General features: G+C 68.2%; 50 protein-coding genes (2 of these 50 cut by a window edge). 18 read left to right on the top strand and 32 right to left on the bottom strand.

The genetic code is table 11. From position 1 onward, the window contains the following. Window positions 1-187: the 3' end of an SDR family NAD(P)-dependent oxidoreductase gene (locus WS49_RS06710; RefSeq protein WP_059450361.1), read on the top strand. Its footprint begins 638 nt before the window's first position; the window shows 187 of its 825 coding nt (coding positions 639-825); the start codon falls outside the window, past its left edge; its stop codon occupies window positions 185-187. Between the two features lie 46 nt (window positions 188-233). On the opposite strand, the gene WS49_RS06705 is transcribed toward WS49_RS06710, so the two are convergent. The 4 genes from WS49_RS06705 to WS49_RS06690 all read right to left on the bottom strand — a co-directional run bounded on the left by WS49_RS06705 (window position 234) and on the right by WS49_RS06690 (window position 2,798). Continuing rightward, window positions 234-482 (bottom strand): hypothetical protein, encoded by a 249-nt coding sequence (locus WS49_RS06705; protein ID WP_059525599.1) that lies wholly within the window; start codon window positions 480-482, stop codon window positions 234-236. A gap of 130 nt (window positions 483-612) precedes the next feature. Beyond that, complete coding sequence (locus tag WS49_RS06700) at window positions 613-1,587, bottom strand: threo-3-hydroxy-L-aspartate ammonia-lyase (RefSeq protein ID WP_059525597.1); 975 nt, start codon at window positions 1,585-1,587, stop codon at window positions 613-615. 54 nt (window positions 1,588-1,641) lie between these two features. Then, window positions 1,642-2,280, bottom strand: coding sequence for a helix-turn-helix transcriptional regulator (locus WS49_RS06695; protein ID WP_059450358.1), 639 nt, complete (start codon window positions 2,278-2,280; stop codon window positions 1,642-1,644). After that, the gene (locus tag WS49_RS06690; protein ID WP_059525596.1) at window positions 2,277-2,798 is read right to left on the bottom strand and encodes a YbaK/prolyl-tRNA synthetase associated domain-containing protein; all 522 of its coding nucleotides are present in this window, start codon (window positions 2,796-2,798) and stop codon (window positions 2,277-2,279) included. The genes WS49_RS06695 and WS49_RS06690 overlap by 4 nt, the downstream gene beginning before the upstream one ends. 412 nt (window positions 2,799-3,210) lie before the next feature. Between WS49_RS06690 and WS49_RS06685 the strand changes: the two genes are divergently transcribed. Then, window positions 3,211-4,797, top strand: coding sequence for an isocitrate lyase (locus tag WS49_RS06685; protein ID WP_059525594.1), 1,587 nt, complete (start codon window positions 3,211-3,213; stop codon window positions 4,795-4,797). 53 nt (window positions 4,798-4,850) lie between these two features. Here the strand turns inward: WS49_RS06685 and WS49_RS06680 are convergent, their stop codons facing one another. Both WS49_RS06680 and WS49_RS06675 read right to left on the bottom strand, forming a co-directional pair. Next, entirely contained in the window at window positions 4,851-5,567 is a 717-nt protein-coding gene (locus WS49_RS06680) for an EthD domain-containing protein (RefSeq protein WP_059525591.1), read from the bottom strand. A 50-nt stretch (window positions 5,568-5,617) separates the two neighbouring features. Further along, complete coding sequence (locus tag WS49_RS06675; protein WP_059525589.1) at window positions 5,618-6,139, bottom strand: nuclear transport factor 2 family protein; 522 nt, start codon at window positions 6,137-6,139, stop codon at window positions 5,618-5,620. A gap of 210 nt (window positions 6,140-6,349) precedes the next feature. Here WS49_RS06675 and WS49_RS06670 point away from each other — a divergent pair, with 210 nt between their 5' ends. From WS49_RS06670 to WS49_RS06650, 5 genes are all read left to right on the top strand, one after another. Continuing rightward, window positions 6,350-6,850, top strand: a complete 501-nt coding sequence (locus WS49_RS06670) for a nuclear transport factor 2 family protein (protein WP_059525587.1) — start codon at window positions 6,350-6,352, stop codon at window positions 6,848-6,850. A 52-nt stretch (window positions 6,851-6,902) separates the two neighbouring features. Continuing rightward, entirely contained in the window at window positions 6,903-7,769 is an 867-nt protein-coding gene (locus WS49_RS06665; RefSeq protein ID WP_059525585.1) for an SDR family NAD(P)-dependent oxidoreductase, read from the top strand. 9 nt (window positions 7,770-7,778) lie between these two features. Continuing rightward, a complete protein-coding gene (locus tag WS49_RS06660) occupies window positions 7,779-8,534 on the top strand; it encodes an SDR family NAD(P)-dependent oxidoreductase (RefSeq protein WP_059525583.1) in 756 nt (251 codons plus the stop codon). A gap of 97 nt (window positions 8,535-8,631) precedes the next feature. Next, complete coding sequence (locus tag WS49_RS06655) at window positions 8,632-9,408, top strand: glucose 1-dehydrogenase (protein WP_059525581.1); 777 nt, start codon at window positions 8,632-8,634, stop codon at window positions 9,406-9,408. Window positions 9,409-9,932: 524 nt separating this feature from the next. Next, window positions 9,933-11,798: a phosphoenolpyruvate carboxykinase (GTP) gene (locus tag WS49_RS06650; RefSeq protein ID WP_059525579.1), complete on the top strand. Its 1,866-nt coding sequence runs from the start codon at window positions 9,933-9,935 to the stop codon at window positions 11,796-11,798. A gap of 138 nt (window positions 11,799-11,936) precedes the next feature. On the opposite strand, the gene WS49_RS06645 is transcribed toward WS49_RS06650, so the two are convergent. The 5 genes from WS49_RS06645 to WS49_RS06625 all read right to left on the bottom strand — a co-directional run bounded on the left by WS49_RS06645 (window position 11,937) and on the right by WS49_RS06625 (window position 15,872). Next, window positions 11,937-12,842, bottom strand: a complete 906-nt coding sequence (locus WS49_RS06645; protein WP_059525577.1) for an NAD-dependent epimerase/dehydratase family protein — start codon at window positions 12,840-12,842, stop codon at window positions 11,937-11,939. Between the two features lie 78 nt (window positions 12,843-12,920). After that, a complete protein-coding gene (locus WS49_RS06640; RefSeq protein ID WP_059525575.1) occupies window positions 12,921-13,757 on the bottom strand; it encodes an SDR family NAD(P)-dependent oxidoreductase in 837 nt (278 codons plus the stop codon). 37 nt (window positions 13,758-13,794) lie between these two features. Further along, on the bottom strand, window positions 13,795-14,553 hold the full coding sequence (locus tag WS49_RS06635) for an SDR family oxidoreductase (protein WP_059525573.1): 759 nt from the start codon (window positions 14,551-14,553) through the stop codon (window positions 13,795-13,797). Between the two features lie 41 nt (window positions 14,554-14,594). Then, a complete protein-coding gene (locus WS49_RS06630; protein ID WP_059525571.1) occupies window positions 14,595-15,452 on the bottom strand; it encodes an SDR family NAD(P)-dependent oxidoreductase in 858 nt (285 codons plus the stop codon). A gap of 3 nt (window positions 15,453-15,455) precedes the next feature. After that, window positions 15,456-15,872: a nuclear transport factor 2 family protein gene (locus tag WS49_RS06625; protein ID WP_059525569.1), complete on the bottom strand. Its 417-nt coding sequence runs from the start codon at window positions 15,870-15,872 to the stop codon at window positions 15,456-15,458. Window positions 15,873-16,324: 452 nt separating this feature from the next. Between WS49_RS06625 and WS49_RS06620 the strand changes: the two genes are divergently transcribed. Continuing rightward, a complete protein-coding gene (locus WS49_RS06620; RefSeq protein WP_059525742.1) occupies window positions 16,325-16,534 on the top strand; it encodes a hypothetical protein in 210 nt (69 codons plus the stop codon). A gap of 293 nt (window positions 16,535-16,827) precedes the next feature. Then, complete coding sequence (locus WS49_RS06615) at window positions 16,828-18,324, top strand: FAD-dependent oxidoreductase (protein ID WP_059525740.1); 1,497 nt, start codon at window positions 16,828-16,830, stop codon at window positions 18,322-18,324. A 102-nt stretch (window positions 18,325-18,426) separates the two neighbouring features. On the opposite strand, the gene WS49_RS06610 is transcribed toward WS49_RS06615, so the two are convergent. After that, the gene (locus WS49_RS06610) at window positions 18,427-20,091 is read right to left on the bottom strand and encodes an acid phosphatase (RefSeq protein ID WP_059525567.1); all 1,665 of its coding nucleotides are present in this window, start codon (window positions 20,089-20,091) and stop codon (window positions 18,427-18,429) included. Between the two features lie 413 nt (window positions 20,092-20,504). Between WS49_RS06610 and ftsH the strand changes: the two genes are divergently transcribed. Together ftsH and WS49_RS06595 are read left to right on the top strand one after the other, a co-directional pair. Continuing rightward, window positions 20,505-22,472 (top strand): ATP-dependent zinc metalloprotease FtsH, encoded by a 1,968-nt coding sequence (ftsH, locus tag WS49_RS06600; RefSeq protein ID WP_059525563.1) that lies wholly within the window; start codon window positions 20,505-20,507, stop codon window positions 22,470-22,472. A 125-nt stretch (window positions 22,473-22,597) separates the two neighbouring features. After that, window positions 22,598-23,065, top strand: a complete 468-nt coding sequence (locus WS49_RS06595) for an OsmC family protein (protein WP_059525561.1) — start codon at window positions 22,598-22,600, stop codon at window positions 23,063-23,065. Window positions 23,066-23,087: 22 nt separating this feature from the next. Here WS49_RS06595 and otsA read toward each other — a convergent pair whose 3' ends face one another. The 3 genes from otsA to WS49_RS06580 form a co-directional block, all read right to left on the bottom strand. Then, entirely contained in the window at window positions 23,088-24,494 is a 1,407-nt protein-coding gene (gene otsA, locus WS49_RS06590) for an alpha,alpha-trehalose-phosphate synthase (UDP-forming) (protein WP_059525559.1), read from the bottom strand. Window positions 24,495-24,958: 464 nt separating this feature from the next. Further along, on the bottom strand, window positions 24,959-26,596 hold the full coding sequence (locus WS49_RS06585) for a methyl-accepting chemotaxis protein (protein ID WP_059525557.1): 1,638 nt from the start codon (window positions 26,594-26,596) through the stop codon (window positions 24,959-24,961). 372 nt (window positions 26,597-26,968) lie between these two features. Further along, window positions 26,969-28,996 carry a TonB-dependent receptor gene (locus tag WS49_RS06580; RefSeq protein ID WP_059525555.1) on the bottom strand — a complete coding sequence of 676 codons (2,028 nt, stop codon included), beginning with the start codon at window positions 28,994-28,996 and terminating at the stop codon, window positions 26,969-26,971. Between the two features lie 461 nt (window positions 28,997-29,457). Here WS49_RS06580 and adhP point away from each other — a divergent pair, with 461 nt between their 5' ends. After that, a complete protein-coding gene (gene adhP, locus WS49_RS06575; RefSeq protein ID WP_059525553.1) occupies window positions 29,458-30,486 on the top strand; it encodes an alcohol dehydrogenase AdhP in 1,029 nt (342 codons plus the stop codon). A gap of 69 nt (window positions 30,487-30,555) precedes the next feature. On the opposite strand, the gene WS49_RS06570 is transcribed toward adhP, so the two are convergent. The 3 genes from WS49_RS06570 to WS49_RS06560 form a co-directional block, all read right to left on the bottom strand. Then, window positions 30,556-32,016 (bottom strand): sialidase family protein, encoded by a 1,461-nt coding sequence (locus tag WS49_RS06570; RefSeq protein WP_059525551.1) that lies wholly within the window; start codon window positions 32,014-32,016, stop codon window positions 30,556-30,558. A gap of 461 nt (window positions 32,017-32,477) precedes the next feature. After that, window positions 32,478-32,909 (bottom strand): MarR family winged helix-turn-helix transcriptional regulator, encoded by a 432-nt coding sequence (locus tag WS49_RS06565; protein ID WP_059525549.1) that lies wholly within the window; start codon window positions 32,907-32,909, stop codon window positions 32,478-32,480. Beyond that, window positions 32,906-33,823, bottom strand: a complete 918-nt coding sequence (locus WS49_RS06560; RefSeq protein WP_059525547.1) for an alpha/beta hydrolase family protein — start codon at window positions 33,821-33,823, stop codon at window positions 32,906-32,908. The genes WS49_RS06565 and WS49_RS06560 overlap by 4 nt, the downstream gene beginning before the upstream one ends. Window positions 33,824-34,123: 300 nt before the next feature. On the opposite strand from WS49_RS06560, the gene WS49_RS06555 reads away from it, so the two are divergent. Beyond that, window positions 34,124-35,089 carry an ABC transporter substrate-binding protein gene (locus WS49_RS06555; protein WP_059525545.1) on the top strand — a complete coding sequence of 322 codons (966 nt, stop codon included), beginning with the start codon at window positions 34,124-34,126 and terminating at the stop codon, window positions 35,087-35,089. Window positions 35,090-35,141: 52 nt separating this feature from the next. Next, entirely contained in the window at window positions 35,142-36,236 is a 1,095-nt protein-coding gene (locus WS49_RS06550; protein ID WP_059525543.1) for an LLM class flavin-dependent oxidoreductase, read from the top strand. An 86-nt stretch (window positions 36,237-36,322) separates the two neighbouring features. On the opposite strand, the gene WS49_RS06545 is transcribed toward WS49_RS06550, so the two are convergent. The 11 genes from WS49_RS06545 to WS49_RS06495 all read right to left on the bottom strand — a co-directional run bounded on the left by WS49_RS06545 (window position 36,323) and on the right by WS49_RS06495 (window position 47,403). Beyond that, window positions 36,323-37,252, bottom strand: coding sequence for an ABC transporter substrate-binding protein (locus tag WS49_RS06545; protein ID WP_059525541.1), 930 nt, complete (start codon window positions 37,250-37,252; stop codon window positions 36,323-36,325). A gap of 34 nt (window positions 37,253-37,286) precedes the next feature. Beyond that, complete coding sequence (locus WS49_RS36345) at window positions 37,287-39,056, bottom strand: amino acid ABC transporter permease/ATP-binding protein (protein WP_082725471.1); 1,770 nt, start codon at window positions 39,054-39,056, stop codon at window positions 37,287-37,289. A 59-nt stretch (window positions 39,057-39,115) separates the two neighbouring features. Further along, window positions 39,116-40,474, bottom strand: a complete 1,359-nt coding sequence (locus tag WS49_RS06530; protein ID WP_059525539.1) for an LLM class flavin-dependent oxidoreductase — start codon at window positions 40,472-40,474, stop codon at window positions 39,116-39,118. A gap of 7 nt (window positions 40,475-40,481) precedes the next feature. Continuing rightward, window positions 40,482-41,531 carry an LLM class flavin-dependent oxidoreductase gene (locus WS49_RS06525; RefSeq protein ID WP_059525537.1) on the bottom strand — a complete coding sequence of 350 codons (1,050 nt, stop codon included), beginning with the start codon at window positions 41,529-41,531 and terminating at the stop codon, window positions 40,482-40,484. Window positions 41,532-41,569: 38 nt separating this feature from the next. After that, entirely contained in the window at window positions 41,570-42,511 is a 942-nt protein-coding gene (locus WS49_RS06520) for an ABC transporter substrate-binding protein (RefSeq protein WP_059525535.1), read from the bottom strand. A 63-nt stretch (window positions 42,512-42,574) separates the two neighbouring features. After that, window positions 42,575-43,135 carry a GNAT family N-acetyltransferase gene (locus WS49_RS06515; protein ID WP_059525532.1) on the bottom strand — a complete coding sequence of 187 codons (561 nt, stop codon included), beginning with the start codon at window positions 43,133-43,135 and terminating at the stop codon, window positions 42,575-42,577. 298 nt (window positions 43,136-43,433) lie between these two features. Beyond that, window positions 43,434-43,835: a type II toxin-antitoxin system MqsA family antitoxin gene (locus WS49_RS06510; protein WP_059525531.1), complete on the bottom strand. Its 402-nt coding sequence runs from the start codon at window positions 43,833-43,835 to the stop codon at window positions 43,434-43,436. Window positions 43,836-43,837: 2 nt separating this feature from the next. Further along, the gene (locus WS49_RS34850; RefSeq protein WP_156441348.1) at window positions 43,838-44,005 is read right to left on the bottom strand and encodes a hypothetical protein; all 168 of its coding nucleotides are present in this window, start codon (window positions 44,003-44,005) and stop codon (window positions 43,838-43,840) included. 27 nt (window positions 44,006-44,032) lie between these two features. Continuing rightward, window positions 44,033-45,067 carry a succinylglutamate desuccinylase/aspartoacylase family protein gene (locus WS49_RS06505; protein ID WP_059525529.1) on the bottom strand — a complete coding sequence of 345 codons (1,035 nt, stop codon included), beginning with the start codon at window positions 45,065-45,067 and terminating at the stop codon, window positions 44,033-44,035. 241 nt (window positions 45,068-45,308) lie between these two features. Next, a complete protein-coding gene (locus tag WS49_RS06500) occupies window positions 45,309-45,584 on the bottom strand; it encodes a hypothetical protein (protein WP_059525528.1) in 276 nt (91 codons plus the stop codon). Between the two features lie 268 nt (window positions 45,585-45,852). Then, entirely contained in the window at window positions 45,853-47,403 is a 1,551-nt protein-coding gene (locus WS49_RS06495; RefSeq protein ID WP_059525526.1) for a sensor domain-containing diguanylate cyclase, read from the bottom strand. 490 nt (window positions 47,404-47,893) lie between these two features. Here WS49_RS06495 and WS49_RS06490 point away from each other — a divergent pair, with 490 nt between their 5' ends. The 3 genes from WS49_RS06490 to WS49_RS06480 are packed head-to-tail and all read left to right on the top strand — an operon-like array spanning window position 47,894 to window position 52,712. After that, complete coding sequence (locus tag WS49_RS06490) at window positions 47,894-50,770, top strand: xanthine dehydrogenase family protein molybdopterin-binding subunit (protein WP_059525525.1); 2,877 nt, start codon at window positions 47,894-47,896, stop codon at window positions 50,768-50,770. Continuing rightward, entirely contained in the window at window positions 50,767-51,453 is a 687-nt protein-coding gene (locus WS49_RS06485; RefSeq protein ID WP_059525522.1) for a (2Fe-2S)-binding protein, read from the top strand. The genes WS49_RS06490 and WS49_RS06485 overlap by 4 nt, the downstream gene beginning before the upstream one ends. After that, window positions 51,450-52,712, top strand: a complete 1,263-nt coding sequence (locus WS49_RS06480; protein WP_059525520.1) for a cytochrome c — start codon at window positions 51,450-51,452, stop codon at window positions 52,710-52,712. Before WS49_RS06485 ends, WS49_RS06480 begins: the two co-directional genes overlap by 4 nt. A 92-nt stretch (window positions 52,713-52,804) precedes the next feature. Here the strand turns inward: WS49_RS06480 and WS49_RS35540 are convergent, their stop codons facing one another. The 3 genes from WS49_RS35540 to WS49_RS06470 all read right to left on the bottom strand — a co-directional run bounded on the left by WS49_RS35540 (window position 52,805) and on the right by WS49_RS06470 (window position 55,284). After that, window positions 52,805-52,975, bottom strand: coding sequence for a hypothetical protein (locus tag WS49_RS35540; RefSeq protein WP_175906937.1), 171 nt, complete (start codon window positions 52,973-52,975; stop codon window positions 52,805-52,807). Between the two features lie 229 nt (window positions 52,976-53,204). Next, window positions 53,205-53,696, bottom strand: coding sequence for a peptidoglycan-associated lipoprotein Pal (gene pal, locus WS49_RS06475; protein WP_059525518.1), 492 nt, complete (start codon window positions 53,694-53,696; stop codon window positions 53,205-53,207). A 331-nt stretch (window positions 53,697-54,027) separates the two neighbouring features. Then, on the bottom strand, window positions 54,028-55,284 hold the full coding sequence (locus WS49_RS06470; protein ID WP_059525516.1) for a porin: 1,257 nt from the start codon (window positions 55,282-55,284) through the stop codon (window positions 54,028-54,030). 565 nt (window positions 55,285-55,849) lie between these two features. Between WS49_RS06470 and WS49_RS06465 the strand changes: the two genes are divergently transcribed. Next, window positions 55,850-57,159, top strand: partial view of an LWXIA domain-containing protein gene (locus WS49_RS06465; RefSeq protein WP_059525514.1) — the 5' portion only. The gene runs 11,029 nt beyond the window's last position; the window shows 1,310 of its 12,339 coding nt (coding positions 1-1,310); the start codon lies at window positions 55,850-55,852; the stop codon falls past the right edge of the window.

Here is a 57,159-nt window from a genome sequence, read left to right as displayed (position 1 = left end):
CGACACGATGCGCGCGATGCTGAACGCGCACGGGCTCACGCCCGACGCATTCGCGGCGCGGGCGTTCGACGGCATTCGCGACGGGCGTTACTGGCTGATTCCGCAGCCGGAGACGATCGACGGCGCGCTGCAGCGGCGCACCGCGGACATCCTCGCCGCGCGCGATCCGTCGCTGCCGTCGTTGTGACGGGGGGACGCGGGCCGGCCGACCGACGCGGCCGGCCCGCGCAAGGTTACATGTGCGTGCCGGCGCGCGTGCGGCCGCCTGGATCGCCGCCGCGGTCGGGCGGCGTATTGTTCTGATCGATCTTCGCGAGCACGAAGCCGGCATGCGGCAGCGCGGCGGGCGAACGGTGGGCGGCCTGCGCGACCGGGTCGTGCGGCGACGTGGCGGAAAAAACGGATGGCGTCGCGCCCGGTTGAGCGAACGCCGTGAGGGATGCTGCCGCGAGGGCGGCGGCGACGATCGCGTGCGTGTTCATGGCAACTCCTTCTTCACGACTGACTGCGGGACAACGCATTCAGTCTAGGGCGCGAAACTTAACGCGGCGTGAAGGAGCGGCCGCGCGCGGATGACAGGATGTTCATGCGGTCATCCGCGCGCCGTGACGGTCACGCGGATGCGGCGACCAGCGCGCAGAAGTGCTCGAGATCGACGTTGCCGCCGCTGATCACGATGCCGACGCGCTTGCCTTTCAGTTCGTCCTTCATCCGGCGCGCGGCCGCGAGCGACAGGCAGCCGGTCGGCTCGACGACAATCTTCATACGGGTCGCGAAGAAGCGCATGCAGTCGACCAGTTCCGCGTCGGTCGCGGTCAGGATGTCGTCGACGTCGCGCCGCAGGATCGGGAACGTCAGGTTGCCGAGGTGCTGCGTTTGCGCGCCGTCGGCGATCGTGCGCGGCGTGTCGATGTGGACGATCGACCCGGACCGGAACGATTGCTGTCCGTCGTTGCCGGCTTCCGGCTCGACGCCGTACAGCTTCGCTTGCGGCGACAGCGCGCGCGTCGCGAGCGCCGTACCCGACAGCAGGCCGCCGCCGCCGAGCGGCGTGAACACGGCGTCGAGCGGCCCGACTTCGTCGAACAGTTCCTTCGCCGCCGTGCCCTGGCCCGCGATCACGTCCGCGTGGTCGTACGGCGGCACCAGCGTGAGCCCGTGCTGCTCCGCGAGCGCGCGGCCGATCTGCTCGCGGTCCTCGGTATAGCGGTCGTAGGTCACGACGTTGCCGCCGTAGCCGCGCGTCGCGGCCATCTTCGCGGCCGGCGCGTCCTGCGGCATCACGATCGTCGCTGGGATGCCGAGAATGCGCGCCGACAGCGCGATCGCCTGCGCATGGTTGCCGGACGAGAACGCGACGACGCCGTTGCGGCGCTGCGTCGCGTCGAAGCGCGACAGCGCGTTGAACGCGCCGCGGAACTTGAACGCGCCCATGCGCTGCAGGTTCTCGCACTTGAAGAACACCTGCGCGCCGAGCGCTTCGTCGATCGTTCGCGACGTCATCACGGGCGTGCGGTGCGCGTGGCCGTCGAGCCGTGCCGCGGCAGCCGCGACGTCGTCGTAGGTGGGGAGGGTCGGAGTATTCATGAGTCGCTCGTCGGAAGAGTCGGTCAACAGGGCGCGCGTCCGTCACGCGCAGGGTCATTTCGCATCGTTGTATACGGTGGCGCGCGACACGCCGAGGTGCTGCGACACGATTTCCATCGCGCGCCGCACCTCGAGGAAGCCGTCGGCCTTCAGCGTCTGCATCAGCTCGCGGCGCTGGTCGGTCTTCAGCTCGCGCGGCGTGGTCGCGAGGCGCGTCGCGAACGCGTCGATGCGCTGCCGGATCGCGTCCGCGCCGGCCGGGTCGAGCGTTTCGGCGACCGGCGCGCCTTCGGTGCTGCAGAACTGGTTCAGCATCCCCTGGAAACCGCGGAACAGCGTGACGTCCGCGTTCAGGCACAGCGCGGCCACATAGCGGCCGCTCGAATCCTTGATGCCGATCGACGTGCTTTTCGCGGTGCGGCCGTCGGCGAAGCGGTTCGCGTAGTTCGCGAGCACTTGCGGGAAGTCGTCGTCCTCGATGCGCGCGAGCCCGAGTTCGGTCGCCGGATCGCCGATCGCGCGGCCCGACAGGTTGTTGTGGATCGCGAGGATCGCGTGCTCCGGCGTGCGCAGGTCGTGCACGACGACTTCGGTGAACGGCGCGAACATCGCGCCGAGCCCTTCGGCGATGCGCAGCACCTGCTCGATCAGCGATGCCTGTTCCGACTGCGGCCTGGGGCGGGGCGTCGTCATGTATTGGCCTCGAGCGCGGGCGCGTCGGTCGTTTCCGGGCGCGTGATGTCGGCCAGCAGCGGGCGGGCGATCCGCACGTAGTCGGACGCGTCGAGCACGACCGGGCGGTCGAGGCGGCCCGCGTTGAACGCGATTTCGTCGTTGAGTTCGATCAGCGCGGGGTCGACGACGAGCGTCACGTTCGGGTCGAACACGAACGGCGGCACGGCGCCCATCACGCAGCGCGTGACCGTGGCGGCGAGTTCGGGCGGCGCGAGCGTCGCCTTGCGGCGGCCGACCGCGTCGGCGACCTTGCGGAAATCGATCTTCAGATGGCCGGGGATGACCGCGAGCGCGGTGACGTCGCCGCCGTCCTTGAACGTGCAGAGCATCGCCTTCGCGCCTTGTTCGGGACGCGTGCCGCGAATCGCGGCGATCACGTCGCATTTGCCTTCGGCCGGGTGGTCGAGCACGCGGAACCGCGCGCCGGAGGTGTTCAGCAGCTCGCACAGCGCGTCGAAAACGGGATAGTCGCTCATGTCGATCCGGGCAGGAGGGGGCGCATCGCGGTACGCGGGGACGGCGCGCTTCGATTCGCCGTCGATGAATTGTCCAAGTATAGACGTTTTGTCATGCGCGTGACAAAGGCCCGACGCATGGGCCGCCGCGTTTGTCGTCCCACCAACTGCCGAAAGGCCGTTTCATATCGCGGAATGCGTGGAGAATTCCCGCCGCGCGGCCGTCCCGCCGCTTGAAAACCTGTTTTGCATCGCAAAACGCATTGCTTATCTCATTGAAAAACAAGCGAAATTTATATCTTATGTCTTATATAAGACTTCGCCGAAAGCGCATCGGGCGGCGTTACCATTGAGTCCATGCAGTTCGCTTCGTCACACGGAGCGGGCACGCTGAACCCTTTACTCAAATGCGCTTCGTTCCCAGGAGATTGACATGTCCCAATATCAAGACGACATCAAGGCAGTGGCTGGCTTGAAGGAAAACCACGGCAGCGCGTGGAATGCCATCAGCCCCGAGTATGCCGCCCGCATGCGTGCCCAGAACAAGTTCAAGACGGGCCTCGACATCGCCAAGTACACCGCGAAGATCATGCGCGCCGACATGGCCGCGTACGATGCCGATCCGGCCAAGTACACGCAGTCGCTGGGTTGCTGGCACGGCTTCATCGGCCAGCAGAAGATGATCTCCATCAAGAAGCACTTCAACAGCACCGAACGCCGTTACCTGTACCTGTCGGGCTGGATGGTCGCCGCGCTGCGCTCGGAGTTCGGCCCGCTGCCGGACCAGTCGATGCACGAAAAGACCTCGGTCAGCGCGCTGATCCGCGAGCTGTACACGTTCCTGCGCCAGGCCGACGCACGTGAACTCGGCGGCCTGTTCCGGGAGTTGGATGCCGCCAAGGATGCCGCTGCGAAAGCCGCCATCCAGGAAAAGATCGACAACCACGTGACGCACGTCGTGCCGATCATCGCCGACATCGACGCCGGTTTCGGCAACGCCGAAGCGACGTATCTGCTGGCCAAGCAGTTCATCGAGGCGGGCGCGTGCTGCATCCAGATCGAGAACCAGGTGTCCGACGAGAAGCAGTGCGGCCACCAGGACGGCAAGGTCACCGTGCCGCACGAGGACTTCCTCGCGAAGATCCGCGCGATCCGCTACGCGTTCCTGGAGCTGGGCGTGGACGACGGCATCATCGTCGCCCGTACCGACTCGCTCGGCGCCGGCCTGACCAAGCAGATCGCCGTGACCAACGCGCCGGGCGACCTGGGCGACCAGTACAACGCGTTCCTCGACTGCGAAGAGCTGTCGGCCGACCAGCTGGGCAACGGCGACGTCGTCATCAAGCGCGACGGCAAGCTGCTGCGTCCGAAGCGCCTGCCGAGCAACCTGTTCCAGTTCCGCGCCGGCACGGGCGAAGCACGTTGCGTGCTCGATTGCATCACGTCGCTGCAGAACGGCGCCGACCTGCTGTGGATCGAAACCGAAAAGCCGCACATCGCGCAGATCGGCGGCATGGTCAGCGAAATCCGCAAGGTCATCCCGAACGCGAAGCTGGTGTACAACAACAGCCCGTCGTTCAACTGGACGCTGAACTTCCGTCAGCAGGCGTACGACGCGATGAAGGCAGCGGGCAAGGACGTGTCGGCATACGACCGTGCGCAGCTGATGAGCGTCGAGTACGACGAGACCGAACTGGCCAAGCTCGCCGACGAGAAGATCCGTACGTTCCAGGCCGATGCATCGCGTGAAGCAGGCATCTTCCATCACCTGATCACGCTGCCGACGTACCACACCGCCGCGCTGTCGACCGACAATCTCGCGAAGGAATACTTCGGCGATCAGGGCATGCTCGGTTACGTGGCCGGCGTGCAGCGCAAGGAAATCCGTCAGGGCATCGCGTGCGTCAAGCACCAGAACATGTCCGGCTCGGATATCGGCGACGACCACAAGGAATACTTCAGCGGCGAAGCCGCGCTGAAGGCGGCGGGCAAGGACAACACGATGAACCAGTTCTCGTAATCGTCATACCCGCGGCACGACGCCAACCCGTTCATGACGGGTTGGCGTTTTTTTTATCCGCGCACGGCCTTCACGACGTACTGGCTCGTCGGCACCACGTCGATCTTGTCGAAATCGATGAAGCGTCCGCAGCTGTCCATCATTTCCGCGACGTTGCGCTGGAATTTCTCCTCGTCGCCGACCGCATCGAAGAACGCGTACGGATCGGTCATCGCGGCGGCCGGGAAGCATTCCTCGACGATCGCGTCGTAGCCGGGCGCCGCATGCGTGAGCGCGCGCACGACCACGTTCTGCACGTACAGGAAATTGTCCTGCGTATCGATCGCGACGCGCGTGTGATGGCCGTGCCATACGTCGAGCCATGCTTCGTGCGTGAGGCGCGGCGGGCGCTTCAGGAATGCGAGCTGCGAGAAGCCGCTCGTGCGCTCGCCTGGCCGCGCAGGAAAGCGCGTGTTCGGAATCGGCTGCGACTCCGTGACGAGATACGCGGCCATGTGCGGGACGATCGCGCGTACCGCGTCGTCGAACGGCTGACGGAACATCGGGTTCGCGCTGTCGATCCACATCGCGACGATGCCGTCGATGCCCGGGTGCGTGTTGGTCTGCTTCAGGGCGGCGGCCGGCGCGACATCGGCGTCGGCAACGTTCACTTGAACGCCGTGCGCGCCTAGCGACAGCAGCTTGTCGGCGAGCTGCGCGCGCACGCTGCGGCTCCACTGCTCGGGCGCGGCCTGTGCATCGCGCCACAACACGTAAATGACTTTCTCCATTGCTCCGGCTCCAAAGGGAATGACGAGGTCGGCGGCGCTGCCGCCGGGTTTCAGGAAGCGCTGACGGCCGTATCGATCGCACCGGATGCGTCGTGCGCGCCCGGTGCGAAGCGATTGGCGGTCAGCGTGAACGACGGCGGAATCGGCGACGTGACGGTTTCGAACAGGCGCTCGTGACGCGTCGCATGAATGCGCCACACGCCGTCGCGCTTCACGTACTGGTCGTCGTAGAACGCGGTGCCGTGCAGCAGGTAGTCATCCTCAAGATTGATCGCATGATCCTCGAGAAACCACACGCCGCATGCGTGATCGGCGGACACCAGCGTGAGCTCGGGGTGGTGGCCGTGATGCATCGTCAGGAAGGTCGGCTTGCCGATCAGTTCGCGCAGGCTGGACACGAACGCGTCGCGGCCGTCGTACGCATAGCGGCCGCCGTACAGGCGCGCCTCGCAATCCTCGGTCAGGCATTGCGCGAGCAGCGACCAGTCGTGCGTGTCGACCGCGCGGAAATACCGGTACTTCAGCTGGCGGATCTGCTCGTACTCGTGGAGCGTGCGGGTCGTCTCGTCCATCGCCGTGTCTCGTGGTGGTGTCGTTCGATGGTAGGAACGAAGCCGCCTGCATCACATCGTCTGTTCGGACGAACGCCGCGGGGGCTGCGTTCAACCTTGCCGATACACGGCATCGGGGTTCATCCAAACAGGTGATGGCCGGCCTTCCTTGCGCCTGTAACGTGGCGTCGACGCGGCTTCGATCCGCGCACACGAGACCAAGGAGACGGCATGACCCCGATCGAACGAATGGAAGCGCGCATGCGCAGGCTGGAGGACGCCGACGCGATCCGCCGCCTGAAGGCGCGCTACTTCACGTGCTGCGACCGGAAGGATCCGCAAGGGATGCGCGACTGCTTCGCGCCCGGCACCGTGCACATCGACTACGGCCGAATCGGCACGTTCGACCACCGCGACGCGCTCGTCGACGTGTTCGAGCGGCTCGGCTGCTACCCGCACATCGTCGAGATGCATCACGGCGTGAACCCCGACATCACCGTGCTCGACGACACGCATGCGCGCGGTACGTGGGGCCTGCATTACCAGATGCTCGACACCAACGCGCGCACGCTCACGCAGCTCGGCGCGACCTACGACGACGAATACCGGAAGGTCGACGGCGAATGGAAGATCGTGAGCACGCGCTGCGTCGTCACGTCGACGCTGTCCGCCCGCTACGACGGCGACGCACCGGGCGTGCTGTTCGCCGGTGCGCAGCCGCCCGCCGCGTGACGACGCGCACTACCCGCGCAGGTTGAAAAGCAATCCTCAGGAGACATCGAACATGGCACAGAACAACGAGGCGCCGGTCGCCGTCGTGACGGGTGCGTCGCGCGGTGCGGGCAAGGGCATCGCGCGCGCGCTCGGCGCGGCCGGCATGACCGTCTACGTGACGGGCCGCTCGCAGAACGAAGGCGACGCGCCGCTGCCCGGCACGATCCACGAAACCGCGCGCGAGATCGACGCGCTTGGTGGCCGCGGGATCGCCGTCGCGTGCGACCACGCGGACGACGCACAGGTGAAGGCGCTGTTCGAGCGCGTCGAACGCGACAGCGGGCGGCTCGACATCCTCGTCAACAACGCGACCTACCTGCACGACCAGCTGATCCTGCCGGGCCCGTTCTGGGAGAAGTCGCTCGACCTCGTGAACATTCTCGACGTCGGGCTGCGCTCGGCGTACGTGGCGAGCTGGCACGCCGCGCCGCTGATGGCGAGGCGCCGCAGCGGGCTGATCGCGTTCACGTCGTCGTTCGGCGCGAGCTGCTACATGCACGGCGCCGCGTACGGCGCGCAGAAGTCCGGCGTCGACAAGTTCGCGAAGGACATGGCCGTCGACCTGAAACCGTTCGACGTCGCGGCCGTGTCGATCTGGATGGGGCCGCTGCGCACCGAACGCACGACGCGCGTGTGGGACGAGCATCCGGATCTCTACAAGGAATTCTCGCTCGTTGCCGAAAGCCCGGAATTCACCGGCCGCGTGATTCATGCGATCCACGCCGATCCGCAGCGCATGGCGCTGTCGGGGCAGGTGCTGGTCGGCGCGGAAGCCGCGCTGCAGTATGGCATCGCGGATGTCGACGGCAAGCAGCCGCCGTCGTATCGCGAACTGCTTGGCGGGCCGGTGCAGGCTCATCCGGCGATCGTCGCTTAAGGAGTGCAGATGGGCATCCTCGAAGGCAAGGTCGCGCTCGTGACGGGCGCGGGGCAGGGCGTCGGGCAAGGCGTCGCGCACGCGCTCGCGGCCGAAGGCGCGCAGGTGGCCGTGGTCGGCCGCACGCGCGACAAGCTGGTCGCGACCTGCGACGCGATCCGCGCTCGCGGCGGTATCGCGGAGCCGTTCGTGTGCGACGTGATGGACGCCGCGCAGATCGCGCGCTGCGTCGATGCGGTCGTCGAGCGGTTTCGCGGCGTGCAGATCCTGATCAACAACGCGCAGGTCGTGCCGCTCGGTCGCCTGCTCGATGTGACCGACGCGGATTTTCTCGCGGGTCTCGAGTCGGGGCCGATCGCGACGCTGCGAATGATGCGCGCGTGCCATCCGCATCTGAAGGGCGATGGCGTGATCGTCAATTTTGCGTCGTCGGCCGCGGTGCGCTGGGACGCGTCGGGCTATGGCGCCTACGCGGCGACCAAGGAAGCGATTCGCGCGCTCACGCGTGCGGCGGCATGCGAATGGGGCACCGACGGCATTCGCGTGAACGCGGTCGCGCCGCACGCGCTGTCGCCGGGGCTGAAGGGCTGGGTCGACGCGAATCCGGACGAAGCGGCCGCGTTCTTCCGCACGATCCCGCTCGGCCGCGTCGGCGACTGCGAGCAGGACATCGGGCGCGCGATCGTGTTTCTCGCGAGCCGCGACGCCGCGTACCTGACGGGCGCCACGCTGCCGCTCGACGGCGGGCAGGCGTACTGGGGCTGACGGCAAACGCGACGCACATCAAGAGCCGGCACCGATGCGCGTGGCAGCGCGTCGCGGCCGGCAAACCGGAATCGGAAAGCATCGAGGAGAGAGCGACATGGGTCGACTGGAAGGGAAGGTGGCGATCGTCACGGGCGGCGCGCGCGGGATGGGCGCCGCGACATGCAGGCTGTTCGTCGAGCAGGGCGCGCGCGTCGTGATCGGTGACGTGCTCGACGCGGAAGGCGAGGCGCTTGCGCGCGAACTCGGCGACGCGGCACGCTTCATGCGGCTCGACGTGAGCGACGAGGCGAACTGGGCGCGTGTCGCCGATGCGACCGTCGAGCAGTTCGGCCGCATCGACGTGCTCGTGAACAACGCGGCCGTGCTGATGTTCGGCGCGATCACCGAATTGTCGAAACGGGATTTCGAGCGCGCGGTATCGATCAATCTCGTCGGCACCTTCGTCGGCATTCGCACGATCGCGCCGCGCATGATCGCGCGGAAGAGCGGGTCGATCGTCAACATCTCGTCGGTGGACGGGCTGCGCGGCGTGAACGCGCTGGCCGCCTACGTATCGAGCAAATGGGGCGTGCGCGGCCTGACGAAGGTGGCGGCGCTCGAACTCGGCCACCAGGGCGTGCGCGTGAATTCGATCCATCCCGGTGGCGTCAACACCGCGATGTCGAATCCGACCGGCGCGCCGCTCGACGAGATCAATAAGCACTACACGCACGTGCCGCTGCAGCGCGTCGGCTTGCCTGACGAAATCGCGCGCGCGACGCTGTTTCTCGCGAGCGACGAAGCGTCGTACTGCAACGGTGCCGAACTGTCCGTCGACGGCGGGATGGCGGCAGGCGCGTATTACCCCGGATTGCCGGGCGCGCCGTTTTGAGCGGTAGCGCACACGACGCATGCGAGATGGATGTTTGTGTGCGCAACCTAATTCAGGGTTTGCCTGAGTAGCGAAAACACGAATCTGCGCCGCGACCGTTCGCGCGCATCGCATGCGAACCTGTCGCGCGATTTTTCCGTTTTCGCGAAACCCTTGCAGGACGGACGTTCCAGCCGTTTCGTCCCCAAAGCTCACGCGTCGGCGCAGTGAAAAGGACGCGCCGGCAAGCGGCATGCCGGCACGTCGTCACAGTTGTTTCTTGTTGCAACGCAACGCCCGCACGATAACGGCGATGGTATGCTGGCCGGCATGGAGTTGTACGGCAGGTTGCTTGCATGGCGAAACTCGCGTTCGCACGCTCATACGAGACATCACATTCTCTCGCCCGCATCGCGGCATCGACACGCGCTCCGCTCGCGTGTCCCGCCTTGCGCGTCGCTGCTTCCTGCGCTCCGACCGCATTCCCCATCTCGCGGGCGCGTCCCGCATCCCCCATCCCCGCCCAATAGTCTGGAGACATTTCCATGTCGCAAAACAATCTGGCCGAAGCGACGCACGGCCCGCTGATCGCTCCCCCGGCATTCGTCAAGCATCGCAAACTGATCGACTGGGTGTCGCGTATCGCGGCGCTCACGGAGCCCGACCGCGTCGTCTGGTGCGACGGCTCGCAGGAAGAAAACGACGCGCTGTGCCAGGCGATGGTCGACCAGGGCACGCTCACGCGCCTGAATCCGGCGAAGCGCCCGAACTCGTATCTCGCGCAGTCCGATCCGTCCGACGTCGCGCGCGTCGAGGACCGCACCTTCATCTGCACCGAATCGCCCGACGACGTCGGCCCGACCAACAACTGGATCGCGCCGGAAGAAATGCGCGAGACGCTGAACGGTCTGTTCCGCGGTTCGATGCGCGGCCGCACGCTGTACGTCGTGCCGTTCTCGATGGGCCCGCTCGGCTCGCCGATCGCGCACGTCGGCGTCGAGCTGTCGGACAGCCCGTACGTGGCCGTGAACATGCGGATCATGACGCGCATGGGCCGCGACGTCTACGACGTGCTCGGCGAGGACGGCGAATTCGTGCCGTGCGTGCACAGCGTCGGCCATCCGCTCGAAGCGGGCCAGAAGGACGTGCCGTGGCCGTGCAACCCGGTCAAGTACATCGTGCACTTCCCCGATACGCGCGAGATCTGGAGCTTCGGCTCGGGCTACGGCGGCAACGCGCTGCTCGGCAAGAAGTGTTTCGCGCTGCGCATCGCGTCGACGATGGGCCGCGACCAGGGCTGGCTCGCCGAACACATGCTGATTCTCGGCGTGACGTCGCCGGCCGGCAAGAAGTATCACGTCGCGGCGGCGTTCCCGTCCGCGTGCGGCAAGACCAACTTCGCGATGCTGATCCCGCCGCACGGTTTCGACGGCTGGAAGGTCACGACGATCGGCGACGACATCGCCTGGCTGAAGCCGGGCCGCGACGGGCGCCTGTATGCGATCAATCCGGAAGCCGGCTTCTTCGGCGTCGCGCCGGGCACGGGCGTGAAGACCAACCCGAACGCGATCGCGACGCTGAAGGAAAACGTGATCTTCACGAACGTCGCGCTGACGGAAGACGGCGACGTGTGGTGGGAAGGCCTGACCGACACGCCGCCCGCGAAGCTGACCGACTGGCAGGGCAATCCGTGGACGCCGGAGATCGGCAAGGAAACCGGCCGCAAGGCCGCGCACCCGAACTCGCGCTTCACGGCGCCGGCATCGCAATGCCCGTCGATCGACGCGGACTGGGAAAATCCGGCCGGCGTGCCGATCGACGCGTTCATCTTCGGCGGCCGTCGCTCGACGACCGTGCCGCTCGTGACCGAGGCGCGCGACTGGATCGAAGGCGTGTACATGGCCGCGACGATGGGCTCGGAGACGACCGCCGCGGCTGCCGGCCAGCAGGGCGTCGTGCGCCGCGACCCGTTCGCGATGCTGCCGTTCTGCGGCTACAACATGAGCGATTATTTCGCGCACTGGCTGAAGCTCGGCAAGCAGATCGAAGGCGCCGGCGCCACGCTGCCGAAGATCTACTGCGTGAACTGGTTCCGCAAGGACGCGAACGGCAAGTTCGTGTGGCCGGGCTTCGGCGAGAACATGCGCGTGCTGAAATGGATGCTCGATCGCCTCGAGGGCAACGGCGGCGGCGGCGACCATGCGTTTGGTGTATCGCCGGCCTATGACGACCTGCATTGGGACGGGCTCGACTTCACGCGCGAGCAGTTCGAGGCGGTGACGTCGATGAACGCCGGCGAATGGCGCGAGGAACTGAAGCTGCATGCGGCGCTGTTCGACACGCTGAAGCTGCGTCTGCCGGCCGAACTGACCGACACGATGAAGAAGATCGAGCAGCGCATCGGCGGCTGACGATCCGGGTCGAAGCAACGAAGCAACGAAGTAACGACGGGGTGGCATGAACGTCCCGCCGCCGGCATGCATCGCCGGCGGCGGGACGTTTCGTTTCTGCTTCGTTTCAGCGTTGCGCGTGTTGCGCCGGCGGTGCGCCTACGCGCCGCAATGCGCGACCACTTCGTTCACCGCGCGCTGCACGTCGCCGCGCCGGTAGCGCAGCAGCGCGATATCGGCCGGATCGGGTTCGTACGACACGACGTTGCCGCGCCCCGTGTAGATCGCCATGTCGGGCAGCAGCGGATGCTCCTGATCGAGCGATGGCACCGGCTGCGGATTGCCGGCCGCGCGGAAGAAGGCCGCGAAGTAGTCGGCGAAGCTCAGGTTCTCGTCGCCGACGAGATACGCCTTGCCGGATGCGCCGCGTTGCAGCGCGCCCCAGATCGCTTCCGACAGCGATTGCGTCGAGATGAAGTTGCTGCCGCCGGCCGGCCCGTACACCGGCAGGCCGGCGAGCTTGCCCTGCGCATAGCCCGTGTACGCGGCGAACATCTCGTTGCGCAGCCCCGGCACCGACCCGACGACGAACGGCGCATTGACGCTGCACACCGCGAACGACGGCGATGCGAGCGCGCGCACACGTTCGTCGGCGAGATGGCGCGAGCGCACGTACGGCACCGTGTCGACGAGTGCCGGCGCGACCTGCGGATAGAAGCTGCCGACCAGCACCGCGCGCTTCACGCCCGCATCGCGCGCGAGCGCGAAGAAGCGCGGCACCGCGTCGACGTTCGCGCGTTCCCAGTGCGCGGCTTCGTCGGTGCCGGGCGGCAGGTGACGGATGTCGTTGCCTGCCGCGAACACGATTGCGTCGAACGGCGCGAGATCGTCGCGCGTGAAGGTGTCGGCCACGTAGTCGCGCAGCAGCACGTCGAATTGCGCGAGCGCGCTGCCCGGCGCGGGCGGCTTGCGGGCGGCGAGCGTCACGTCGTTGCCTTGCGCGTGCAGATGCAGCGCGGCGTGGCCGCCGATGAGGCCGGTGCCGCCGATGATCAGGATTTTCATGGTGTCTCCGAGGGCGGCGCAGGCGCGCCGCATGAATTGAACCGACGATTGAACGGATGAAGCCGCGCGGATCGGCGCTCAGAAATTGAAGCCGTTGCCCGTGACGACCGGCATGTTGGTCCAGAAGCCGTTCGGGTCGCGATACCAGCCGGCCGCCGCGAGCGCACCGCCGTCCACGTGCAGCGTCGTGCCGGTGACCCACGCGGCGAGCGGGCTCGCGAGGAACAGCGCGGCGCCCGCGATGTCGCCGGCCGCACCGAAGCGCCCGAGCGGAATCCAGCGCGGGATGTGCGCGCGATGCTCGGCCGCGACCATCGCGCTCACGGGCACCTGCGGCGTCTCGGTGGTCTCCGGCGCGATCTGGTTCACGCGAATGCCGGCCGGCCCGAGTTCGAGCGCGAGGCTTTTCGTGAAGCCGGTCAGCGCGGCCTTGAACGACGCATAGACGCTGCAGTTCGGAATCGCGCGGAAGCCTTCGATCGACGACACGCCGACGATGCTGCCGCCCGCGCCGCGCTTGCGCAACAACGGCAGCATCGCGCGCGTGACGACGAACACCTGACGCAGGTTCACGTCGAACAGCCGCGCGATGTCGTCGTCGGTATGGTCGTCGAACGGCTTCGCGATCTGCAGGAAATCGCCGACGTTGTTGACGAGCACGTCGAGGCCGCCGAAGCGTGCGTCGATCGTTCGCGCGAACGCGTCGACCTCGTCGCGGCGCGTGACGTCGACGGCGCCGACGAGCGCGTCGACGCCCGCGGCCTCGAGCGCCTGGCGCACGTCCTGCGCGCGAGCGGGGTCGAGCTCGGCCACCGCGACGCGCGCGCCCGCCGCGCCGAATGCTTCCGCACACGCGCGGCCGATGCCCGCGCCGCCGCCGGTGACCAGGACCGTCTTGCCGGTAAATGAAATCATCACAACACTCCTTCGAACGGAAAAGCCGCGAGCCGCATCACAGCGACGAAACGAGTTGCGCGTTGTCGATCCGCAGCTCCGCGCCGTTCACGAAGCGCGACTCGTCGGATGCGAGGAACAGCACGAGATTCGCGACGTCCTGCGGGTCGCACATGCGTGCCATCGGATCGTTGCCGATGCCGAGTTCGGCCGGATCGAGGCCGGGCATCAGCGCCTGCGTCATCGGCGTCCAGATGCCGTCCGGGTGGATCGAGTTGCAGCGGATCCGGTAGCCGCTGCGCTTGCAGTGCACGGCGACGCTGCGCGCGAGCGCCGTCACCGCGCCTTTCGAGCCGGTGTATGCGCACATCATCGGCAGGCCGCCGAGCGCGGCGACCGACGACATCATCACGATCGAGCCCGGCGTGTCGTTGTGCTTCATCGCGCCGATCGCGTACTTGCAGCCGAGGAAATAGCCGTCCGCGTTGACGCGCAGCACGCGCCGCCAGGTGTCGAGGCTCGTGTCCTCGATCGAGCCGACCGGGCAGATCGCCGCGTTGTTGACGAGTACGTCGAGCCGGCCGAAGCGATCGAGCGTCGACGCGATCGCGTGCCGCCAGCCGTCCTCGTCGGCGATGTCCTGACGCACGAACAGCGCCGTATCGCCGATGTCGCGCGCGAGCGCGCGGCCCGCATCCTCGTCGATGTCGGTGAGCACGACGCGCGCGCCCTCGGCGGCCAGCAGCAGCGCATCGGCGCGGCCGACGCCGCTCGCCGCGCCGGTGATCAGCGCGACCTTGTTTGCGACTCGATTCATCTTTGGGTCGATTCCCTGTGACGTTGAAAGAAGGCGGGCGCTCATGCGGCGCCCGGCGCGCGGCCGGCCTTGACCGCATCGAGCGCGGCCGCGCCGTAGATCTGCGCGATCGTGTCGTCGACGCGCGGGTTGGTGCGCAACTCGTGGCCGCCGTCGACCGCGAAGCTCTGGCCGGTGACCCAGCCCGACTCGGGGCCCGCGAGGTAGCGCACCGCATGCGCGATCGCATCCGGTTCGCCGAGCGTGCCGAGCGGAATCTGTTCGAGGAAGCTGTCGAGCAGCGCACGGTCGTCGAACATCGGGGCGGTGGCTTCGGAGCGCGTGAGGCCCGGCCGCACCGCGTTCACGCGGATCTTCGCGCCGGCCAGTTCCTCGGCCGCGCCGCGCACCAGCGCCTCGAGCGCGGCCTTCGCGGTGCAGTACGCGGACAGCCAGCGGAAATTGATCTGCGCGGCCGTCGACGAGATGCAAACGATGGCGCCGCCGCCGCTATCGGCGAGCCGCGGCGCGGCGTGACGGATAGCGGCGAACGCGCTGTGCAGGTTCAGGTCGATTTCCGCGCGGAAGCTGTCGGCGTCGTGCATCAGCAGCGGGCGGAACCCGGCACCGCCGACGGTCGGCACGACGATGTCGAGACGGCCGTCGAGCGCCCACGCGGTATCCAGCGCGGCCTGCAGGTCGGCGTCGTCGCAGGCGTCGCCGGCGTGGATCGCGACGCGGCTGCCGGGCACCGTGTCGGCAAGGCGCCGCTGCGTGCGTTCGAGCGCGTCGCGGCGGCGGCCCATCAGCACGACGGCCGCGCCATCGGCGGCGAGCGCGTGCGCGCAGGCCGCGCCGATGCCGCCGGCGCCGCCCGTGACGAGCGCGGTGCGGCCGGCGAGGGGAAGGGGCGAGCGCATCGTTCAGCCCTCCAGCGGCAGGTCTTGCGACCAGTCGACGTGCAGCGTGCGCGCGGCGAAGCGCCACGTGCCGCCGTCGAACACGCAGCGGTCGCGATAGCGCAGCCCCCAGTCGAGCTTGCGCTTCACGCCGTCGCGCACATACACGTGGCACGCGACGCCGTAGGTCTCGACATCGGCTTCGCCGCCGTCGAGCGTGACGAGCTGGTTGTGCACGTGATGCTGGGTGGTCTCGTAGCGCTCGATCACGCTCATTCCGGCGACGATCGCATCGCGGTCGTCGAAGCGGAAACCGGGGCCGTCGAGCTGCGCATCGGCGGTGAAGAGGGTGGCGAGGCGCGGCCAGTCGCGCCGGTCGACGGCTTGCGCGTAACGGCACGCAAGTTCGTACAGCGCGTGGCGAGGATTCGAATCGGTCATGCGGTACTCCCGTGAGTGAACGGAAAGCGTCTGCCGCGCCGCGAGCGCGGACGCGGCGGCATTGCGACGTCGACGCGCAGGTTCGCATCGGACCGATCGATCCTCATCATCCATACGGAGCAGGGTACGGATCGGGGAAAACACCGGGATCGGCGGTGGCGCAGCGTCCGATGTTGCGTTGCGGCGGCTGACGCATGGCATTCGCCCGACGGTGACGCGGCTCGTCGCAGCAAGGCGGGGCAGACGGTTGGCGGGTCCTTCGGTCGAACCGACCGCGCATCAATGCTGCAACGCGGCACGCCGCATGCAGCCCGCTTCGCGTTTGTCCCTAGTCGAAACGGACGATGGCCGCCGAGCCGGCGCTGGCTACCGTGCAGTCATCCGGTGCCGCTGCATGTGGCCGGTCGCCGGACACGAACCGCGATAGCGGCCAACCGGAGGGGACGACGATCATGAGACTCACGATTCGCAAGCTGTGCGTATTGGCGATGGGCACGTTCGCGGCCATGGCAATGGCGCGATATGGCGCCGAGCAGGTCCCGTCGCCGCCGTATGCGGCCGGCATCCTGCAGTGCCGCTCGGTCGACTCGAACGGCTTGCCGACCGGTTGCGTACCGATCGATCCGTCGCACTTCGGCTTCGCCGCGCTGCGCGGCATGTGACGCCGGCGCGGCCGTGCGCCGCGCCGATTCGATGTCGCCCGGAAGCCGTCGCGATGCGGCGGCGTCCTGGCGGAACGACCGGGTGGAGCACCGCGATACATGCGTCGCGTGGCGCCCATCCGGTTTCCGTCGTCGTTCGAATCTCCCGTCCGCGACACCACGCGCGGCTCGCCTGCGCACGCTCGAACGCGCGCATCGACAACGCGCCGAGATCCATGTCGGGCGGCCTGCCCGCTGTGCTTCGCCGCGACCACCGTCTTTCATCGATTCCCTTCACGCAGAACCATTACGCGATGTCATCCGACTATTCCCTGACCCGCCCCCTGAACATCCGCGACGTGCCTCGCTGGGATGCCGAACACGACGTCGTGATCGTCGGCTTCGGCGCGGCCGGCGCGTGCGCGGCGATCGAAGCCGCGAGCGCCGGCGCCGACACGCTGATCGTCGAGCGCGCATCGAGCTACGGCGGCACGAGCGCGCTGTCCGGCGGCGAGATCTACCTCGGCGGCAGCGGCGGCACGCCCGCGCAGCGGCAGGCCGGCTTCAGCGACGATACCGAGGACCTGTACCGCTACCTGATGCTCGCGGGCGGCCGGGACGCGGACGAGGCAAAGGTGCGTCTCTACGCGAACGAAAGCCTCGCGCATCACGACTGGCTCGTCGCGCAGGGCCTCACGTACAAGAACACGTTCATCGCCGAGCGGATCGTCGAACCGGAAACAGACGACTGCCTGATCTGGTCGGGCAGCGAGGAGGCCTGGCCGTTCAGCGAGGCCGCGAAGCCGTGCCCGCGCGGCCACACGCCGCAATGGCCGGGCTGGGGCGGCGGGCAGATGCTGATGCGCGTGCTGGCCGAGCGCGTGCAGGCGCTCGGCGTGTCGACACGCTACGACACGCGCGCGCTGGCGCTGATCGTCGACGATGCCGGCGCGGTGCGCGGCGTCGTGCTGCGCGCATACGGCCAGACGGCATGCGTGCGGGCGCGCCGCGCGGTGATCCTGTGCGCGGGCGGCTTCGCGATGAACCGCGACATGGTGCGTCGGCACGCGCCGCAGTTGCTGCGCTCGGACGAACCGATCGGCAGCCCCGGCGACGACGGCTCGGGCATCCTGCTCGGCCAGAGCGCGGGCGGGGCCGCGATCCACATGGACCAGGGTTTCGTCAGCCTGCCGTTCTACGCGCCCGAATCGCTGATCCACGGGATCTTCGTGAACGCGCGCGGCCAGCGCTTCATCAACGAGGACGGCTATCACGGCCGCACCGGCCATCACGCGTTCCACCAGGCCGACGACCGGATCTACCTGCTGGTCGACCAGGCGACCTACCAGGAGCCGCCCGCGATCGCGCGGATCGGCATCGCGGCGGCGGGCGAGACATGGGAGGAAGTCGAACGCGACCTGCAGATGCCGGCCGGCACGCTGACGGCGACCGTCGACGTCTACAACCGCCACGCGGCCGAAGGCGTCGATCCGCTGTTCCACAAGGCGAAGAAGTGGCTGAAGCCGCTGATCGAGCCGCCGTTCGTCGCGCTCGATTGCCGGATCGACTATGCGTTCTATCCGCATTTCACGCTGGGCGGGCTCGATACGCTGCCGACCGGGCAGGTGCTCGACGCCGCGAGCGTGCCGGTGGCGGGCCTCTATGCGGCCGGCCGCACAAGCTGCGGGCTGCCGCGCTGGGGCGCGGGGTACAGCTCGGGGCTGTCGCTGGCCGACGCGACGTTCTTCGGCCGGCAGGCCGGCCGTCACGCCGCGCGTTCGGCGAGCGAGGCGCTCCGCAGCGCCGCGTAGCGTCGCCTTTACCCTCTACGAGAAAGCACGACGCCCCGGGCAACCGGGTTGCGCCGGGGCGTCGTCGTTTCAGGCGGACGTCGGTGACGCGTCGACAGGCCGTCAGCCGAGATCGAGCGCGTTCGTCAGGTCGCCGGGCGGCGTCGCGCCGCGCGACGCGAACGCCTTGTCGCGCGCGGCGACGCCGTCGAGCGGCGCGAGCCCGTGCACGCGGCTGATGAAACGCAGGATCGAGTTCGTGTCGTACATCGTGTGGTCGACGTAACCCTTCTTCGCGAACGGCGAGATCACGAGCGCGGGAATCCGCGAGCCGGGGCCCCAGCGATCGCCGACCGGCGGCGCGACGTGATCCCACCAGCCGCCGTTCTCGTCGTGCGTCATCACGATCACGGTGTTCGCCCACTGCGGGCCGCGCCGGATGCGTTCGATCACGTTCGCGATGTGGCGATCGCCGGATTCGACATCCGCATAGCCCGCGTGCATGTTCAGGTTGCCTTGCGGCTTGTAGAACGCGACGGCCGGCAGGCGGCCCGCGTCGATGTCGGCGATGAAGTGGTTGGTCGACGGCTCGTCGCCGAGGCCCGCGTCGCGCAGGTGCTTGCGGCGCGCGTCGGTGCCGGGCGCGTAGTTCGCGAAGTAGTTGAACGGCTGATGGTGGTACTGGAAATCCGGCACCATGCCCGTATCGCGGTGCTCGAGCGCGTATTGCCACGCGCCGCTGTACCACGCCCAGTCGACGTTCTTCTCCGACAGGCGGTCGCCGATCGTCGCATGGCCCTGCGGCGGGATCACGCGATGGTCGGCCGGATCCGCGTATGCGGCGTTGCCGGGATCGGCCGGCGGCACGTAGCTCGGCTGGTACGGCGGCGCCATCGTGTTGACGCCGTAGCCGTCGGGCGTCAACGGCCCGTCGACCGCGAACTTCGGCGGGCCCTCGAGCGCGGACGCCGGCGAATCGGCGGCGAGCGTCAGCCGCGTGCCGGCCGGATCGTCGCCGTCGACCTTCGACAGCAGCTTCGCCGCGTGCGGATGCTTGTGTGCATCCGGATAGATCGGCGGCTGCGCGGAAATCAGGAACATGTGGTTCAGCCACGAACCGCCGAAGGCTGCCATGAAGAAGTTGTCGCACAGCGTGTATTGCCGCGCGAGGTTCCACAGCCGCAGCGTGTCGGCGGAATTGCGGTAATGGCCCATCACGAGGCCGCCCGAATCGGCCCACGCGGCGAACTGGTTGTTGCGGCCCGCGGCGATCTGCATCTGGTTCTGATAGAAGCGATGCCACAGGTCGCGGGTGATCACGCCGTTCGGCAGCGGCTTGCCCTGCGCATCGGCGATCCGGAACGGCGCGTTCGGCAGCTTGTCGATGTCGCGCTCGGCGATCGCGTAGCGCTTGCCGTCCACTTCCTGCGCCTGCGGCACGAGTCCGCCCCAGATTTTCGGCAGCACGGGCAACGGCGTCTTGCCGTCGCGATCGAGCTGCTGCGCATGCTCGGGCCGCACCTCGCTCAGCGGGTAGCGCACACCGGGAAAGTCGCCGTACAGGTTCGCGAAGCTGCGGTTCTCCGCATAGATCACGACGATGTGGCGCACCTGCCGGCGCAGCGCTTCGTCGAGCCGCAGGTCGGCGGCGGAGCGCGGCGCGCTGCCCGGCGTGGTCTCGCAGCCGCCGAGCGCGACGCCCGCGCCGAGCGCGGCGAGGCCGCCGAGCATGCGGCGGCGGTCGGGATCAACGGGAAGGTCGTCGGGGCGATCGGGGGTGTCGTTCACGTCGTGAGCTCCTCGGATGGGCGGTTGTCGATCGATGCGCGGCAGCGTCGCGCGGCCTGCCGCGACGCGGGACGGGACGCAACGGCCGGCGTCGCGCCCGGGCGGGGCGATGCCGGCTGTCACAAAAATGTCATGAGCGCGACTATAACGCGCCGGGCCGCGTCGACGAAAGCTGTTTGTCGGACGATGCGGGACGCCCGCGCGCGAACTAGACTTGAATCACGGGCGGCGCATTGCCGTGCGTCGTCCGCGCGAACGGCGCGTGGCGCGCCTTCGCGGTGTCATTCATGCGACGAAACGAGGCGACGATGACGCGGATGCATTCCGTATGCGCGTGGCTCCCGATGCCGCGTGCCGGCCCGGCGCGCGGGCACGCATAAGCGCGCAGCGGCACGACCGGCCGGCCCGATGCCATGGACAGGAAATTCGACTTCGCAGGATTACTGATCGCGGCGGGCTTCTTCGTGCTGTTCGCCGCGCAGTTGCTGATGCTGCGTCCGGCGTCGACGCTGATCGCGTACAGCGATTTCCATCGGCTCGTCGCCGCGCGGCTCGTCGACGATCTCGAGATCGGATCGACGACGATCACGGGCACGCTGACGATGCCGCAGGCCGGCGCGATGCTGCCGGCGTCCGATGTCGCGGCCGTGAAGTCGGGCGGCACGCCGCCGCGCTTCGCCACCAACCGCGTGACCGACCCGCAGTTGATCGACACGCTGAGCGCCGCCGGCATCCGCTTTCACGGCGCGTCCGACACCGGCTGGATCGCGTCGCTCGCGTCGTGGCTGGTGCCGCTCGTCGCGTTCGTGTTCATCTGGAACCTGATGCTGCGCAAGCGCGGCGGGCTGCAGGATTTCACCGGAATGGGCAAGAGCCGCGCACGCGTATACGTGCAGCAGGAAACCGGCATCACGTTCGACGACATCGCGGGCATCGACGAAGCGAAGGCCGAGCTGCAGCAGCTCGTCTCGTTTCTGCGCGATCCGGATCGCTACCAGCGGCTCGGCGGCAAGATTCCGAAGGGCGTGCTGGTCGTCGGCGCGCCCGGCACCGGCAAGACGTTGCTCGCGCGCGCGGTGGCGGGCGAGGCGGCCGTGCCGTTCTTCTCAATCAGCGGCTCCGCGTTCGTCGAGATGTTCGTCGGCGTCGGCGCGGCGCGCGTGCGCGACCTGTTCGAGCAGGCGCAGCAGAAGGCGCCGTGCATCGTGTTCGTCGACGAGCTCGATGCGCTCGGCAAGGTACGCGGTGTCGGCCCGATGTCCGGCAACGACGAGCGCGAGCAGACGCTCAACCAGCTGCTCGTCGAGATGGACGGCTTCCAGGCCGGCTCCGGCGTGATCATCATGGCCGCGACCAATCGGCCGGAGATCCTCGATCCCGCGCTACTGCGCCCGGGCCGCTTCGACCGTCACATCGCGATCGACCGGCCCGACGTGAACGGCCGCCGCCAGATCCTCGGCGTGCACGTGAAGCGCGTGAAGCTCGCGGCCGACGTCGACCTCGGCGAACTCGCGTCGCGCACGCCGGGCTTCGTCGGCGCCGATCTCGCGAACGTCGTCAACGAGGCCGCGCTGCATGCGGCGGAACTCGGCAAGCCGGCGATCGGGATGGACGACTTCGACGAGGCGATCGATCGCGCGCTGACCGGCCTCGAGCGCAAGAGCCGCGTGATGAACGCGCAGGAGAAGCTGACGATCGCCTATCACGAGGCCGGCCATGCGCTCGTCGCGGAAAGCCGCGCGCATTGCGATCCGGTGAAGAAGGTGTCGATCATTCCGCGCGGCGTGGCCGCGCTCGGCTATACGCAGCAGGTGCCGACCGAGGATCGCTACGTCCTGCGCCGCAGCGAGCTGCTCGACCGGATCGACGCGCTGCTCGGCGGGCGTGTCGCGGAAGAACTCGTGTTCGGCGACGTGTCGACGGGCGCGCAGAACGATCTCGAGCGCGCGACGGCGATGGCGCGCCACATGGTCATGCAATACGGGATGAGCGAGCAGATCGGGCTGGTGAGCTTCGACGACGGCGATGCGCGCACCGGCATACCCGGCGCATGGCATGCGGGCGAGGCGCGCTGCAGCGAGCACACCGCACGGATGATCGACGACGAGGTGCATACGCTGCTGACCGATGCGCATGCGCGCGTCGCGTCGACGCTCGGAGAACGTCGCGATGCGCTCGAGCGCATCGCACGACGGCTGCTCGCGTGCGAGGTGCTCGAACGCGATGCGTTGCAGGCGCTGATCGACGGGCGAGAGGCGCCGGGCGCCGCGCCATCCACGACCGATCTCGGGCCGGGCGCGGGCGCGAATGCGCCGGAGCAGGCGTCGGCGATCGAACGCGATTTCGTCGCATACGGGCCGCCGCGCGAACCCGAACGCTGAAGTGCGAGCCTGTCGCGCAGCCGGCGGATGGCCACGAGCGTGCCGCGCCGTCGCTGCGATTCAATCTCGCCGGCGTGGCGTTGCGCCGGCGTTTCGTTTCCCCTTTTTCCAGTCACGGAGTCGCCATGAGCGAGGCGCACGTATCAGTCGATGTCGCGCAGCATGCGCGTTTCAGTTTCGAAGTCACGTTTGCCGGCACGGAGCTTTCGCCGGTGCTCACCGACGAGCCGCCGCCGCTCGGCGCCGGCCGCGGTCCGAATCCTGTCCGGCTGCTGGCCGCGGCGGTCGCGAGCTGCCTCGCGGCGAGCCTGTTGTTCGCGCTCGAGAAACAGCGCGTCGATCCGCAGCCGGTCACCGCGCATATCGACGTCGACATGGTGCAGAACGAAGCGGGCAGGGTGCGCGTGGGCGCGATGGCCGTGACGCTGTCGGTCGGCAAGGCGTGGGCCGATCTCGCGGCGGCGACGCGCATGCTCGACCGGTTCGATGCATATTGCGTGGTGACCGAGAGCATGCGCGAAGGCATTCCGATCTCGGTGGCGGTACGGGATGTGAACGGCGCGGTGCTCGACCGCGAGACGACCGGCGTGTGAGCGTGCGTCAGGACGTGATGCGTCAGGACGCGGTCGCGGCGGCGACTTCCGCCGCTTCGGCGAGCGCGTCGAGAAAGCGCGTGCGCCACCAGTGCACGTCGGTCTTGCGCACGATCGCCATCAGCGCGTCGTGACGCTGGCGGCGCTCGTCGAGCGGCATCGTGAGCGCGCGCTGGATCGCCTGCGCGGTGCCTTGCGTGTCGTACGGATTGACGAGCAGTGCGGGCTTCAGTTGCTCGGCCGCGCCCGCGAAACGCGACAGCACGAGCACGCCCGGATCGGCCTCGTCCTGCGCGGCGAGAAACTCCTTCGCGACCAGGTTCATCCCGTCGCGCAGCGGCGTGACGAGCGCGACGCGGCTCGCGCGGTAGAGGCCCGGCAAGCGCTTGCGCGCGACCGTGCGGTGGATGTAGCGCATCGGCATCCACTCGAGTTCGCCGTAATCGCCGTTGATCGCGCCGCACAGGCTGTCCATCTCGCGCCGCAGGTCGTCGTATGCGCCGAGATCCTCGCGGCTCGGCGCGGCGATCTGGATGAGCGTCGCGCGGTCGCGGTTCTCCGGATATTGTTCGAGCAACTGACGGAATGCGTGCACGCGCTGCGGCAGCCCCTTCGTGTAGTCGAGCCGGTCGACGCCGACGAGCAGCTGACGGCGCGAATATTCGTCGCGCATCCGCTCGAACATGTCGATGCCGTCGCGATTCTCCGCGAGCGCCGCGAATTCGTCGACGTTGATGCCGATCGGGAACGCACCGGCCGACAGCGTGCGGCCGAACGCGTGCAGGCGGCCGTCCGGCAGCCGCGCGGCGCCGGCTTCGGCCTCGACGTAATGCTCGAAGTGAAGCAGATCCGATTCGGTCTGGAAGCCGACGAGATCGTAGGCGAACAGCGAGCGCATCAGCCACTCGTGCTCCGGGATCGCGGCCATGATCGGCGGCGGCGGCATCGGAATGTGCAGGAAGAAGCCGATCGGATTCGTGCAGCCCGTCGCACGCAGTTCGGCGGCGAGCGGAATCAGCTGGTAGTCGTGGACCCAGACGACGTCGTCGGGACGCAGCAGCGTGCTCAGCTTGCGCGCGAACAGCTGGTTCACGCGCCGGTAGCCGTCCGCGAAGCGGCGGTCGAACTGCGCGAGATCGAGGCGGTAGTGGAACACCGGCCACAGCACGTTGTTCGAGTAGCCGAGGTAATACGCGTCGTAATCCTGCGGATCGAGATCGATCGTCGCGAGCTGGATGCCGCCGACATTCTGGATCTGCACGTCGTCGCCGTGCGCGGGGCGTTCGCCTTCGCCACGCAGCCTGCCGCTCCACCCGAACCAGACGCCGCCCGATTCCTGCAGGCTGTCTTTCACGGCCACGGCAAGCCCGCCTGCCGCGGCTTTACGGGGATCTGCAATACGATTGGATACGACGACGAGTCGGCTCACCAGCTCTCCTGCGAATGGTTGGGGAAGGTTCGTGCGGCCAGGGCGCGAGGCGGACGCCGCCATCGACGCGTGGCGCGATGGGGCCGCGATACGAGCGGACGGGAATCAGGGCATGCGATTCGCCGTTCGAACGTGGAGTGCTTTTTTAAGCATACTCGTCATTCGGCTGATTTAAAAGTGCATGACCGCGATCGGCGAATTCGCACGTCGGTTCATTACTTGCCGTGTCGCGTATGGGGCGGGACCGGAAATTGCGATCCCGGAGAAAGGGGATCGTATTCCGCGTCGATCGACATTGCTTTGATCAAGCGCGATGCGCGTGGTCGACGCGCGAGAGAATGCGTGCCGCGCGACGCCTGCCGTTTCAGGTTCGAACGAGCACGACGACCGTCGCACGCAGGCGGGGGGCGAAGCGCGGCCGGACCGCGTACCGCGCGGCCGCGCATCGTGTTTCGAGTGACGCGTTACGCGGCGGCAGCTTGCCAGTGCGATGCGCCGTCGGCCGCATGCGTGCGTGCGCGTGCCGACGCTGCATGTTCGCCGGCCGGCATCCGGAACGCGGACACCGTCTCCGACAGATCGCGCCCCTGCGCCTCGAGCGATTTCGACGCGGCCGCGGCCTGTTCGACGAGTGCCGCGTTCTGCTGCGTCGTCTCGTCCATCTGCGTGATCGTCAGGTTCACCTGATCGATGCCGCGGCTCTGTTCGGCCGATGCGGCCGCGATTTCACCCATGATGTCGGTGACGCGCGCGACGGCTCGCGTCACCTCCGACATCGTCTTGCCGGCTTCGCCCGCGAGCGCCGAGCCGTCCTGGATCGTCTGTACCGATGCCGAGATCAGCTCCTTGATTTCCTTCGCGGCGGTGGACGAACGTTGCGCGAGACTGCGCACCTCGCTCGCGACGACCGCGAAGCCGCGGCCCTGTTCGCCCGCGCGTGCCGCCTCGACGGCCGCGTTCAGCGCAAGGATGTTGGTCTGGAATGCGATGCCTTCGATGATCCCGGTGATGTCCGCGATTTTCGACGAGCTGTGGCCGATCTCCGTCATCGTATCGACCACGCGGCCGACCACCGCGCTGCCGCGCAGCGCGACGTCCGACGCATTCGCGGCGAGCGTGCTCGCCTGCTGCGCGTTCTCCGCGTTCAGGCGCACCGTCGACGTGAATTCCTCCATCGTCGCGGCGGTTTCCTGCAGCGATGCAGCCTGTTCCTCGGTGCGCTGGCTCAGGTCGAGATTGCCCGATGCGATTTCGCCCACCGCATGCGCGATGCTGTTCGACGAATCGCGCACGCGACCGACGATGTCGATCAGCCGCGCATTCATCGTGCGCAGCGCGTCGAGCAGGTCGCGCGTTTCGTCGTTGCCGCTCACGCTGATCCGGCTGCCGAGATCGCCGTTTGCCACCGTGCGCGCGACGTCGACCGCCGCGACGATCGGTGCGGTGATCCTGCGCGTCAGCCACAGGCCGCCGCCAGCCGCCACGACGAGCGCGATTGCGCAGATGGCCAGCAGCAGATTGCGCTCGATCGCGTAGCGATCCGCGAATGCCTGCGCGATCGCGACTTCGCGCTCGTGCGTATAGGTTGCGTACGCATCGGTTGCGCGAACCAGTTGCGCGAGCAACGGACGGCAGCGATTGTCGATATCGGCGGTTGCCTCGTCCTTCTTGCCGGCCTGCGCGAGCCCGACGATATTCAGCGCAACCGGCCCGTAGCTCGCTTCGATGCGCCCGATCTCGGCGACCAGTTCGCGCGCGCGATCGGTCGTGTCGGTCGCGTTCGCCATCATGTCCTTCAGCTTCGCGAGACGGTCCTGCACGTCCTTGTGCGCCTGCTGCACTTCGGCCAGTTCGATCTGGATGTCGGCAGGCGTGGTCACGAGCACCAGGTTGCGCGCGGCGATCGCGCGCCGGTCGACCGCCGTACGGATTTGCGCGGACAAGTTTGCGCGCGCATTGACGCCGTTCATGTATCGGGAAAACTCGTCGTTCGTATCGGACAGCGCTTTCAGCGACATGCCCGACACGATCACGACGACCACGGCGAGCAAACCGAAGCCGCCAAGCAGTTTTGTCTTGATGGTTATTCTGGCGATTTTCACGATGTGCCCCCGTGCGAGTGGTTGGCGATGGGAATTTATTGTTCGACCGCGTGCAGGCCCGTGCCGTCATTAACGGGAATGCCGGCTATTTCTTTACCCATCGAAAACCCTGATATTTATTCTTTTTCGCTGGAATCCCCCGCCAGTTGGGCGTTCTCGATCCGGAGAAACGCTCGGGAATCATCGATGATCATCGCGTTCATACGCGGATATAAATATCCACTTTTTTGCAGAAAGTTAATAAGTTCCGGTCGGTTTCTCAAATCGTCCGATTGGCATGTTTCTCGATTTACGGGTGAATCGCGCATTTACGGCCGGACGTTCGGGAACGCCCGATCCGGCCCGCGGCCGGCGCCGCGGGCCGTCCGGCAATCAGAACGTCGTGCGCAGGCCGGCCATCACGCTGCGGCCGCCTTGCGGCGCGAAGCCGCGCACGACCGAGGTCGCATAGCGGATCTCCTGGTTCGTCAGGTTGTCGCCGCGCAGGTACGCGAGCCAGTGCGTCGCGCCGACACGGAACTTGTACGTGAGCATCACGCCGAGCGACGTGTAGCCATCGGTCGGAAAGTCGTTGTCGGGCACGCGATGCTGCGACCACGCGTGCGTCACCTGCGCGCGCGCACCGAACGGGCCGTAGCCATAATCGGCCGCGAGCGTCGCGCGCAGCGGCGCGATGCGCGGCAGCGGCTGCCCGGTGTCGACGTTGCGCGCATGCGTGTAGTCGGCGGTCAGTTCCAGGTCGACCGTGTGACCGCGCCGCGAGAACGCGCGCCACTTGCCGTCGAGTTCGACGCCGTAGAATTCGGCGCGCACGCCGCGATAGACTGCTTCGTCGAGCGTATCGCCGGCGCCGGGGGCGACCGGTTCGCCGTCTTCGTTCACGATGCGGCCCGTGTTGTACTCGGTCAGATAGTTCGAGAAGCGGTTGTAGAACACGCCGACGCTGCCGCGGTTCGGGCCGCTTGCATAGCGCAGCGACAGATCGGTCGACACGGCCTTTTCCTTCGACGCGTTCGGGTTGCCGATCAGGAACTGGCCGGTCGCGTCGTGCGGGCCGTTCGAGTACAACTCGTAGAAGGTCGGCGCGCGTTCCGTGTATGCGACGTTCGCCGCGACCGACCACACGGGCGTCAGCGAGAACAGCGCGCCGGCCGATACGCTGCCGGCATTGAAGTCGCGCGGCTGTGCGAGCGCGAATTTCTCGACGCCGGCCGGATCGGGATCGACCTTCACGTGCTCGAAGCGCCCGCCGAGGCTCAGCTTCAGCGCGGGGGCGACCTGCCATTCCTCGAGGCCGAACAGCGCGACGCTGTTCGTGCGCGTGGACGGCACGAGCAATTCGTCGCCGAGCGCCGAGAACGTGTTCTGGCCGAACTGCACGCCGATCGCGCCTTCGAACGGGCCGATCTTGCGATGCCGCGCCTCGATGCGCGCCTCGTAGCCGCGGTTGCGGAAAGTGGTGGCCGTCGCGCCGTTGTCGACTTCCTTGTGGCGATAGTCGGTGTACGCGAAGTCGAACTTCAGCTTCGTGAACGGGCCGCTCAGGTTGCGCACCTCGGACGCGAGCGCGAGGCGTTCCTGACGCATCCGCAGGCGCACGTCGTCCTCGGCGACGGAGCCGTAATTCGACTCGTAGCCGCTGTACGACAGGCCCGCGAAGCCATCGGCCCACGTGTACGACGCGCCGAGCGCGCCGCCATGCACGCGGCCGTCGCTGTTCGGCACGTTGCCGTACGGTTGCGGCGTGTCGGGGCCGTCGATCGCCCGTTGCTGGCTGCTGCGCGCGTGGCCGGGAATGCGCAGCTTGCTCGTTTCCCGGTCGAATGCGTCGACATGGAACGCGAAGCGGCCGTTGCCGCCTTCGACCTGCGCGGCGCCCGCGCGCATCGAATTGGCCCCGCCGTAGCGCGCGTCGAGCGCGCCCGTCACGCCTTCGATCGCCTCGCGCGGAATCCGGTTGTCGATCGTGTTGACGACACCGCCGACCGCGTTGCCGCCATACAGCAGCGCGGCCGGCCCGCGCACGATCTCGACGCGTTCGATCGACAGCGGATCCTGCGGCACCGCGTGGTCGTACGACAGCGACGACGCGTCGTAGGCGGCGACGCCGTTCTGCAGCAGCCGGATCCGGTCGCCGTCCATCCCGCGGATGATCGGGCGGCCGACCATCGGGCCGTAGGTGGTGGTCGACACGCCGGGCAGGCCATCGAGCGTTTCGCCGAGCGAATCGGCCTGGCGGCGCGTCAGCGCGTCGCCGGACAGTTGCACGGTCGGCGAGATCAGCTCGGTGTCGCCGAGCGGGTTCGCGGTCACGAAGATCGGCGCGAGCGCCGTGGTGTGCGTCGGCGTCGACGAGGCGGGCGTATCGGCTTGCGCGTGCGCGACGGCGGCGAACAGCATCAGCGAAACGGGCGGGAGCGGGCGAAGCGGTAGACGAGGGAGGTCGCGCATGGTCGGTGAATCGGTTGGAATCGGATCGGGAAACGAGTCATGTGGGTCACGCCTTGGATACGATATATTGTTGCGTCTGCGGCGCGCAGTGACCCGCTTGGATATGACTCGGCGTAACCCGGCCACCCGGATGGAACGGCCGCAGGTGGACGAGCTCGCGAAATGATATGTTATATCATTTCGAATTCCAAGCGGAACGGCGGTGGGCCACGGGGTTTCCGACAACCTGCCGAAATGGCTGAGAAAACAGAGGCGGTACGTCAAACCGGCAGCGGGGCCGGCGACGCGGGGAACCATGCCTCGCGATGAATCCGCCGCCGCGCACGATTTCTGCCCCGTTGATGCGTATCAATGCGTTGCGGTTTCGAGCCCGGATACTGGCGCGGTCATCGACCAGACAGGAGCGACGCATGACTCAAACCATGAAAGCGGCCGTGGTGCACGCGTTCGGCGAACCGCTGCGCATCGAGGAAGTGCCGATCCCGACGCCGGGCGCAGGCCAGATCCTCGTCAACATCAAGGCGTCGGGCGTCTGCCATACGGACCTGCACGCCGCCGACGGCGACTGGCCCGTGAAGCCGACGCTGCCGTTCATTCCCGGACACGAAGGCGTGGGCGTCGTCGCGGCGGTCGGCGCGGGCGTCACGCACGTGCGCGAGGGCGACCGCGTCGGCGTGCCCTGGCTCTACACGGCATGCGGTCACTGCGAGTACTGCCACACCGGTTGGGAAACCCTTTGCCACGGGCAGCAGAACACCGGCTATTCGGTCAACGGCAGCTATGCGGAATATGTGCTGGCCGATCCCGACTACGTCGGCCATCTACCGGCGAAGGTCGCGTTCGACGAGATCGCGCCGATCCTGTGCGCGGGCGTGACGGTCTACAAAGGCATCCGCGTCACCGACACGCGTCCGGGCCAGTGGATCGCGATTTCCGGTATCGGCGGGCTCGGCCACGTGGCCGTGCAATACGCGCGCGCGATGGGCCTGCACGTCGCGGCGATCGACGTGTCGCCGGCCAAGCTCGAACTTGCGCGCCAGCTCGGCGCACAATTGACGATCGATGCGTCGACCGACGATCCGGCGAAGGTCATTCAGAAGGAGATCGGCGGGGCGCATGGCGTACTGGTCACGGCCGTGTCGCGCAGCGCGTTCGCGCAGGCGCTCGGGATGGTGCGGCGCGGCGGCACGGTGGCGCTCAACGGCCTGCCGCCCGGCGATTTCCCGTTGCCGATCTTCTCGACCGTGCTGAACGGCATCACGGTGCGCGGCTCGATCGTCGGCACGCGGCGCGATCTGCAGGAATCGCTCGACTTCGCGGCGGACGGACTGGTGCGCGCGCACATCCATCGCGACCGGCTCGGCAACATCAACGACATATTCGCGCGGCTGCGCGACGGGAAGGTCGATGGCCGCATCGTGCTGACCGACATGCATTGACGCGCATGCGGGCACGCTGCCGCGACGCGAGGGACGTCGCGGCAGCGCTGCGTTGCGCTCATGCGCGCATCACGGCGCGAAGAACACGTCGGTGCGGTTCGTCAGGTTGCCCGCGTTGGTCTGGACGAAGAACGGGTGGAACGACGACGACGGCAGCACGTCGAGCCCCTGGTAATCGCCGATGAAGAAGCCTTCCGCGTTCGGCGCGAGCTTCATGTCGAACGGGCCGCCGACGCGCCGCTCGTCGGCGAACGTGGTGCCGCCGTCATGCGAGATCTTGCGCCAGAACCCGGTCGGCAGCGTCGTCGTATTGCCGGCCTGCAGGTCGCGGAAGTCGTAGTAGGTGACCATCACCGAGCCGGCATTGTCGACGCGCACCGACGGATTGAACGCGGCACGCCCGGTCGGCGTGTTCACTTGCAGCGGCGCGCTCCAGCTCGCGCCGCCGTCCTTCGACGTCGACAGCGCGATCTCGTCGTAGTTGCCGCCGTTGAAGCGGCTGTCCTGCCAGACGACGTACAGCTGCCCCGATGCCGGATCGATCGCGGGTTCCGGAATGATGTCGCCGGTGCGTACCGGTTCGCCGGTGTTCGGATCGGTCACGCCGACTGTCTGCAGCCCGGCGATCACCTGCGGCTTCGTCCAGGTCGCACCGTCGTCGGTCGACTTGATGAACGCGACCTTGCCGGCCGCCTTGCTGAACGGCGGCTGGATCAGGTCGAAGAAGTCGTAGAGCGTACCGGTCTTCGGGTCGACGACGATCTGGTTGCCGATCGTCTGCTGACGCGACGGCACGTTGACGATGACCTTCGCTCTGCTCCACGTTTTGCCGCCGTCGACCGTCTTCGAGAAGAACGTCGGCCCGCGATATGCCTGCGTGTGCAGGTTCGCGTACGGGTTGCCGTTCGGCAGCTCGAGGCGGTCCCACACCGCGTAGGCCGTGCCGGCCTTCACCGGGTTCGCCGTCACCGATTCCTTGTCGTTGAAGAACTGCGTCGTCGGTTCGTCGTTCGCGATCAGCACGGCCGGGCTGCTCCACGTCTGTCCGCCGTCGGTCGACACCGAGGCCGCGACCGCATTGCCGTTGTTCGACTGGTTGAACGAGATCGATACCGAATACGCGGTGCCGTCGGGCCCGAACGACACCCACGGATCCGACGCGCGCTCGTACTTGAGCCCGCCCGGCGCGCAGGCGCTGAACGGTTGCGGCGTGCGCGCCCAGGTCGCGCCGCCGTCGAACGTATAGCCGGCGACGAGCCCGTGGGCGCCGCCGTTCGACCAGCGATCCTGCTGCCATACGCCGATCATGTTGGTCGGGTTCGCCGGATTGACCGAGAGCCATGGTTCGACCTCGGCGTTGACGTAGTTCGTGCCGGGGCCGCCGATGGTGCAGGCGGCGAACGGGCTCGGGCCGGACACGACCACGGGGTCGGCATGCGCGGCCGCGGCGGCGGCCATCGCCATTGCCGTCGCGGCGGACAGGCGGGTGAGACGGGTGACAAGCGAGTGGGACACCATCGTGCGTCGCATGGGACTGCTCCTCGTTCACGTGCGGCGGCGATGTCACGGCACGGCGGCACGTCGCGCGCCGGTACGCGGCGGCAATGGATGCCGTGCCACGCGTCGGATCGTGTCGTTCAGGAAGCCGCTTCAGTCATCGCAATCCGCGTGTGCTGGATGCCGCCAGCACGTCGGTCAAGACACCTGTTCGTTTTCGTTACTTGTCGGGTGCGTCCCGGGATACGGACGCGACGGGAAGGCCAGTCCGTGCATACGACGAATGCGTCGAAGTGGATAGCAATGTAGGCGATCGATATGCGGCGCGGCAGGCAATTTTTTGTAACAGGACGTAGCCGGAAAGCGTTGCCGAGGCAGCGGATCCGGAACGCAAAATTTGCCGCCTGAAAGTTCGGAAACCGAATCGAAAGCGCGAATCGGAATCGCTATCGATTACGCGGTATCTTGCCGATGCAGCGCACCGCCGGCGCCGTTCAGCGATCGGCCGGAAAGCGGTCCTGCAACGCGTGGAGCCAGCGCGCGACGACGTCGAGTTCCTCGTCGGAAAACCCGTCGCACAGCTTGCCGTTCAGTTCGCGCAGCACCACGCGCGCGCGCTTGAGCGCCGCGTGTCCTTCGTCGGTCAGGAACAGGCGCGTTGCCCGCCCGTCGTCCGAATCGGCGTGCCGCGCGAGCAGGCCGGCCTTCGCCATCCGGTCGGCGAGCCCCGTCATCGCGGACGGCACAAGTTGCAGCGCCGCGCCGACTTCGCCGATCAGCGCGCCGTCCTGCCTCGCAAGGCAGAACAGCACGCCGGCCTGCGCGGCGCTGGCGCGCGCATCGGTCTCGGCCTTGCGGTCGACCCAGCGCTGCACGCGCCGCTGGCCGATGTTCAACAGGAAAAACAGTCGTCGGTCTTCGCTCAAGCTCGGTTCCAGGCTGCAGTGGAAAGGGACGGGCGACCCGCGGCGCGCGGCGCGTCGAGCGCCTGCGCGAGCCAGTCGGCGACTGCAGGCCACAGCACGGTGCCTGGCCGGCTGCGGAAGAAGCCCATGTGTCCGACCGGCCCGCTGCCCGCGGCGTTCGGATCGATCTGGCGGCGTTCGACGGCCGCCCGGGTCAGGTAGCTTACCAGCAGGTCGATCGCCGGCGGGTTTGCCCACGGATCGTCGTCGAAGCCGAGCGCGAGAATCGGCAACTGCTGCTTCGAGAAGCGCTCGGCTGCGCCGAGCGTCGGATCGTCGAAGAAGTAGCGCGGCAACGTGGTCCAGCGGCTCCACTCGCGGAACACGCCGGCGGGGAGGTCCTCACCGAGCCCGAGCCGCTTGCCGGGCACGTAGCCGAGCAGTGCGGACGCGAGCGGGCCGAGCACGCGCAGGATCAGCCGCACCTTCAGCCGTTCGGTCGCGCGGGAAATCAGCCGCGTGCTGCCTGCGTGCGCGGCGACGAGCACGGCCGCGCGCAGGTGCGCGGTGCCGGCCGACAGCCCGATCGCGTGGCCGCCGACGCTGTGCCCGACCGCCAGCAGCGGCAACCCCGCGTACGCATCGCGCGCCCACGCGATCGCGGCACCGACGTCGAGCTCGACCCAGTCGCGCATGCTGGCCTGCAGCGCGCTCAGCCGCGCGGGCCGCGACGCGCCGATGCCGCGATAGTTGTAGGTCAGCGCCGAGAAGCCGCGTTCGGTCAGGAAGCGCGCGAAGCCCGCGTACAGCCGCTCCGGCACGGCGGTGGCCGGATGGATCAACACCAGCGCGCGCGGCGGCGCGTCCGGCGACCACAGCGTGCCGCGCAGCGTATAGCCGTCGGCGGCGCAAAACTCGACAGGTTCCGACGTCATGGCCGTCCTCGTTCGGGTAGGTATTTCGTATGCGAAATATAGTTCGGGATTTATTTCGTGCGCGAAATATCTGTCGAGGAATCATTCGAACGGTGTTGCACGACGAGCTGGCAAACGGCGTCGCTTCGCGGCGGCGCATTCATAAAATATTTGCATCTTTACATAGCAGAATATTGCGTTTGTCTCATGACGCCGATCGCCGTATCTTCATCGGTTCCATCCGTCCGCCGGCCGTTGCGGCAAGCGGACCCAAGGGCGACGCCATCGCGCGGCCGCCCGCCAACCTCCGGGGAGATCACGTTGTTGAGCCGAATCGTCACGGCGCTGCTGCTCGCGCTCGCCGCGCAGCCGGGCATCGCGAAAGACACCGTCACGCTGCGCGTCGGTGAACAGAACTACTTCAACATCCAGGCGTCGATGGAGGCGTCCGGCGTGCTGAAGGACCTGCCTTACACGATCGAGTGGAAGCACTTCCAGGCCGCCGCACCCGTCGCCGAAAGCCTGAACGGCAATGCGATCGACGTCGGTTTCCTCGGCGATTCCGCGTTGCTCACGCTGGCCGCGCGCGGCGCGCCGGTGAAAGTGGTCGCGGTGTCGCGGCAGAGCCTCGACGGCGTCGCGATCCTCGTGCCGAAGAACTCGCCGGTGCGCACCGTCGCCGACCTGCGGGGCAAGACCGTCGCCGTCTGGCGTGGCGCATGGAGCCAGCAGCTCGTGCTGCGCGCGCTCGAACACGCCGGTCTGCCGGCGGATTCCGTCAAGTACGCGTACCTGATGCCGATCGATGCGACCAACGCGCTCGCGAACGGCTCGGTCGACGCCGTGTCGCTATGGGAGCCGTTCGTCAGCACGCTGGCGCTGCGGCAGGGCGCGCGGCCGGTGACGACCGCGCAGGGCCTGATGCCCGCGTTGAGCTTCGTCGCGGCGAACGAGCAGGCGGCTACGGCCAGGCGCGCGGAGATCACCGATTTCCTGAAGCGCGTGGTGGCCGCACGCCAGTGGGTCGACAGTCATCCGCGCGAGTATGCCGACCTGTGGGCGAAGCGCGCGAAGCTCGAGCCGGACGTCGCGTACCGCTGGCTCGACAACGCGCATCAGCGCGTGGGCCCCGTCGACGACACGGCCGCGAAGGATGCGCAGAACACCGCCGACTTCCTGCACAAGGCCGGCGTGATTCCGGTCGCGTACGACACGGCGAAGCTGCTCGACCGCTCGTATGCGGGCGCCTTCGCCGCGCCCGCGCAAAAGACGGCCGCCGCGCAGTGATCGTGCCGCCAGGTCCGCCCGTTCCCATCCACCACCAGAAGGACAGCCCGACATGCCCGTCGACATCATCGGCATGATCACCGCGACGCCCGGCGCGGAGGTCGACGTACCGGGCGGCGCCGCCGTCCAGCCCGACTACGTGCGACGCTTCGCGCAGGCGCACGAAGCCGCCGGCTTCGACCAGATCCTGATCGGCCATTTCAGCAACGCGGCGGACGGTTTCATCGTCGCGTCGTTCGCGGCCGCCGCCACCGAACGCATCCGCCTCCTGCTCGCGCACCGGCCGGGCGTGATTGTGCCGTCGGCGGCCGCGCGGCAGATCGCCACACTCGACGTGTTCAGCGGCGGCCGGCTCGCGCTGAACGTCGTGTCGGGCGGCGACGATGCCGACCTGCAGCGTGACGGCGATTTCGTGCCGCACGACGCACGCTATCGCCGCACCGGCGAATATCTCGACGTGCTGAAGCGCATCTGGCTCGCCGACGCGCCGGTCGATCACGACGGCGCGTTCTATCGGCTTCGCGGTGCGTCGCCGGTCGTGAAAGGTGCGCAGCGGCCGCACGTGCCGATCTATTTCGGCGGTTCGTCGCCGGCGGCGCTGGCGGTGGCCGGGCAGCACGCGGACGTCTACATGACGTGGGGCGAGCCGCTCGCCGCGGTGCGCGAGCAGATCGCGCGCGTGCGGGCCGCCGCGGCGCCGTTCGGACGCGCACCGCGCATCAGCGTGTCGTTCCGGCCGATCGTCGCGAGCACCGAAGCCGCCGCATGGGAAAAGGCCGAGGCGATCCGTGCGCGCGTGCGCGCGGCTCGGCTCGCGAACGGCCAGCCGATCGACGGTCACGCACCGCAGAATGCGGGCTCGCAACGGCTGATGGCCGCGGCCGCGCAGGGCGACGTGCTCGACGAGCGGTTGTGGATGGGCGTCGCGAACCTGACCGGCGCGCGCTGGAATTCGACCGCGCTCGTCGGCACGCCGGAACAGGTCGCGCGGGCGCTCGGTGCGTATTACCGGCTCGGCGCGTCGACGTTCCTGATCCGTGGTTTCGATCCGCTCAACGATGCGCTGACCTACGGACGCGATCTGATTCCGGCGATTCACGCGCATATCGCGGAACTCGACCGGTATCACGCGACGGTGACGGCGTAGGCGGCGAAGGTGGTCCGTTCGTTTCGCCCCGGCATTTCGATCGAGGAATGCCGGGGCGATTTCGATTCATGGGTCAGCGCATCGAGTCAAAACGACGGCAACCCCGGCGGATTCGTCTCCGCGCGCGCAACCGCCTCGCTCTGCAACCCCCAGCGCGCCAGCGCCTGCCCGTAGCGGCCGTTGCCGATCAGTGCGTTCGTCGCGAGCGTCAGCGCCGGCGCGAGCCCGCTGCCGCGACGCGTCGCGATCGCGACATCCGCATTTGCCGGCCAGCCCGCGTTGACGACGCCGACCCGACGAATCCTGCCGTCGCGCGCGGCCTCGTATGCCAGCGACGCATTCGGGTTCAGCTCGGCGTCGGCTCGGCCCGACAGCAACGCGACGCGGGCTGCCGCATCGTCGTCGAAATAGAGCAGTTCGGTCGCCTTCAGCCCTTGCGCGACGTTGCGTCGGCTCCATTCGAGCAGGATGCGCTCCTGGCTCGTGCCCGCACCCGTGATGACGCGCAGGCCCGCGACGTCCTTCGGCTCGGCAATCTTCGCGATCGGGCTCGCGGTGCGCACGTAGAAGCCGTGCAGCCCGAGCCGATAGGTCGTGAAATCGTATTTCTCCTTGCGCTTCTCGGTCACGCCGACGTTCGAGATCACGGCGTCGTACTTGCCCGACGTGAGCCCGAGCGGCCAGTCGGCCCACGCGATCGGCACCAGCACCAGCGTGCGGCCGAGCGCGTCCGCGACGAGCTGCGCATAGTCGGGATCGGCGCCCACGACCGTGCGCGCGTCGGTCGCATAGGTCGACACCGGCGGTGCGTGCGGCGAAATCGCAACCGTGAACGCGCCGTCGCGTACCCAGCGGTAGTTGCCGGCCGCGCGAATCGCTGCATCGTCGCGCGACGCGCGGATCCGGCCGGCCTGGCGCGGATCGAGATCGGCGGTCGCGGCCGCGTCGGCCGCGTGCCACCGGAGGCCGGCGGCGGCCGCGAGCGCGGTGGTCATGAACTGGCGTCGGTCGATCATCGTCGGGTGCCTCGGAGGTCGTGAGCGGCGTGCATCAGAGCACCCGCGACAGGAACGCGCGCGTGCGCGGATGGGCCGGCGCGTCGAGCACGACGGCGGGCGGGCCCGACTCGACGATGCGGCCGCGCTCCATGAACAGCACGTTGTCCGCGACTTCGCGCGCGAAGCCGATCTCGTGCGTGACGATCACGAGCGTGGTGCCCGAGCGCGCCAGTTCCTTGATCACGTCGAGCACTTCGTTGACCAGTTCGGGATCGAGCGCCGACGTCGGCTCGTCGAACAGCAGCACCTTCGGGCGCAACGCGAGCGCCCGCGCAATCGCGACGCGCTGTTGCTGGCCGCCGGACAGCTGGCGCGGGTAGGCGTCGGCCTTGTCCGCGAGGCCGACGCGCGCGAGCAGCGTGCGCGCGGTGCGCTCGGCGGCCTCGCGCGTGACGCCGCCGACGGCGACCGGCGCCTCGATCAGGTTCTCGAGCACCGTCAGGTGCGGAAACAGGTTGAAGTTCTGGAACACCATTCCGACCGCCGTGCGCCGCTTCAGCACGTCGCGCTCCTTCAGCTCGTGCAGCACGTCGCCGTCGCGCCGATAGCCGATCAGCTCGCCGTCGATGTCGATGAAGCCGTCGTCGACGCGTTCGAGATGGTTGATCGTGCGCAGCAGCGTCGACTTGCCCGAGCCGGACGGCCCGACGATCACCGTCACGCTGCCGCGCGGCGCGACGAACGACACGTTGTCGAGCACGCGCTGCATGCCGAACTGCTTCGACACGTTGTGCACGGCGACCTCGCCGCCGGTGCGCGGCACTGGCGCGTCAGCGTTGCCCTGAAACGTCGCATCGGCGGTTGCCGCACGCCGCCGCAGCGCACCGATGCGCGCCAGCACGAACGTCAGCGCCGACGGCGGCGGATTGCGCAGCGCACCGCGCGCATAGTGGCGCTCGACCTGCACCTGGATCGCGGACAGCACGGTCAGGATGATCAGGTACCAGACGGTCGCGACCATCAGCAGCGGAATCACTTCCAGATTGCGGCGATAGATCACCTGCACCGTGTAGAACAGTTCGGGCATCGCGAGCACGTAGACCATCGACGTGCCTTTCGCGAGCGTGATCAGATCGTTGAACGCGGTCGGCAGGATCGCGCGCATCGCCTGCGGCAACACGATGCGCGTGGTCTGGCGGCCGCGCGGCAGGCCGAGCGCGGCGGCCGCTTCGAGCTGCCCCTGATCGACCGCGAGAATGCCGCCGCGAATCACTTCCGCGGAAAACGCCGCGTGGTTCAGCGTGAGGCCGAGCACGGCCGCGAGGAACGGGCTGATCAGGTCGGTGGTCGGCGTGTCGAACCACACGATGTCGGTGAACGGCACGCCGAGCCGCACGTGTTCGTACAGGTAGCCGAGGTTGTTCAGGATCAGCAGCAGCACGATCAGCGGAATCGAGCGGAACAACCAGACGAACGTCCACGCGCTCGCGGCGAGCAGGCGCGAGCGCGACAGCCGGGCCAGCGCGACGAGCGCGCCGAGCGCGAAGCCGAACACCGCGCCGAGCAGCGTCAGCACCAGCGTTCGCGCGAGCCCGGACAGCACCGGCGGCGACAGGAACCATTCGGCGAACACAGGCCAGCCCCATTGCGGGTTGCCGAGAATCGAATGCAGCGCGAGCGCGATCAGCACGAGCGCGAGCACGGTGCCGACCGTGCGCGACCTGTGCCGGGCCGGCACGATGCGCGGGCGCGTGCCGGCGTCGCGGGCGGGGGCGGAAGTGAGCGGCGGCAGTGCGCCGCCGAGATGGGTCGTGTCGCTCATGTCGGTGAGGGTCCTCGATCGGGTTGGCCGGATGCGCCGCGCGAGGCGGCGCGCAGGCGTCAGGCGTGCGCTTCGGCCGCGTCGCCCTGTTTGCGCACCGCGCCGGGCGCCGCATGGCGGCTCGCCTTGCGCGGCAGGCCGAGGTGGTCGCGCAGCGTGCTGCCCGGCAGGTCGCGGCGGTAGCGGCCGCGCGCCTCGAGCACCGGAATCACGAGTTCGACGAAATCGTCGACGCCCTGGGCCTGCACCGGGAAGCCGAGGATGAAGCCGTCGCCGGCTCCGGCGTCGTGCCAGCGGATCAGCTCGTCGGCGACGTGCTCGGCCGTGCCGATGAAGTTCGGGCGCGGCGTCGCGACGGCGAGTGCCGTCTCGCGCAGCGTGAGGTGCTTGCGCTTCGCGTCGGCCTTGATCCGGTCGGTGGTCGAGCGGAAGCTGTTGCGGCCGATATCGCCGAGTTCGGGGAACGGTGCGTCGAGCGCGTACTGCGTGAAATCGTGGTGATCGAAATAGCGGCCGAGATACGCGAGCGCCTCGTCGATCGTCAGCAGGTCGCGGATCGCCTGGTACTTGTCTTCGGCCTCGGCGGCCGTTCGGCCGACGATCGGCCCGACGCCGGGGAAGATCTTCACGTCGCCCGGCTGCCGCCCGTGCTCGACCGCGCTTTGCTTCACGCGCCGCGTGAACGCGGCCGTTTCGTCGAGCGACGGCGAATGCGTGAACACGGCGTCCGCGTACTTGCCCGCGAGCCCGATGCCGGTGTCGGACGAGCCGGCCTGGAAGATCACCGGCTGCCCCTGCGGCGAGCGCTGGATGTTCAGCGGGCCGGCGACCTGGAAGAAGCGGCCGTGATGATCGAGCGTATGGAGCTTGTCGCGATCGAAGAAGCGCCCGCTCGCGCGATCGCGCACGAACGCGTCGTCGTCCCAGCTGTCCCACAGCCCCTGCACGACGTCGAGGTATTCGTCGGCGATTTCGTAGCGCAGTTCGTGATCGGGATGCGCCTTGCCGAAATTCTTCGCGGTGCCTTCGAGCGGCGTCGTGACGACGTTCCAGCCCGCGCGCCCGCCGCTGATCGCATCGAGCGACGCGAGCTGGCGCGCGACCGTGAACGGCTCGCTGTACGACGTCGAGATCGTGCCCGCGAGGCCGATCTTCTTCGTCGCGACCGCGAGCGCCGACAGCACGGTGAGCGGCTCGAAGCGGTTCAGGAAGTGCGGGATCGACTTCTCGTTGATGTAGAGGCCGTCCGCGACGAACGCGAACGCGATGCCGGCGGCTTCCGCCTTGCGCGCGATGCCGATCGCGAAGTCGAGGTTGATGCTCGCGTCCGGCGGGTTGCTCGGATGCCGCCACGCGTTCATGTGGCTGCCTGCGCCTTGCAGCATCAGGCCGAAGGGAATCGATCGTCGGGTCGTCATGGGAGCGTCACGCGTTCTGGTCGGGGGAAGGAAAACGTTCGGCGGCGAGGGCCGCCTGCACAGGCGTGATCGACTGCGCGCCGCCGAGCCATTCGGCCGACGCGAGCCGTGCCGCGTAGTCGGTCACCGGCGAGTCGATCACGAATGCATCGACGTCGAGCCGCCGGCTCAGCGCGTCGAGCGCGCGGTGCACGCGTTCGGGCGTATCGGCCAGCACGGTCGGGCGCAGTTCGTCGATCCGGTAGTCGGACGCGCCGCTCTGCCGCGCGAATTCGGCGGCGGCCTGCGCGCTCGCCAGATTGAAGCTCTGGCCGCCGGCGAATTGCAGCTTGAAGATCTTCAGCGGCCCGATCAGTTGCTCGGCTTCGTCGCGGGTCGGCGCGGCGACGGCGTACAGCGCGACGATCGGGCGTGTGCCGCCCGCGTCGCGGTACGCGGCCAGCGAGCGTTCGAGGTTCGCGTCGTCGCCGTTGAAGTGCCCCGCATAGCAAAAGCGCCAGCCGTGGCGGGCGGCGAGCGCGCCGCTGTCGGGCGAGCCGCCGAGCAGGATGCGTTCGGGCGCGTGCGGCGGCACCGGCATCGCGACCGCGCCGGCGAGCGGATGATCCTCGGCGACGCCCCAGCCGAGGAACGCGTCGAGTTCCGCGAGCTGGCCCGCGAAGTCGGGCTTCTTCGCCTTGTCGTGAAACCACTGCAGCGCGCGCGTGGTCATCGGCAATCCGCCGGGCGCCTTGCCGATGCCGAGATCGACGCGGCCCGGCCCCAGCGCGGCGAGCAGCTTGAACGACTCGGCGACCTTGAACGGGCTGTAGTGCTGCAGCATCACGCCGCCCGAACCGACGCGAATGCGCGACGTGTGCGCGAGCAGGTGCGCGACGACGATCTCGGGCGCGGAGCTCGCGAAGCCCGGCGCGCCGTGATGCTCGGCGACCCAGAAGCGCTCGTAGCCGAGCTGTTCCGCGCGCCGCGCGAGGGTCGTCGTGAAACGCAGCGCGTCGGCGGCGGTCGCGCCGTCGGCGATCGGGCTTTTGTCCAGCAATGAAAGCGAATAAGACATGGTGTCGGCGTTCCTGCGAGGGCGTGGACGGGCGGCGCTCAGCTCTTCGGCAAGCCCGGCGGATTCGTGCGCGACTGGTCGATCGCTTCGGAGGCGAGGTTCCAGCGGTCGAGAATCTGCTGATAGCGGCCGTTCCGGATCAGTCCGTTCAGCGCGACCGTCAGCGGCTCGGCGAGCCCGCTGCCGCGGCGCGTCGCGATCGCGATGTCGGCCGTGCGGGGCCAGCCGCCGCTGATCGCGCCGACGAGGCGCGTCTTGCCCTGCTGCGCGCTCTGGTAGGCGAGCACCGAGTTCACGCTGAACACGGCATCGGCGCGGCCCGACTGCACGGCGACGATGCGCATCGCCTGGTCGTCGTAGTACTGGACCTGCACGGGCTTCAGGCCGTGCGCGACGTTCTCGCGATCCCACGCGAGCAGGATCTTTTCCTGGTTGGTGCCGGCATCGGTGACGATGCGCAGCCCCGCGACGTCCTTCGGCTCGCGGATCGACTGGATCTTGCTGTCGTTGCGCACGTAGAAGCCGACCTGGTCCTTGCGGTAGGTCGAGAAATCGAACTTCTGCTTGCGCTCCTCGGTGACGGTGACGTTCGAGATCACCGCGTCGACTTTCCCCGATTCGAGCGCGAGCGGCCAGTCGGCCCATGCGAGCGGGACGATCTTCAGCTTGCGGCCGAGGCTGTCGGACACGAGCTGGCCGACGTCCGCGTCGAAGCCGATCACCGTGCGCGCGTCGGTCGCATACGAGCTGATCGGCGGCAGGCTCGGCGCGACGCCGATCGTCAGCGTGCCGGCTTCGGCGAATCTGAACGACGCGGGCACCGCGCGCTCGACGGCCGCGTCGGCCGCACCGCGCGGGCGGCCACGTTGCTCGGGGCTGAGGTCGAAGGTCGCGGCGGCCGCGGCGATCGCGGTCACGCCGATCAGCGCGGCGGCCAGCGTGCGGAGCGCGCGCGGCGTGAAGGGTACGGCTCGTTGCATGGATGGGTCCTGTCGTTTCGTGTCTTGGGGAACGGAAGAGCGGAATCGGGTGGCGCGGGGCGTTCAGCGCGGCAGCACGGCTTCGGGAAGCGGCGCCCACAGGTCGGCGAGCGTCGACGTGCGCGACGGATCGGCGAGATCCTTGCCGAAGCGCAGGTGGAAATACGCTTCCGGATCGATCGACGAATCGAACAGCCGCGTATAGCCGGTGCGGTCGTACAGCGCCCACGCTTCGGGCTGGCGAAAGCCGGTGGTCAGGTACACGCGTCGATAGCCCTGCTGCGCGGCGCGCAGTTCGAGCGCATCGACGATCAGGCGCGCGAGCCCCTGACGGCGCAGGTCCGCGCGGGTCCAGATGCGTTTGAGTTCGGCGGTCTGCGCGTCGTAGCGCTTGAACGCGCCGCCGCCGATCGTTTCGCCGTCGCGCAGCAGCAGCACGAACGCGCCTTCGGGCGGCGCGAACAGCTCGGCCGGGTAGCGCGCGAGTTCGTCGCGTGCGGATGCGCGGCTGTCGGGGCGATACGCGTCGTAGCGCGTCGCGTATTCGTCGATCAGCGCGTCGACCAGCGGCTGGGCGCGGACGTCGAGCGGTGTCGTGTCGATGAGGCGGTCGTTCGTGGCCATGGGCATCGCGAAGGGCGCGCGATGCGGACGTTCCTGGCGGGGGCCTGCCACACGGCCCGTCCGGTCTGCTCCGTTATCGCGACGCGGTTGTCGTGATGACGGCGGCCGCGGTGCTTCCTGCGTTGCATCCGGCGTGCCGCCGCCGTTTCGAACACGTTAGCGGCGCGGCCGGCAAAGACGAACGAAGCAATTTCGATAAGGATTTCGCGGGGAGAGTCAGAAGGCTTGCAGGGGGAGTGGGGTGGGGGGCGCACGCGTCGAAGGTTCGTCGCATGCGCAATGCCGGAGGGGCGTATGGCTAGGCTGCACGAACTTCCGCGAGCAGATCCGGATGACGATCCAGAATCTTGAGCAACTTCACGAGGGCAAGCGGCGGGTTCGTCTTGCCGGTTTCGTAGCGCGAGAAAGCATTGACGCCGCCACCGAATATCTCGGCCGCCTCGCGTTGATCCAGCATCAGCTTCTTGCGCACCTTCGCGATGAACTTCGGGTCGACGATGGTCGAATTTACTTGCTTGTTGAACTCGCCGATCGCTTCACCGAGCCGGGTTGCCTCGTCGATATCCAGCACCGATTCGCCGCAGGCAGGACAGAAGTCGCCGGTTATATCGCGAACGACGGTCGAGCGACCCTTGTATGTGTAAGGGATGTCTCGTGTATCGCGGACCAGTTTCGCGCCACCGCACGCAGGACACTTCATTTTCATCGCTCCTTGAACGACACGATCAGCACGTCGTCGATCACGGTCAGTTTCAGATCAGCTTGCAATGAGGCACGTTCTTTTCCATCCGCGATCTTAACCAAAAGAGTTAATTTGTCAAGTTGGTTAATGGCGAACGCGTGCGGTCCGCCATCCTTGGCAGACTGCACGGAAAAGATACGGGTCGGTAACCCGGCCTATCGGCCAACGCGCGGCGGCGTCGACGCCTCCGCCAGCTGAAACAGGCAATCGCCGCGCCGCACCTGCGCGGGCACGCGCTTGCACACCACTTCGCCGTCGCCGTTGAAGCGGTGCAGCACCGGTTCGCGCAGCGGCGTATCGGGGAAGTGCACCCACGCGGCCGGCTGGCCGGCCTTCACCTGGTCGCCGAGGTTGACGAGCGGTTCGTACAGCCCGCGCTCGTACGCGTAGACGAAGTGACGATCGCCGTCGACACGCAGGAAGCGCGTGACGGTCGGCGGCGCGTCGGGCACGAGCGCGCCGTGCAGCAGGCCGATATGGCCGAGGTAGTGCAGCAGCCCGTGGCGGCCGAGCCGGATCAGCGACGGATCGGCCATCCCCGCGCCGCCGAGTTCGGTCACGATCGAGATCGCGCCCTGCCGGCGCGCGGCCGATGCCGAGTGCACCGGGTTCGGCGCGTGCAGCAGCGCGTTCGGCAGCCCGAACGCGACCAGCAGGCCGTTGAGCTTCGCGGCCTCGTCGTCGTCGAGCGGGTCGATCGCGAGCATGTTGCCGCCCTGGTACAGCAGCGAGCTGCCGCCCGAATGCAGGTCGACCAGATACTGCGCGCGCGACAGCAGCGCATGCTCGATGTAATGCGCGATCATCTGCGTCGGCGTGCCGGCCGGGTCGCCGGGGAAGCTGCGATTCAGGTTGCCCTCGTCGAGCGGCGACACGCGCAAGCCGGCGTCGGCCGCGGGGAAGTTCGCCATCGGCAGCAGGATCAACTGCCCGCTGACCATCTCCGGATCGATCTCGCGCATCAGCTGCGACACGATGATCTGGCCTTCGTATTCGTCGCCGTGATTGCCGGCCATCACGAGCGCGACCGGGCCGTCGCCGTTGCGGATCGACGCGATCGGGATCGGCAGCCAGCCGTATGCGGAGCGATGCACGGAATGCGGCAGGCGCAGATAGCCCGCATGCTTGCCTTGCGCATCGAGATCGATTTCGCAGTGGATGGGATTTCGGTGGGAGGAGGAGGCGGTCATGGCGGCATCGTTCGATGAACGGAATCTGCCATCTTATCGGGAAACGACCGCCGCGCGGCGTGCGCGGTGCGGGCAATGCCGGACGCCGTCAACCGGCCCGCGTGCGAACCCGCGACATACGCAACCCGAGCAGCCGCACGCGACGTTGCAGCGCTGAAACGCATGCCGGCGCGCGGCCGCCCGCACATGCCGTGCGGCGCGTCGGCCCCTTGTCGCGACGGGGCCGGCGCGCGCGATCGCGTCAGCGACCGGAGGTTTCAGCTTCGATACGGCCTTCTTCCCACAGCGCCCAGAAACGGCTGCCGGCGCGATACGGATTCGCGCGTCGCGCCGCGTGATCGGTGACGCCCTGGCGATATGCGCCATACAGCGTCAGCGGCGGATTGTCGACGCACGCGGCTTCACGCGCGGCGGGCGCGCGGTGCTCGGAGACGAGCCGTCGGATCAGCGAGGCGCCGTCGATCACGTCCAGTTGATCGCTCGCTTCCGCATGGCTGAGGACTTCGACGGTATTCATGTTTGGGCTCCCTGACATCCTGTTTCCCAGTCAAGGAGCAATAAGGGTGCCAGCCATGAAATACCGTGCGCCGTCCCGAGCGTGCGGGCTTCTGCGGCGAACGTGACGTGCTGCGCGGGCCGATGTTACGGAACACGTCACGTGACACGGGCGCGCGCGGCGGAACACCTGCGCGTATGCGCGGAGTCACGCGAAGCGTTTCGGGAATGAATCGCGGGAAGCGAAGGGACGCGCGGAGGCCGCCGGCGTCAACGCGAACGGCGCGCGCTCAGCTCGTGGTCGCGGGCGTCACGCGGCTGCTTCCGGCCGAATAGAAGCGGTAGATTCCCTTGCCGGCCGACTTCGCGTCGTACAGCGCGCTGTCGGCCTGGCGGATCAGTTCGTCGGGGGAGCCGTGCCCGTCGTCGAGCGCGATGCCGATGCTGATCCCGAAGCTGACGGTCTCGCCGATCGACAACGTATACGGCGCCGAGATCTGCCGGATGATCCGCGCGGCGAGGAGCGAGCAGGCGTGCATCGTGGTGGCGTCGAGCGCGACGACGAACTCGTCGCCGCCGATCCGCGCCGCCAGCTCGCCGGGCGGCAGCGTCTTGCCGAGCCGCTCGGCGACCTGCGTGAGCACTTCATCGCCGGCCTGGTGGCCGAACCGGTCGTTGATTGCCTTGAAGCCGTCGAGGTCGAGATACATGACGGCGAGCGTGGCGCCCGGCAGCTGCGGCCGGTGCGCGAGCATCCGCTTGAGTTGCGCATGCAGTTCGTGGCGGTTCGGCAAACCCGTCAGCGCGTCGTGTCGCGCGAGGTGCCGGATGTGCTGCTCGCTGCGGCGGCGCGTGGTGACGTCCTCGACGATGATCACCGCGTTGCCGTCCGGCACGCGATGGCGCGTCAGTTCCAGCTGCCGGCCGTCGGCGAGGGTGATGTCGAGCGGCACCGGTTCGTCATGGTTCAGCCAGACGTCGCATTGTGCGGCGAGACCTGCGCCGTCGGAATCGGTCACCGCGTTCGCGCCGAGCGCCGCGACGACGTCGGGCAGCGGTGTGTCGAGCATGATCTCGCGCGGCGAGCCGAACAATTGCGCGGTGCGGCGGTTCGCGACGATCACGCGGCTCTCGCCGTCGATCATGCACAGGCCGTGCGGCATGTAGGTGAGGGCGGCGTCGAAGCGCGCGACGAGTTCGGCGTTGCGCTGGCGCGCGGCGATCAGCGCGACCAGCACGCGGTAATGACGCTGGACGACCGTGCGCATGGCCGCGAGATAGATCGCGAGCGGCGGCAGCAGCAGCCAGGCGCCGGGCCGGTCGACCAGCACCGCGCCGAGGCCGATCGGCAGGACACCGAGCGTGACCTGGGTCATCGCGAGCCGGGGCAGCGCCGAATTGCGCGACGCGATTCCGCCGAACACGCCGCCCGCGACCATCACCGACAGCGTGCCGAGCTCGGCGTCGGGCGCCTCCACGCAGCCCATCACGCCGAGGCCGAGCACGAAGCACGCGGCGAGCGACACGGGCGCATAGCGCAGCGCCCAGTATTCGGCGCGATCGTCGCCGGCGGCGCGGCGCACGGCATACGCGCGCGCGATCGCGAGCCGCGCGGCGAGCAGGCCGACGTCGACGACGAGCCACACGAAACACCAGAGTTGTTGCAGCCGGATCAGCGCGATCGCCGCGACGAACGCGCTGGCGAGGCCGGACAGCGCCATCGGGCGCACGTCCTCGAACAGCGTGACGAGCATCGACGGGCGCAGCGCGGCCGTCACGCGGTGATTGCCGCAGGGGGGAGTGGCGAGAACGGCATTCAGGAGGCTTGCCTTGACTGCCATGGCTATTTTGACCTCGACACGATGCGGCGCATTGCCGGCCGCCCGGCACGGCACGTGGCGGAGTGACCGGCGAGCCGGATGCGCACGACATTACCATGAAACGTCGGCCGCGCGTGTCGTGCGGGGGCGCCGGCGAGTCGTCGTCAACCACGCCGGCGCGCGCCTTGCGCATTCGCCGACGCGGGGCACGCGTCGTTGCCCGCGGGACGATCTCGGGCAGCCGCCCGCGGACCGGTTTCAGCACGCCGCGCATGGCGGCGATCAGCCCATGGCGATCGATGCGCCCGCCGTGACACCGCCCAATCGCGCCCGTGTGTCGCCCGCGACCGGACGCCGCAGCCCGTCTGAATCTCGTTATAAGAAATTCAATAAGTAATTCATGCGGGAAATACTATAGGCGATATATCGAAAACAATGCCAGAATGCGCGCCGCTCCGAACGCCGCGACACCCGATCGCCGTCCGAGCCGCATCAGGAGGTTCCCCCCCACATGAAAAACCACGGCCTGTCACGGCGGGGTTTTCTGAAAGCCAGCGTGCTGGCGGGCGTCGCGGTCTACGTCGCGCCCATCGGCAGCCGCGCGTTCGCGGCGCTCTTCGAAGAAAAACTCCTCACCCCCGTCAAATGGGATAGCATCACCGGCATCCCCCAATTCCGCATCGACGGCATCGCGAAGGTCACGGGCTCGAAAGTGTTCGCCCGTGACGTGCGCGCAGCCGACATGCCGCACTGGCCGCAGCAGCAGTCGCACGCGCTGATCCTCCGCGCCACGCAGGCCGACCGCATCTACGAGGGCTTCGACCTGTCGCTGCTCGGCGACGAACTGAAGCCGGACCGCGTGGTCACGGCCGACGATCTCGCACGCGACGGCGTCGCGTTCCCGACGTTCTACGGCGACGACATGCTGTTGCCCGCCGGCAAGACCCCCGCGTATCTCGGCCATGCGGTCGCGATCCTCATCTATCACGACTTCGCGCGCTTCCGCTTCGCGAAGAACGCGCTCAAGTTCCGCGACGACGTGATCCGCTACGGCGCGGTCACGGGCCCGCTCGAGCGCGATCCGTGGGGCACGTTCCGCTACGTGCGGGTGGGCGGCAAGACGGCTTACGACGACGATGTCTATTCGAGCCTGAAGGACGCGCCGATCTTCCCGAGCATGATGCGCAAGCACCTGCCGGTCTGGCCGGACGGCAAGGAGCACGGCAGGCTCGACGAGCAGGGGATGTTCCTGGCCGGCCAGATCGCCGCCGAGCTCGATCGTCCGTCGGCCGACTGGTTCGTGTTCGATCGCGAGTACAGCACGCAGTCGGTCGATACCGCCGCGCTCGAACCCGACAACGCGAACTGCTGGTACGACGCCGCGACGCAGTCGATGCACCTCGTCGTGCCGACCCAGTCGCCGCTCGAAGTGGCGGAGAACGCGGCCGCGATGGTCGCGAAATGCCGCTTCCCGGTGAAGAAGCTGTTCGTGCATCCGTGCTACACGGTCGGCTACGGCTCGAAGGATCATTGCAACGTGCCGTTCTACGGCCTCGTCTGCGCGCTGTACGCGGACGGCCGCCCGGTGCGGTTCGCGAACGACCGCTACGAGCAGTTCCAGACGTCGCTGAAGCGCCACGCGTTCAAGATGCATTACCGGATCGCGGTCGATCGCAACACGGGCCTCATGCAGTCGTTCAAGGGCGACTTCGAGGCGAACGGCGGCGGGCGCTCGAACTTTTCGCCGTCCGTGGCGATGGTCGGCGCGACGGCCGCGCAATCGATCTACTACTTCCCGAAGAGCGACCTGGCTGCGGTCGCGATCGCGTCGCGCGCGATCGACGCCGGCTCCGCGCGCGGCTACGGCACGCTGCAGAGCATGGCCGCGACCGAGATGGCGGTCGACGAGATCGCCGCGCAACTGAACCTCGATCCGATCGAGTTTCGCCTGCGCAACGCGCTGCGTTCGGGGATGAAGAACACGCAGGGCGCGATTCCCGCCGGCGCGCTGCGCGTCGACGAAGTGCTGGAGCGCGCGAGGCAGCATCCGCTGTGGACGCGCCGTGCGGCGCGCAAGGCCGAATTCGAGGCGGCGAACCCGGGCAAGCGCTACGGCGTCGGCTTCGCGTGCGTGCAGAAGGATTTCGGCACGGGCGCCGAGGCATCGTTCGCGAAGGTCGAATTCGACGAGAACGGCAAGGTGTCGCTACATCACACGGCGGCCGAGATCGGCACGGGGATGTCGACGTCGCAGGCCGTCGCGGTCGCGAAGTGGCTCGGCCGCCCGGCGACCGAGGTGCGCGTTGCCGTGACCGAATGGCCCGATCTGCCGGTCGAGACGAGCGGCGATCCGTACCTGATGTCGCAGGCCGACCAGGACCGGCTGAGCGCGAATCCGCGCTGGTCGCCGGGCTATGCGTCGCCGTCGAGCGCGACGAACTCCGCGTACTACTTCACGCACAGCACGCGCGAAGCCGCGCGCGCGGTGTTCCGCTACGGGCTGTGGCCGGCCGCGATGTCGATCTGGACGCGCGGCCTCGGCGGCGGCCAGGCCGCGCCGTACACGATCCGCATCGAGGACGCGCGCTGGGTCGACGGCAAGCTGACCGCCGACGGCCTCGAGCCGCTGACGTTCGAGCAGCTCGCGAAGCAGGCGCATGCGCTCGGACTGCCGACCGGCGCCGTCGTGCACGTGTTCAACCGCTGGCAATGGACCGACGCCGAGTTCGACGTGGGCGGCGCGGTCGATCGTCTGCCGATCGACGGGTTGTCGCTGCGGGTCGGCGCGCCGAAGACCGGCGACGACGGCCCGATGCCGGGCACCGCCGCGCCGGCCGGCGCGACCGCGATGCACGGCACGCTGGCGCCGACCGCGAACGGCTATCGCGTGCTGGACCGCAAGCGCGTGTTCATCCCGCCGACGAGCCGCAACAACGCGGCCGTCACGTACTACACGGCGGTCGGCACGCTCGTCGAGCTGGCCGTGCACGAAGCGACCGGCAAGGTCGAGCTGCTCACGCATCACTCGATCATGGAGTGCGGCAACCAGATCTCGCCGCAACTCGTGTCGGGCCAGTTGCAGGGCGGCCTCGCGATGGGCATCGGCCATGCGCTGCACGAATACCTGCCGCTTTACGAAGACGGCCCCGGCAACGGCACGTGGAACTTCAACCGCTACCAGCTGCCGCGCGCGACCGACGTCGCCGTGTGGTCGCAGACGGGCGACATCCTGCCGCCGCTGTCCGAGACCGATCCGCCGAAGGGTGTCGCCGAGGTGGTGATGATTCCCGTCGTCGGCGCGATCGTGAACGGCATCTCGCACGCGATCGGCCATCGTTTCACCGACTTGCCGGTGACCCCGCAAAAGATTCAGGAGGTGCTCGCATGACGACCGCCCAAACCACCGCGTCGGCCGCGAGCGCCAGCGCGGCCGCGACCGGCGCATCCGCGCCGAATGCGGCATCGGCCGCCCCGGCATCGGCACCCGCTGCCGCACCGGCCGCCGTCGAGCGTCCGCTCGTCCGCTTTCAGCAGAAACCGCTGTCGGTGAACATCAACGGCAAGTCCGTCGGCCCGATGCAGGTGCCCGAAGGGCTGATGATGATCGAGTTCCTGCACGAGTATGCGGGCCTCACCGGTTCGCGGCTCGGCTGCGGGCAGGGCATCTGCCACGCGTGCGTCGTGATCGTCGACAAGCCGGACGGCACGAGCGAGGAAATGCGCACGTGCATCACCGGCGCGCACTTTTTCCACGGCCGTTCGATCCGCACGATCGAAGGCCACGCGAAGCGCAACGAAGCCGGCGAAGTGGTGGAGCTGTCGCCGATCCAGCAGAAGTTCCTCGAGCACTTCAGCTTCCAGTGCGGCTACTGCACGCCGGGCTTCGTCAACGCGGCGACGGTGCTGATCGAACGCCTGAAGCGCGAGCCGGTCGCGAAGGCCGACGTCGAGCGCACGATCACCGACGCGCTGAACGCGCACATCTGCCGCTGCACCGGTTACGTCCGCTACTACGAAGCCGTGAAGGACGTGATTTTGACGACGCCGGGACTCGTGAAGGACGCCGCATGAAACGCACATTCGCCCATCGTGCCGTGCGGGCCGCGGGCCTGCCCGCACTCGCGGCCGCCTGCGCGCTGCTGCTCGCCGCCTGCGGCGGCCATGACGCGCCGGCTTCGAACGCGGCTTCCGGCGCGCCCGGCGCCGACCAGATCGCGCGCGGCCGCTATCTCGTCAAGGCCGCGGACTGCGCGGCGTGCCACACCGCGAAGGACGGCGCGCCGTTCGCCGGCGGTGCGCCGCTCGAATCGCCGTTCGGCACGTTCTACGGTTCGAACATCACGCCCGACAAGGATCACGGGATCGGCGGCTGGAACGCGGACGACTTCTACGCCGCGCTGCACGACGGCAAGGCGCCGGGCAAGCGTCTGTATCCGTCGATGCCATACACGTCGTACCGGCAGCTCACGCGCGCCGATACCGACGCGATGTACGCTTACCTGAAGACGGTGAAGCCGGTCGCGCAGGAAAACCGCGCGCACGAACTCAAGTTCCCGTACAACCTGCGCTTCGGCATGGTGTTCTGGGACATGGTGTTCCTGAAGGACAGCCTGCCCGACGCATCGACCGGCCGGTCCGCCGACTGGCAGCGCGGCCGCTATCTGGCGGGCGCGCTCGGCCACTGCGCGGAATGCCACACGCCGCGTGCGTTCACGGGGCAGCTCGACGGCGCGAAGCCGGTCGCGGGCGCCGCGCTCGGCCGCGTGGCCGCGCCGGACATCACGCCGGCCGGCCTCGCCGCGCGCGGCTGGACAGGCACCGACCTGCAGACGTTCTTCGGCGTCGGCATCGCGCCGCAAGGCTCGGCGTTCGGCGAAATGTATCCGGTCGTGCATCTGAGCACGCAATACATGACGAAGGACGATCTGCGCGCGCTGTCCGTGTACCTGCTCGGCGATACGCCGCCGGCGCCGCAGCCCGTGAAGCCGGTGTCGGCCGATGCCGCGCAGCTCGCGGCCGGCCGCTCGGTGTATCTCGCGGTGTGCGCGGGCTGTCACGGTTTCGACGGCGAAGGCAAGCCGCACGTGGCGGTGCCGATGAACGGCAATTCGACGCTGCGTCAGGGCGATGCGCGCAACCTGCTGGTCGCGATGCTCGACGGCATCGACGAGCAGAAGTTCGCCGGCTTCGAGAACCTCCAGCCGATGCCGGGTTTCGCGCACACGCTGAGCGACGACGAACTCGCACAGCTCGCGAATTACCTGCGCGCGACGTGGGGCGGCCAGCCCGCGAGCGTCACGCCGGCCGACGTGAAGGCCATGCGTCGGTAAGTCGTGCGACGAAGCGGGGCGTCGCGCGCGAGGCGGCCGGCTTCCGGCTGCGCGCGTGCGTGACGCCCCGCTCGAGTCTTTCCGGCGGCGCTTCAGTAGCCGCCGCCCCCTCCGCCGCCACCGCCACCTCCGCTGCCGCCCGCGCCGCCATACCGGCTCATGCCGGGGCCTTGCGACATGCCGCCACCCGACGACGTACATCCGGCCGACAGCACCAGCATCAGCGCCGCGAGCAGCGCCGCGGCCAATCTTGCGGAACTCATTTCACTCTCCTTTCGCCGAGAAGGCCGCGCGGCAGGGCGGTTCGCGTGAACCGGCGACCGCGCGATGACGAAACGTTTCCGACGGGCGGTTTATTCCATGCTTTTTGCGTTCGGCTCAAGGCGAAACGGAGCGGCGCACGCGCACGCCGCCGGGGCGCGGCGCGCCCCCCGCAGATTCGCTACGTCACGGGATGCGTAGCCGGAATGCCGCCGTCGCGGCGGCCTCCGGTCAACGATAGACGAGATCGGCGCGGCGGTTCTGCGCCCACGAATCCTCGTCGTGACCGAGCGCGACGGGCTTTTCCTTGCCGAGGCTGACCGCTTCGAGTTGCGAAGCCTGCACGCCCAGCGTTTCGAGCGCGCTCATCACCGCTTGCGACCGGCGTTGGCCGAGCGCGAGGTTGTATTCGGACGTCCCGCGTTCGTCGGTGTTGCCCTGGATCAGCACGCGGCGCGACGGGTGGCTGCGCAGGTAGTCGGCGTGCGCCTGCAGCAGCGTCTGGTATTCCGGCTTCACGGAGTACTGGTCGAAATCGAAGTAGACGCTGCGCTTCGCGAGCGGGCTGTTCGGATTGTTGAGATCGTCGGCCGCCACCGTCGCGACCGCTTCGCTCGATGGCGCCGGCGCCATCTCGGCATTCTCGGGCGTTTTCGCCGCGTGGTGACAACCCGCCAGCAGCGCGAAGGCTGCCATGACCGCCAATCGGTTCGTTTTGCTCATCGTGCGTCTCCTGCGGTTGACTGCGAGGAAAGCGTGGTGCGCGCGAACTGCCGCGTCACGCATCCGGCGAGACGGCGCGAAAGTGCCGGCTTCCGTGCGCGATGCGCTTTCGTAAGCCGGCGATGCGCCAGATGAAAGATTGTCTCGGCCGGAACGCCGAAGCACGGCGCCGCTGCAACTAGATTAGGAAAAATGTCACAGCGTGACCAGTTTCTCTCATTTTTCACACGGGAACGACGCAGGACGCATTCTTGCTTGCGCGGAAACCGCGGCATGCGCGGCGATGCGTGACGTGCGATGCCGGTGCGGGCGTGTCATGCATCGCGGGGCGTCAGAACTTGTGCCGCAACCCGAGCGCGACCACCAGCTGGTTGCTGTTGGCTGAAGGCGTCATCGTCCAGACGGTCGCGTTGAACGCGGGATTGCCGTTGCCGCCGCTCACGCTTTGATAGACGGCTTCGAGATACGCGTCCGTGCGTTTCGAGAACGCGTAGTCGGCCTGCGTGACCACGTGGTTCCATTTCGGGCGTGTCTGGCCCGTGCGCGTGTCGAAACGGCCCATCGTATACGTGTACGCGGCGGCCACGCTGAATGCCGGCGTGACGAAGTAGCGGCCATCGACCGAGAAGTTGTCGAAGACGAGCGATTCGCCCTTCAGCGGGGTGATGCCGCTGCCCTGAAGCACGCCGCTCACGCCGTCGGTGGCCGAGTGCGACCACGCGGCGCCGACCGAATGCGGGCCGAACGCATAGCGGCCGGCCATGGCCCAGATCTGCTGGTTGCCGCCCGTGATCGTCGCCGAGCCGTCGACCGTGCTCAATGCGCCGTCCGGATTCGGCGCATTGCGGTCGCGGCTGATCTTCAGGTAGCCGGCGCCGAGCTTCAGCGGCCCGTTCGCATACCCGAGCCCCGCGCTCCACACGGCATTGTTCGAGAACGCGCCGGCCGTGTTCGAGAATCCGAACATCGCGCCGAACGTCAGCCCGCGATACGTCGGGCTCGTGTACTTCACCGCGTGGTTGATGCGCAGGTTGCGGTTCGAGTCGTCGTTGTCGTACGGATGCACCGCGAGGTTGCCGCCCCATCCGGGGCCCGACGCGCCGAGCGGCGTCACGAAATCGAGGATCAGGTCGTACTGGCGGCCGAACGTGAGCGTGCCGGCCGTGCGCGAGCTTACGCCAAGCCACGCCTGACGGCCGAACATGTCGACGCCTTTCTGCGACAGCTTGCCCGTCGTGCCCGAGAAGCCGTTCTCGAGCGTGAAGACCGCCGCCATCCCGCCGCCGAGATCCTCGCGGCCGCGCAGCCCCCAGCGCGACGCGTTCAACGCGCCGCTCGTCAGCCCGACGCTGCCGCTGCCGGGCGAACCGGCGCCTTGCGTACGCTGGTTGGTCGCGTAGGTGATCGACGTATCGATCAGGCCGTACAGCGTCACGTTGCTCTGCGCGTGCGCGACGCACGGAATCAGGCCGGCCGCACAGGCGGCGAGCACGGTCCCCGGGAGCGTGCCGGTACGACGGCCGCGGCGGACGGCATGCGGCGTGGCAACGCGCGCGTTGGCGGGCTGGATGGTTTTATAGGAATGCATAGGATTTTTTATCGTTGGTCTCCGGCCCGATCGCCGGTGGGTCGCGTCGGCGCGCCGGCCGACGGATCGAGCGGCCATTATTGGAGATCGCGCGACCGTCGATTAAGGCGCTGCACAGGAAAGGTCCTCTGCGAAATCGCGTGGAATCGCGGCGGTTCGACGCAGGGTGTTTTCGTCGAATCGGCACGGAATGGAACCATCGCGTGTGCGGAAGGATTCGGCATTTACGAGGCGGTTCGGCGTGAGCGTCGGCATTTTCAGGAGCCGTCCGCGTGATGTTGCAGCGCGCAAGGTCGTGCGTTACCGCGTTTACGGTGGGAGGCGGCATGTATTTCTGACGTCGCGCGCGGCGACCAGCAAAATTTTCCGCCAAAAACAGCAAGGGCCGAATCGCCGCATCGGGCTCATTGCGTTCGTAGCATGCGCCTTCCCGTGCCGCCGCAACCCGGCCGGCGACTACGTAATGCGCGACTTTTTCACGCGCGGCCGTTCTGCACAATGGACTATTGCGCGTGGCCCGCCTGCCGCTGTGCCGGCACGTCACGCATGCCGCGGGAGAACGGATATGGTGTTGATGGCTGTGGGCGGGGGCGGACCGGTGAACGTGCCGCAGCCGCAGAATGACGACGATCCGGCACCGACGAACGGGGCCGGCAGCGCTCCGCCGGCCCAGACGCCGGAACAGCAGGCCCTCGCGGCCGCGCAGGCCGAGACGCAGCGCCTGCTGCAGCTCGCGCAGGCCGAAATGGCGGCGCTCAAGCGTCTGCACGACCAGGGCGCGTCGCAGGCCGATCTCGACAACCAGGTGAAGAAGGCCGAAGCCGCATGGGGCTCGGTGCAGGCGGCCGTCGAGAACCAGATGCGCGTCGCGGCCGACGGCGGCGGCGACACGAACAAGGCGATCGCGGGCGTGGCATCGGATCTGCGCAATGCGTCGCCGAACGATCCGGTGCTCGGCTCGGTGCTCGACGATGCGCAGAAGGCGGTGTCGGCCGAATCCGTGCCCGAGCGGGCGACCAACGTGAAGGCGTTCCAGTTCGCGGTGGCGATGCAGAAGGATCAGGACGCGAACGCCGACGTGCAGCGCTACAACGCGTTGCCGGGCGGCATCCGGCGCGCCGATCCCGACGCCGGCGCGCAATTGCGCCAGGCGGCCACCACGGCCGACACGAACGCCAACGACGCCTACACGGCGCTCACCACCGCATTGCGCCACGAGTACAGCACGTCGGCCGCGACGCTGCGCCTGAACGACGCGAAGGCCGACTATGCGGCGTGGCAGAAGGAGCCCGGCGGATTGCGCCGCGCCGACGAGGCCGACATCACGCAGGCGTTGTCTCAGGCGCAGAGCCAGTACGACAAGGTCGTGACGGGCGGCGACGACACCGCGCTGACCTACGTGACGGCCGACGAGCAGAAGCAGGTCGTCGCGTCCGTGAAGCAGAATCACGACGGCATGTGGTACACCGGCCTCGTCGACGCGCTGGGCGAGGAGAGCCAGCTCAAGCGCACGATCGCGACGATCAATCCCGACGATCCGTCGCTGTCGCCGCAGATGAAACAGCTCGCGCAGTCCGACCCGGTCACGTTCGCGCTGATGCAGGACACGGGTGTGACCGTCGATCCGAACGATCCGAAGCTGTCGTCGCAGGAGAAGCTCCTCGCTCAGCAGAATCCGCTCGCCGAGGCGTTCGTCAAGCTGACGGGTATCAAGGTCGGCACGGACGGCCTGAGCGACGCCGACGCCAACGCGCTGAACGCGCAGATCAACCAGGCGGGCGGCGTGTTTGCGTACGCGATGGCGAAGGCGCAAGCGGACAAGAACAATCCCGGTTATCAGAAGATCCAGACGCTGCTTGCGGCGGCGCCCGAGGT

It is taken from the genome of Burkholderia sp. RF7-non_BP4, from assembly GCF_001521935.1.
In the GTDB taxonomy this organism is placed as follows: Bacteria; Pseudomonadota; Gammaproteobacteria; order Burkholderiales; family Burkholderiaceae; genus Burkholderia; species Burkholderia diffusa.
The sequence above is the reverse complement of the archived record's forward strand: the minus strand, read 5'-3'. Positions and strand labels throughout refer to the sequence as shown.

Excerpts from the sequence above, each read along its gene's own strand:
- WS49_RS06490 (WP_059525525.1), top strand. The coding sequence starts at position 47,894 with ATGAAAAACCACGGCCTGTCACGGCGGGGTTTTCTGAAAGCCAGCGTG.
- WS49_RS06510 (WP_059525531.1), bottom strand. The coding sequence starts at position 43,835 with ATGAAGTGTCCTGCGTGCGGTGGCGCGAAACTGGTCCGCGATACACGA.
- WS49_RS06705 (WP_059525599.1), bottom strand. The coding sequence starts at position 482 with ATGAACACGCACGCGATCGTCGCCGCCGCCCTCGCGGCAGCATCCCTC.
- WS49_RS06650 (WP_059525579.1), top strand. The coding sequence starts at position 9,933 with ATGTCGCAAAACAATCTGGCCGAAGCGACGCACGGCCCGCTGATCGCT.
- WS49_RS06655 (WP_059525581.1), top strand. The coding sequence starts at position 8,632 with ATGGGTCGACTGGAAGGGAAGGTGGCGATCGTCACGGGCGGCGCGCGC.
- WS49_RS06595 (WP_059525561.1), top strand. The coding sequence starts at position 22,598 with ATGAGCGAGGCGCACGTATCAGTCGATGTCGCGCAGCATGCGCGTTTC.
- WS49_RS06665 (WP_059525585.1), top strand. The coding sequence starts at position 6,903 with ATGGCACAGAACAACGAGGCGCCGGTCGCCGTCGTGACGGGTGCGTCG.
- WS49_RS06615 (WP_059525740.1), top strand. The coding sequence starts at position 16,828 with ATGTCATCCGACTATTCCCTGACCCGCCCCCTGAACATCCGCGACGTG.
- ftsH (WP_059525563.1), top strand. The coding sequence starts at position 20,505 with ATGGACAGGAAATTCGACTTCGCAGGATTACTGATCGCGGCGGGCTTC.
- WS49_RS06550 (WP_059525543.1), top strand. The coding sequence starts at position 35,142 with ATGCCCGTCGACATCATCGGCATGATCACCGCGACGCCCGGCGCGGAG.
- WS49_RS06525 (WP_059525537.1), bottom strand. The coding sequence starts at position 41,531 with ATGTCTTATTCGCTTTCATTGCTGGACAAAAGCCCGATCGCCGACGGC.
- WS49_RS06630 (WP_059525571.1), bottom strand. The coding sequence starts at position 15,452 with ATGCGCTCGCCCCTTCCCCTCGCCGGCCGCACCGCGCTCGTCACGGGC.
- WS49_RS06505 (WP_059525529.1), bottom strand. The coding sequence starts at position 45,067 with ATGACCGCCTCCTCCTCCCACCGAAATCCCATCCACTGCGAAATCGAT.
- adhP (WP_059525553.1), top strand. The coding sequence starts at position 29,458 with ATGACTCAAACCATGAAAGCGGCCGTGGTGCACGCGTTCGGCGAACCG.
- WS49_RS36345 (WP_082725471.1), bottom strand. The coding sequence starts at position 39,056 with ATGAGCGACACGACCCATCTCGGCGGCGCACTGCCGCCGCTCACTTCC.
- WS49_RS06560 (WP_059525547.1), bottom strand. The coding sequence starts at position 33,823 with ATGACGTCGGAACCTGTCGAGTTTTGCGCCGCCGACGGCTATACGCTG.
- WS49_RS06570 (WP_059525551.1), bottom strand. The coding sequence starts at position 32,016 with ATGCGACGCACGATGGTGTCCCACTCGCTTGTCACCCGTCTCACCCGC.
- pal (WP_059525518.1), bottom strand. The coding sequence starts at position 53,696 with ATGAGCAAAACGAACCGATTGGCGGTCATGGCAGCCTTCGCGCTGCTG.
- WS49_RS06520 (WP_059525535.1), bottom strand. The coding sequence starts at position 42,511 with ATGCAACGAGCCGTACCCTTCACGCCGCGCGCGCTCCGCACGCTGGCC.
- WS49_RS06690 (WP_059525596.1), bottom strand. The coding sequence starts at position 2,798 with ATGAGCGACTATCCCGTTTTCGACGCGCTGTGCGAGCTGCTGAACACC.
- WS49_RS06495 (WP_059525526.1), bottom strand. The coding sequence starts at position 47,403 with ATGGCAGTCAAGGCAAGCCTCCTGAATGCCGTTCTCGCCACTCCCCCC.
- WS49_RS06695 (WP_059450358.1), bottom strand. The coding sequence starts at position 2,280 with ATGACGACGCCCCGCCCCAGGCCGCAGTCGGAACAGGCATCGCTGATC.
- WS49_RS06580 (WP_059525555.1), bottom strand. The coding sequence starts at position 28,996 with ATGCTGTTCGCCGCCGTCGCGCACGCGCAAGCCGATACGCCCGCCTCG.
- WS49_RS06500 (WP_059525528.1), bottom strand. The coding sequence starts at position 45,584 with ATGAATACCGTCGAAGTCCTCAGCCATGCGGAAGCGAGCGATCAACTG.
- WS49_RS06545 (WP_059525541.1), bottom strand. The coding sequence starts at position 37,252 with ATGATCGACCGACGCCAGTTCATGACCACCGCGCTCGCGGCCGCCGCC.
- WS49_RS06685 (WP_059525594.1), top strand. The coding sequence starts at position 3,211 with ATGTCCCAATATCAAGACGACATCAAGGCAGTGGCTGGCTTGAAGGAA.
- WS49_RS06515 (WP_059525532.1), bottom strand. The coding sequence starts at position 43,135 with ATGGCCACGAACGACCGCCTCATCGACACGACACCGCTCGACGTCCGC.
- WS49_RS06530 (WP_059525539.1), bottom strand. The coding sequence starts at position 40,474 with ATGACGACCCGACGATCGATTCCCTTCGGCCTGATGCTGCAAGGCGCA.
- WS49_RS06470 (WP_059525516.1), bottom strand. The coding sequence starts at position 55,284 with ATGCATTCCTATAAAACCATCCAGCCCGCCAACGCGCGCGTTGCCACG.
- WS49_RS06640 (WP_059525575.1), bottom strand. The coding sequence starts at position 13,757 with ATGATTTCATTTACCGGCAAGACGGTCCTGGTCACCGGCGGCGGCGCG.
- WS49_RS06675 (WP_059525589.1), bottom strand. The coding sequence starts at position 6,139 with ATGGACGAGACGACCCGCACGCTCCACGAGTACGAGCAGATCCGCCAG.
- WS49_RS06480 (WP_059525520.1), top strand. The coding sequence starts at position 51,450 with ATGAAACGCACATTCGCCCATCGTGCCGTGCGGGCCGCGGGCCTGCCC.
- WS49_RS06635 (WP_059525573.1), bottom strand. The coding sequence starts at position 14,553 with ATGAATCGAGTCGCAAACAAGGTCGCGCTGATCACCGGCGCGGCGAGC.
- WS49_RS06700 (WP_059525597.1), bottom strand. The coding sequence starts at position 1,587 with ATGAATACTCCGACCCTCCCCACCTACGACGACGTCGCGGCTGCCGCG.
- WS49_RS06620 (WP_059525742.1), top strand. The coding sequence starts at position 16,325 with ATGAGACTCACGATTCGCAAGCTGTGCGTATTGGCGATGGGCACGTTC.
- WS49_RS06485 (WP_059525522.1), top strand. The coding sequence starts at position 50,767 with ATGACGACCGCCCAAACCACCGCGTCGGCCGCGAGCGCCAGCGCGGCC.
- WS49_RS06670 (WP_059525587.1), top strand. The coding sequence starts at position 6,350 with ATGACCCCGATCGAACGAATGGAAGCGCGCATGCGCAGGCTGGAGGAC.
- WS49_RS35540 (WP_175906937.1), bottom strand. The coding sequence starts at position 52,975 with ATGAGTTCCGCAAGATTGGCCGCGGCGCTGCTCGCGGCGCTGATGCTG.
- WS49_RS06680 (WP_059525591.1), bottom strand. The coding sequence starts at position 5,567 with ATGGAGAAAGTCATTTACGTGTTGTGGCGCGATGCACAGGCCGCGCCC.
- WS49_RS06660 (WP_059525583.1), top strand. The coding sequence starts at position 7,779 with ATGGGCATCCTCGAAGGCAAGGTCGCGCTCGTGACGGGCGCGGGGCAG.
- WS49_RS06625 (WP_059525569.1), bottom strand. The coding sequence starts at position 15,872 with ATGACCGATTCGAATCCTCGCCACGCGCTGTACGAACTTGCGTGCCGT.
- WS49_RS06645 (WP_059525577.1), bottom strand. The coding sequence starts at position 12,842 with ATGAAAATCCTGATCATCGGCGGCACCGGCCTCATCGGCGGCCACGCC.